This is a genomic window from Rubripirellula tenax, from assembly GCF_007860125.1.
Classification (GTDB): Bacteria; Planctomycetota; Planctomycetia; order Pirellulales; family Pirellulaceae; genus Rubripirellula; species Rubripirellula tenax.
In genome coordinates, this window is record NZ_SJPW01000011.1 from 1 (window position 1) to 57671 (window position 57671).

At 55.8% G+C, this 57671-nt stretch carries 48 protein-coding genes, 1 tRNA gene and 1 pseudogene; 17 read left to right on the top strand and 33 right to left on the bottom strand.

Annotated features, from left to right (window positions below; all coding sequences use genetic code 11):
- Positions 1-110: 110 nt before the first annotated feature.
- From Poly51_RS31940 to Poly51_RS31980, 3 genes and pseudogenes are all read left to right on the top strand, one after another.
- Positions 111-356: an ATP-binding protein gene (locus Poly51_RS31940; protein WP_146462433.1), complete on the top strand. Its 246-nt coding sequence runs from the start codon at positions 111-113 to the stop codon at positions 354-356.
- Positions 357-457: 101 nt separating this feature from the next.
- Positions 458-1345 (top strand): annotated as a pseudogene (locus Poly51_RS31510) (sigma-54-dependent transcriptional regulator); the annotation flags it as partial.
- The gene (locus tag Poly51_RS31980; RefSeq protein WP_449314223.1) at positions 1346-1759 is read left to right on the top strand and encodes a hypothetical protein; all 414 of its coding nucleotides are present in this window, start codon (positions 1346-1348) and stop codon (positions 1757-1759) included. It abuts the pseudogene before it with no gap.
- Here Poly51_RS31980 and Poly51_RS28595 read toward each other — a convergent pair.
- The 9 genes from Poly51_RS28595 to Poly51_RS28635 all read right to left on the bottom strand — a co-directional run bounded on the left by Poly51_RS28595 (position 1673) and on the right by Poly51_RS28635 (position 10168).
- A complete protein-coding gene (locus tag Poly51_RS28595) occupies positions 1673-2401 on the bottom strand; it encodes an ABC transporter ATP-binding protein (RefSeq protein ID WP_146462384.1) in 729 nt (242 codons plus the stop codon). The genes Poly51_RS31980 and Poly51_RS28595 overlap by 87 nt on opposite strands.
- Entirely contained in the window at positions 2398-3609 is a 1212-nt protein-coding gene (locus Poly51_RS28600; RefSeq protein WP_146462385.1) for an ABC transporter permease, read from the bottom strand. The genes Poly51_RS28595 and Poly51_RS28600 overlap by 4 nt, the downstream gene beginning before the upstream one ends.
- Positions 3606-4769: an efflux RND transporter periplasmic adaptor subunit gene (locus Poly51_RS28605; RefSeq protein ID WP_146462386.1), complete on the bottom strand. Its 1164-nt coding sequence runs from the start codon at positions 4767-4769 to the stop codon at positions 3606-3608. Before Poly51_RS28605 ends, Poly51_RS28600 begins: the two co-directional genes overlap by 4 nt.
- 295 nt (positions 4770-5064) lie before the next feature.
- The gene (locus Poly51_RS28610) at positions 5065-5682 is read right to left on the bottom strand and encodes a c-type heme family protein (protein WP_146462387.1); all 618 of its coding nucleotides are present in this window, start codon (positions 5680-5682) and stop codon (positions 5065-5067) included.
- A gap of 3 nt (positions 5683-5685) precedes the next feature.
- Positions 5686-6744 (bottom strand): DsrE family protein, encoded by a 1059-nt coding sequence (locus Poly51_RS28615; protein ID WP_146462388.1) that lies wholly within the window; start codon positions 6742-6744, stop codon positions 5686-5688.
- Positions 6745-6891: 147 nt separating this feature from the next.
- Positions 6892-8316: an MBL fold metallo-hydrolase gene (locus tag Poly51_RS28620; protein ID WP_146462389.1), complete on the bottom strand. Its 1425-nt coding sequence runs from the start codon at positions 8314-8316 to the stop codon at positions 6892-6894.
- A 32-nt stretch (positions 8317-8348) separates the two neighbouring features.
- Entirely contained in the window at positions 8349-9182 is an 834-nt protein-coding gene (locus Poly51_RS28625; RefSeq protein WP_146462390.1) for a sulfite exporter TauE/SafE family protein, read from the bottom strand.
- Entirely contained in the window at positions 9170-9718 is a 549-nt protein-coding gene (locus Poly51_RS28630) for a rhodanese-like domain-containing protein (RefSeq protein WP_146462391.1), read from the bottom strand. The genes Poly51_RS28625 and Poly51_RS28630 overlap by 13 nt, the downstream gene beginning before the upstream one ends.
- 108 nt (positions 9719-9826) lie before the next feature.
- Complete coding sequence (locus Poly51_RS28635; RefSeq protein WP_146462392.1) at positions 9827-10168, bottom strand: ArsR/SmtB family transcription factor; 342 nt, start codon at positions 10166-10168, stop codon at positions 9827-9829.
- A gap of 295 nt (positions 10169-10463) precedes the next feature.
- Here Poly51_RS28635 and Poly51_RS28640 point away from each other — a divergent pair, with 295 nt between their 5' ends.
- Positions 10464-10652, top strand: coding sequence for a hypothetical protein (locus Poly51_RS28640; protein ID WP_146462393.1), 189 nt, complete (start codon positions 10464-10466; stop codon positions 10650-10652).
- Between the two features lie 21 nt (positions 10653-10673).
- Positions 10674-11141: a methyl-accepting chemotaxis protein gene (locus tag Poly51_RS28645; protein WP_186775889.1), complete on the top strand. Its 468-nt coding sequence runs from the start codon at positions 10674-10676 to the stop codon at positions 11139-11141.
- Positions 11142-11423: 282 nt separating this feature from the next.
- Here Poly51_RS28645 and Poly51_RS28650 read toward each other — a convergent pair whose 3' ends face one another.
- Positions 11424-12770: a PKD domain-containing protein gene (locus Poly51_RS28650; protein ID WP_146462395.1), complete on the bottom strand. Its 1347-nt coding sequence runs from the start codon at positions 12768-12770 to the stop codon at positions 11424-11426.
- Between the two features lie 275 nt (positions 12771-13045).
- On the opposite strand from Poly51_RS28650, the gene Poly51_RS28655 reads away from it, so the two are divergent.
- The 8 genes from Poly51_RS28655 to Poly51_RS28690 all read left to right on the top strand — a co-directional run bounded on the left by Poly51_RS28655 (position 13046) and on the right by Poly51_RS28690 (position 26219).
- Complete coding sequence (locus Poly51_RS28655; protein ID WP_246114845.1) at positions 13046-13717, top strand: response regulator transcription factor; 672 nt, start codon at positions 13046-13048, stop codon at positions 13715-13717.
- The gene (locus tag Poly51_RS28660) at positions 13714-15171 is read left to right on the top strand and encodes a sensor histidine kinase (RefSeq protein ID WP_146462397.1); all 1458 of its coding nucleotides are present in this window, start codon (positions 13714-13716) and stop codon (positions 15169-15171) included. Before Poly51_RS28655 ends, Poly51_RS28660 begins: the two co-directional genes overlap by 4 nt.
- Positions 15171-16181: a DUF1559 domain-containing protein gene (locus tag Poly51_RS28665; protein WP_146462398.1), complete on the top strand. Its 1011-nt coding sequence runs from the start codon at positions 15171-15173 to the stop codon at positions 16179-16181. The genes Poly51_RS28660 and Poly51_RS28665 overlap by 1 nt, the downstream gene beginning before the upstream one ends.
- 284 nt (positions 16182-16465) lie before the next feature.
- Positions 16466-17902, top strand: a complete 1437-nt coding sequence (locus tag Poly51_RS28670; protein ID WP_246114846.1) for a dockerin type I domain-containing protein — start codon at positions 16466-16468, stop codon at positions 17900-17902.
- 44 nt (positions 17903-17946) lie between these two features.
- A complete protein-coding gene (locus Poly51_RS28675; protein ID WP_146462400.1) occupies positions 17947-19980 on the top strand; it encodes a hypothetical protein in 2034 nt (677 codons plus the stop codon).
- 686 nt (positions 19981-20666) lie between these two features.
- Entirely contained in the window at positions 20667-22202 is a 1536-nt protein-coding gene (locus Poly51_RS28680; protein ID WP_186775890.1) for an efflux RND transporter periplasmic adaptor subunit, read from the top strand.
- Positions 22203-22293: 91 nt separating this feature from the next.
- A complete protein-coding gene (locus Poly51_RS28685; protein ID WP_146462402.1) occupies positions 22294-25404 on the top strand; it encodes an efflux RND transporter permease subunit in 3111 nt (1036 codons plus the stop codon).
- A 125-nt stretch (positions 25405-25529) separates the two neighbouring features.
- Entirely contained in the window at positions 25530-26219 is a 690-nt protein-coding gene (locus tag Poly51_RS28690; protein WP_146462403.1) for a VIT1/CCC1 transporter family protein, read from the top strand.
- Between the two features lie 16 nt (positions 26220-26235).
- Here the strand turns inward: Poly51_RS28690 and Poly51_RS28695 are convergent, their stop codons facing one another.
- The 14 genes from Poly51_RS28695 to rpsU all read right to left on the bottom strand — a co-directional run bounded on the left by Poly51_RS28695 (position 26236) and on the right by rpsU (position 43146).
- Positions 26236-27252 (bottom strand): glycosyltransferase family 4 protein, encoded by a 1017-nt coding sequence (locus tag Poly51_RS28695; RefSeq protein WP_146462404.1) that lies wholly within the window; start codon positions 27250-27252, stop codon positions 26236-26238.
- A 1-nt stretch (position 27253) separates the two neighbouring features.
- Positions 27254-28858, bottom strand: a complete 1605-nt coding sequence (locus tag Poly51_RS28700) for an alpha-amylase family glycosyl hydrolase (RefSeq protein WP_146462405.1) — start codon at positions 28856-28858, stop codon at positions 27254-27256.
- Between the two features lie 42 nt (positions 28859-28900).
- Positions 28901-30346, bottom strand: a complete 1446-nt coding sequence (locus tag Poly51_RS28705) for a glycoside hydrolase family 130 protein (RefSeq protein WP_146462406.1) — start codon at positions 30344-30346, stop codon at positions 28901-28903.
- 49 nt (positions 30347-30395) lie between these two features.
- Positions 30396-32672 (bottom strand): glycosyltransferase family 4 protein, encoded by a 2277-nt coding sequence (locus Poly51_RS28710; RefSeq protein WP_146462407.1) that lies wholly within the window; start codon positions 32670-32672, stop codon positions 30396-30398.
- On the bottom strand, positions 32669-33757 hold the full coding sequence (locus Poly51_RS28715) for a glycoside hydrolase family 130 protein (RefSeq protein WP_146462408.1): 1089 nt from the start codon (positions 33755-33757) through the stop codon (positions 32669-32671). The genes Poly51_RS28710 and Poly51_RS28715 overlap by 4 nt, the downstream gene beginning before the upstream one ends.
- A gap of 410 nt (positions 33758-34167) precedes the next feature.
- Complete coding sequence (locus Poly51_RS28720; protein WP_146462409.1) at positions 34168-35589, bottom strand: sigma-54-dependent transcriptional regulator; 1422 nt, start codon at positions 35587-35589, stop codon at positions 34168-34170.
- Positions 35574-36533 (bottom strand): sensor histidine kinase, encoded by a 960-nt coding sequence (locus Poly51_RS28725; protein WP_186775891.1) that lies wholly within the window; start codon positions 36531-36533, stop codon positions 35574-35576. The genes Poly51_RS28720 and Poly51_RS28725 overlap by 16 nt, the downstream gene beginning before the upstream one ends.
- Positions 36534-37060: 527 nt before the next feature.
- Complete coding sequence (locus Poly51_RS28730; RefSeq protein ID WP_146462411.1) at positions 37061-37492, bottom strand: arsenate reductase ArsC; 432 nt, start codon at positions 37490-37492, stop codon at positions 37061-37063.
- 24 nt (positions 37493-37516) lie between these two features.
- Positions 37517-39292 (bottom strand): arsenical pump-driving ATPase, encoded by a 1776-nt coding sequence (arsA, locus tag Poly51_RS28735; RefSeq protein ID WP_146462412.1) that lies wholly within the window; start codon positions 39290-39292, stop codon positions 37517-37519.
- 94 nt (positions 39293-39386) lie between these two features.
- Positions 39387-39761, bottom strand: a complete 375-nt coding sequence (gene arsD / locus Poly51_RS28740; RefSeq protein WP_146462413.1) for an arsenite efflux transporter metallochaperone ArsD — start codon at positions 39759-39761, stop codon at positions 39387-39389.
- A gap of 86 nt (positions 39762-39847) precedes the next feature.
- On the bottom strand, positions 39848-40174 hold the full coding sequence (locus tag Poly51_RS28745; RefSeq protein WP_146462414.1) for an ArsR/SmtB family transcription factor: 327 nt from the start codon (positions 40172-40174) through the stop codon (positions 39848-39850).
- A gap of 170 nt (positions 40175-40344) precedes the next feature.
- The gene (locus Poly51_RS28750) at positions 40345-41952 is read right to left on the bottom strand and encodes a TolC family protein (RefSeq protein ID WP_146462415.1); all 1608 of its coding nucleotides are present in this window, start codon (positions 41950-41952) and stop codon (positions 40345-40347) included.
- Positions 41953-42783: 831 nt separating this feature from the next.
- Positions 42784-42857, bottom strand: a tRNA-Val gene (locus Poly51_RS28755).
- Between the two features lie 94 nt (positions 42858-42951).
- Positions 42952-43146, bottom strand: a complete 195-nt coding sequence (gene rpsU, locus Poly51_RS28760) for a 30S ribosomal protein S21 (RefSeq protein WP_145169923.1) — start codon at positions 43144-43146, stop codon at positions 42952-42954.
- Between the two features lie 411 nt (positions 43147-43557).
- Here rpsU and Poly51_RS28765 point away from each other — a divergent pair, with 411 nt between their 5' ends.
- A complete protein-coding gene (locus Poly51_RS28765) occupies positions 43558-43737 on the top strand; it encodes a hypothetical protein (RefSeq protein ID WP_146462416.1) in 180 nt (59 codons plus the stop codon).
- Positions 43738-43756: 19 nt separating this feature from the next.
- Here the strand turns inward: Poly51_RS28765 and Poly51_RS28770 are convergent, their stop codons facing one another.
- The 6 genes from Poly51_RS28770 to Poly51_RS28795 form a co-directional block, all read right to left on the bottom strand.
- Positions 43757-44767 carry a VWA domain-containing protein gene (locus Poly51_RS28770; RefSeq protein ID WP_146462417.1) on the bottom strand — a complete coding sequence of 337 codons (1011 nt, stop codon included), beginning with the start codon at positions 44765-44767 and terminating at the stop codon, positions 43757-43759.
- A gap of 13 nt (positions 44768-44780) precedes the next feature.
- Positions 44781-45863: a VWA domain-containing protein gene (locus Poly51_RS28775; protein ID WP_146462418.1), complete on the bottom strand. Its 1083-nt coding sequence runs from the start codon at positions 45861-45863 to the stop codon at positions 44781-44783.
- Complete coding sequence (locus Poly51_RS28780; RefSeq protein ID WP_146462419.1) at positions 45863-46879, bottom strand: BatD family protein; 1017 nt, start codon at positions 46877-46879, stop codon at positions 45863-45865. The genes Poly51_RS28775 and Poly51_RS28780 overlap by 1 nt, the downstream gene beginning before the upstream one ends.
- Positions 46880-46911: 32 nt before the next feature.
- Positions 46912-47787, bottom strand: a complete 876-nt coding sequence (locus tag Poly51_RS28785; RefSeq protein ID WP_146462420.1) for a DUF58 domain-containing protein — start codon at positions 47785-47787, stop codon at positions 46912-46914.
- Between the two features lie 135 nt (positions 47788-47922).
- Entirely contained in the window at positions 47923-48951 is a 1029-nt protein-coding gene (locus tag Poly51_RS28790; protein ID WP_146462421.1) for an AAA family ATPase, read from the bottom strand.
- A 55-nt stretch (positions 48952-49006) separates the two neighbouring features.
- A complete protein-coding gene (locus Poly51_RS28795; protein ID WP_146462422.1) occupies positions 49007-50350 on the bottom strand; it encodes a hypothetical protein in 1344 nt (447 codons plus the stop codon).
- Positions 50351-50408: 58 nt separating this feature from the next.
- On the opposite strand from Poly51_RS28795, the gene Poly51_RS28800 reads away from it, so the two are divergent.
- Both Poly51_RS28800 and Poly51_RS28805 read left to right on the top strand, forming a co-directional pair.
- Complete coding sequence (locus Poly51_RS28800; protein ID WP_146462423.1) at positions 50409-50759, top strand: hypothetical protein; 351 nt, start codon at positions 50409-50411, stop codon at positions 50757-50759.
- Positions 50760-51036: 277 nt separating this feature from the next.
- On the top strand, positions 51037-53343 hold the full coding sequence (locus tag Poly51_RS28805) for a DUF1592 domain-containing protein (RefSeq protein WP_315853693.1): 2307 nt from the start codon (positions 51037-51039) through the stop codon (positions 53341-53343).
- A gap of 553 nt (positions 53344-53896) precedes the next feature.
- Here Poly51_RS28805 and Poly51_RS28810 read toward each other — a convergent pair.
- Positions 53897-54646: a gamma-glutamyl-gamma-aminobutyrate hydrolase family protein gene (locus tag Poly51_RS28810; protein ID WP_146462424.1), complete on the bottom strand. Its 750-nt coding sequence runs from the start codon at positions 54644-54646 to the stop codon at positions 53897-53899.
- Positions 54647-55103: 457 nt separating this feature from the next.
- Between Poly51_RS28810 and Poly51_RS28815 the strand changes: the two genes are divergently transcribed.
- Positions 55104-56204 (top strand): 3-oxoacyl-ACP synthase III, encoded by a 1101-nt coding sequence (locus tag Poly51_RS28815; RefSeq protein ID WP_146462425.1) that lies wholly within the window; start codon positions 55104-55106, stop codon positions 56202-56204.
- Here the strand turns inward: Poly51_RS28815 and Poly51_RS28820 are convergent.
- Positions 56201-56809, bottom strand: a complete 609-nt coding sequence (locus tag Poly51_RS28820; protein WP_146462426.1) for a pyroglutamyl-peptidase I family protein — start codon at positions 56807-56809, stop codon at positions 56201-56203. The genes Poly51_RS28815 and Poly51_RS28820 overlap by 4 nt on opposite strands.
- An 87-nt stretch (positions 56810-56896) precedes the next feature.
- Complete coding sequence (locus tag Poly51_RS28825; protein WP_146462427.1) at positions 56897-57565, bottom strand: methionine-R-sulfoxide reductase; 669 nt, start codon at positions 57563-57565, stop codon at positions 56897-56899.
- Positions 57566-57671: the final 106 nt, after the last annotated feature.

Consider the following 57671-nt stretch of genomic DNA (forward strand, 5'->3'; position numbering starts at 1 on the left):
GAACGTGGGAGTCAACCTATGGCGCGGTCTTGAAGGCTAATGAGGCGTCGATACGACCTTACGCACCCAAAGCTACCACGAACCATCAATTGGCCGCGTAAACTCGCGCCCTGGCGAGACGACACCCGTCGCGACATGGCGCATTTCGATTGGAGGTTGCCGACCAAGATCTTGGTGCTTCCAATGAAATTGTTGACACACACTTTGAGCCCTACGTTACGCGTCGTCCAGGCGGGACCGGCTTGGGGCTTTCCATTGTCCGTCGCATTGCGGTTGCTCATGATTGGGACGCGGGATCCGAGCCTGACCACAAAGGTGGCAGCGTCTTCGGGATCGACGGGATCCGAAACGCGTGATTCGCCAAGAATCCATCGGTTGCATTGATGCCAACGAAACGCTTGAAACACCCATGAAAAAAAGCTCCGCAACCAAACCCGGTTCCGCCCCGCCTGCATTGATGGTCGTGGATGATGAACCTTCCCAGCGAAAACGGGTTGGTGGATTCGTCCAGTGCTTTGGATTCACGATCATAGAATCCGAGTCCGCCGAGGCGAGTCTCGAAACGCTCGGGCAACACCCGCCCGATATGATTTTGCTGGACGTGCGTTTGCCTGGAATCAGTGGTATTGATGCACTGCAGAGAATACGAGAGATCTTGCCAACGGTTCCAGTGGTCCTGATCACCGCTTACGCAGACGTTCGACAAGCCGTCGCGGCCTTCAAAAGTGGTCCGGACGACTACCTTTCCAAGCCGATCGATCTCGAAGTGCTGAAAGTCGCTGTTTACGACGCGTTGGCTATCCCAACGTCAAACGACCCACCAAGCAGAATCGCGTTGCCCAATCTGCCCGCGGGGTTCATTTTCCAAAGCCGGATGATGCGTCAGTTGGTTGAAACGGTCCCGGTCGTTGCTCCTTCGGGATCTCCGATTTTGATCCAAGTTCCAAGCGGTGCTGGCAAAGAGTTGATCGCTCAGTTGGTTCACTACTGGAGTTCCAGTGCATCTCATCCGATCGTGACCGCCAACTGCGTGGGCTTGTCGGGAACCTTGATTGAAAGTGAGCTTTTCGGGCACGTGAAAGGAGCGTTCAGGGAAGCGTCGGAAAACCGCAAGGGGCTGTTTCGGACGGCTAGCGGTGGAAGCTTGTTTCTGGATGAGATCGGCGAGATGCCCCCGGAGATGCAGCCGAAATTGCTTCGTGCGTTGGATGCAAAGAAGATCACACCCGTGAGTGCTGATTGAACGGTCGATACTGATACGCGTTTGATTGCTGCGAAGAATCGAAACTTGGTCGACGAAATTCAGGAGAGGCGTTTTCGCGAAGATCTCTACTGTCGACTGAACGTGGTTGAATTGATTGTTCCGGCACTCGCTGATCGCCGCGAAGACATCCTTCCGCTGGCGAGGCATTTCGCCAATCAATTTGCTAACCGCCAAGTCCGCCTGTCTCCCCAATCGCCCCAAGCCATTGTGACCCATTCATGGACGGGCAACGTTCGTGAACTGCGAAACGCGATTCAGCGTGCCCGTTTGCTGTGCCGGGGCGATGTGATCTTGCCCGATAACGTCCCCGCGAACATTGCATCTGAATTGACAGCTGATTTGCCTGTGCGAACGATTCCAAGGTCGGCAACAGCCAGGCAAGAGCGAGGCAGACAATGGGGAACAGTTTCATTTCGAGTTCGCCAGGTGTTGTGGTTGAGATTGAGTGATCACGCCGTCTTCCATTTCGTAGGTCGTATCGAAGACATCAAGTGAGCGGTGGTCGTGGGTGACGACAATCACGGCGGAGCCTTGTTCATGGGCCACCTTGGCGAACAGTTCCATGACTTGCCGGCCACGATGTCCATCCAGGGCTGCGGTTGGTTCGTCGGCAAGGATCACGCTTGGGCGGTTCGCCAATGCGCGAGCGACGGCGACACGTTGTTGTTGGCCACCTGATAGCATCGACGGCAAGTTCGCTGCTCGGTCGGCCACGCCCAGATAGTCCATCAGTTCCATGGCACGGCGATGGGATTCGCGTTTGCTCTCGCCGTTGAGCTGCATCGCAATCTGGACGTTCTCAATCGCCGAAAGAAACGGAATCAAATTGGACTTCTGAAAGACATAGCCGATGTGTTGACGACGATAGGCTCGCAGGTTGACTTGGGCGTTCTCGCCATCGAGAACCATTTGCCCGCGAATCGTGATCGTTCCGGATGTCGGTGGATTGATAAGCCCGATGGCTGTCAGGAACGTCGACTTGCCCGAACCACTCGGACCCAGCAAGGCCACCACTTCGCCAGCGTTCACTGTCATGGAAGCTTCGCGCATCGCGATGACTTCGGTGTTCCCGCTTCCGTATCGCTTGGTAAGGTTCGTAGCGACGATGGCGGTGTCATTGTGCTCAACTGAATTCATGTCAGCGCCTCGTTGGGAGAAACATGCAGCGCCTTCCAAATTCCCATCAAGCTGGAACCAATCGAGATCAGCACCACAACAACGGCGAGCTGAATCAAATCACCGTCGGCAAGAATCACGCGACGTGGGAAGTGCGGAAACAACTGACTTCCCATTAGGTACGCGATGACGTAGCCGACGACACCCAGTACCAATGCTTGCTGCAAGATCAGGCCCAGAATGACCGTATTGGACGCTCCGATCAGCTTTAGAAGCGCGATCGAATGAATCTTGTCCAGCGTCAGTGTGTAAAGGATGAGCGCCATGATGATGGCGGCGATGGCCGTCAGCAGGACGCGGAACATTCCGATCTGACGCCTCGCTTTTTCAACGGTTCCTCGCAGCAGCAGTGCTTTCTGGCCATCACTGGTATAGACGGAAACGTCACCCCAGCCCGCGATGGTTGACCGCACGTTATCTAGACTTGCACCCGTGTCGAGTTTGACCATCACCGCACTGATCTGCGAACTCGGCAGGGCCGGAAGCTGCGCCCCGGACCCGGAAGCGTTTCTCAAAAGTTCGGGTTGCAGTTCAGTGGGCTCGAACAACTTGCCACGTTCTTCGCGAGACGAACGCTCCAACCGAACCGCTTCACCAGGCGTATCGAATTGAATCGCCTGGGCGTCGGTGATCGAGAAGAACGCCAACCCGTCACCGCTGGCACTGATCATGCTTTGGGTCAAACTCACCACGGTGTAAAGGTCTTTGCCAAGTTTTACCTTCTCACCGAGTGGCATGCCCAAGGATTGGTCCGCGATCATTTCGTAGTGAGCTTGCTCAAGCAATCGACCTTTGGTGATTGGGATCCAATCGCCCCGATCCACGGGCCAATCCAGGCCGAGGACCGCGATCCGCAACGGCTTGCCATCACGTTCTCGCTGAATGGTGTGGTAGACAAATTTCCGCGACGACAGAACGCCGGGAACGGCTGCAATACGATGCACCAGGTTGGGAGGCACACGCGAAAGTTCGGCAAACGGTCCGCGTGTTTCTCGCTGGACCACCCACAAATCGGCATCGACACCGTCCACCAGCAACGTCGCGTCTTCGATGATCCCGCGATAGATTCCGCCCATGCCCATCACGATCATCAACAGCATGCCGATCCCGACGCCGGTCAACGCAAAGCGGCCGAAGTTGTGTTGAATGTCCTTGAATGCCAGATTCATTGACGCACCACCATCTGGCCTGGCTTCAAGACACCGCGTTCGTTGCCGGGTTGGATGACGATGTCACCGAGAGCCAGGCCGTCTTTCACTTCGATCGCGTCTGGACCGCGAACGCCAAGCGACAACACTCGCCAAGTAGCAACTCCATCGACGTCGATAAAGACACCGTCGACGCCGTCACGTTTGACCACGAACGATTTGGGAACCACCGGAACGTTTTGCGGCTCGGCGACTTGGATGTACGCCTCGGCTCGTTGACCGACGGCCCAATTCGTGGGTAATTCCAAAACTCGAACATCGACAATGAACTCGCGGGTCTCTCGATCCGCCTCACGCCCCAGCCTTGCGACTTTGGCCGGGAACGAATCTTCGGGCTGAGAACGAAACGTGACGCGTCCGGCTTGGCCTGCTTCCAGTTTCGACATTTGAGTCTCATCGACCCAAGCACGGATCCACAATTCGTCGGTTGCGATCAGGGTCATCATCGAGCTGCCGGGAACCACCACATCGCCGGGCTCTCGGCTGCGTTTGACCACCAAGCCATCGAACGGTGCAAGGATGATCGTGTCGCGTAAACGAGCGTCGTGGTATTCGAGGTTCTTCTCGGCGGAGACGAGCTCCTTCTGCCCTTCGTTGATGCCGGCTTCGGATCGGGAGACATCGGCCATTGCGATTCCCAAGGCCTCCGAGGCTCGATCGAGTTCATCTTGGCTGGTTGCATCCCGTTCGCTTAAGCTCTCGACCCGGCGGAAGTTCTTTTCAGCCTGAGTCAGAACGACGTTTGCTCGTTCCTTGTCGACTTTCAGTCTTCCGATTGCGGCCAGGGCCGCATCGACGTTGGCTCGAGCGATTGCGACTTGCTGTTTGAGTTCGTCATCTTCCAGCCGCACAAGCTCATCGCCGGTCGTGACAGTATCGCCTTGGTCGGCAAGCACCGCGGCGACTCGACCGGAGATCTTGGGACTGATGGTTGCCGAGATGCGGGCCTCCAAGGTTCCAGTGCCCATGACTTCTTCCGTGACCGATCCCGCCACAATCTCTTGAGACTGCACCGATACGGGCATGAAGCGAAACCAATAGACGGAACCGCCCACGATTGCAGCGATCGCTACCAATCGCAAAATGCTGCGGGTCAACTTTGGCCAATTGCGCGACGCCATGGATCCACGTTCCTCTACAAAGATTTTTCAAAAACAACGGTCTTGATGCCAGGCACAAGGCGGAGGACAACTTGGATCATGCATTGATCGTTGCGGTTGGCCGTTGCACAGTAAAGTCTGACACACTCATCTTGAATGCTGTGCACGTCGCAGTCGACGAAGCCGAGTTTGGCGAGCGACTGAATTGCTCGTTGGCGCGTCGTGTCGCTCGAACGATTTGGCACGTTTTTCATCTCTCTCAATATCTTGGTTCGTCGGTGGAATCGTTACTGATGCAGAGCAGAGCCGATGTGCTTCACTGAGTCACCTGTTCCACCCAGAACCATCCCCGTAGTTCGCCTTCCCGAAATCCGGTGGCTTGATCGTTCGGATAGAGCTTGGCAAGTTGGTCTTGAATGGTGGGAGCAATCTGTTGCTTGGATCCGTGGCACATCAAACACTGACCTTGCAGCTTGATTGGCAGCAACGCTGCTGCGTTGCCGTTGCTCAGGTTGGCGAAAACGGGCGTGTCTTGTTGCGACTCAACCATGGATGCGGCCCACGCCGGGCCGGTGTTTTTGGGATTGCGAAGGCGAACCCCCACCCGACCGATGTTCACGCCCTGTTCTTCGCCAACGGACCGTGCGATTTCCGACGATTCTTTTTGGCAAACGGCAATCGCTTCGGCCGGCCCCTGTGCCATGGCCGCCATCAATTTTCCCGACAGTTGCTGGAACAGGGCGTCTTTCGCCGCTAACAACGCACCGCGTTGTTCCTCGGTCGGTTGGGAATCCTCCACGATGGTGACCGCGTCCGACTCGTTCGTTTGCGGTTCCACCAAGGAACCTGCTTGCTCTTGCTGACATCCGACGACAAGGAACGCAACCGATAGACAGGTTCCCCGTGCAATGGCAAGGAGGAGTGTTCGATTCATGAATCAGTTTCCCAGTGGAAGGTAGGCGTATCCGTCGGCTTGTAAATTGACAACCGCCGTCAACGCGGACACTGCCGTTTCAACAAAGACGACAACGTCCTGGGGTTGAGAGCCCTTGGAAATCAGTGATTGGCCGCAAACGTACAACTCAACGCCCGACTCGTGTAGTTGTCGCAGCAAAGCCAGGTTTGGATTTCCGTTCGTGTTGAACTCGGCTGCGTACGCATCGGGATTCAACACCGTCAACGTTGCATCGCCATGAAAGACGACAGCAATTTGCATGTCAGCCGGCTCAGTACCCGCGCCGGCGTAAATGTTGACGTACTTGGCGACCGTCTCCAAACCAGCGTTGAGCTGTTTCGGATCGCCACCGCGTGTGAGGTCAACCAGGATCATGGATCCCGGTCGTGGCTGTTGAGTCGCATCAGCGAGCTTCACCACCGAGCCATGATCGGCAATGACGGGATGCGCGGCAGTGCTCGGATTCGTGTGTGGCTTCGACGCATCCTTTCCCGGAACTGCGTGGTTCTTCATCGCTTCAGCAAATCCACGCTCGACAAACCCGGTCAAGACTTTCGCATGAGCTTGAATCAGCTTCGCTACATAGGCATCGTCCGAGGTTTCGATGACTCGCACGCCTTTTTGAGTGTTCTCCCGGACCATCTTGATCTTGTCGGTGTGTTTGAAAATCTCAGCGAATAGCGGATCACGCATGCGAATTGGGTTCGTGTTTTCGATCCGATATTCCATCCACTCGACGTGCTCCTTGATCTTGGCGGCGATTTCCGGCACGTCGGACTCGGTGAGTGTTTCCACGCCGTCGGGAAGCTCCTTGACGTTGCGGGTGATCTGGTCGTGATTCTGCAACAAGTATTGAAAGACTTCGTGATCTTCATCGTAGCGGTCGTCGTTACCATGACGCACGCCTCGCCCCATTCCTTGGCCGCCGCCGGGACCACGGCGGCCGCCAAATCCTGGCCCTCGTCCCTGGCCTTGTTGGGCGAACAATGGTGTTGGAACCAGAAGGGCAACGCAAATGATAAGAGTGATGAGGCGAGTCATGCTGAGGCCTTGGGAATTGGGGAGAGTTCTTAGCGGGGTGTGTGAAGGAGACTTGTTATTTGTTATTGGTGGTGAAGAAGAGGTGTCGTCGGTTATCTACTCAATGACAAATGACCATTGGAAAATAGCAAATGACAAATCTCCGTTTCAAACCACGGCTGCCTCGCCGGCCTTCACGCTCGGCAAGCCATCCGATTTCCAAGCCGTGTAGCCGCCGGTCAGGTCAATGACGTTCGTGAAACCAGCGGCTTGCAGGATGCTAACTCCGATAGCTGATCTGGCACCGCTTTGGCAGTGAACGACCAGCTTCTCGTCACGTGGAAGTTCGTCGACGTCCTTCGGCAATCGACCCAGAAAGCGATGCTCGGCCTGTCCAATGTGACCCTCGTTCCATTCGTCACTGGAGCGCACGTCGATCAACTTCACATCGCCGGCCTCGATCGCCGGTGCCAGGTTTGCCGGCGTTCCGGCGGCGTAGACTTCGTCGGCCAAACCAGAGGCTCGTACATCGCCTGCGTCAAATCCGCCCTTGATTTGTTCGACGCCGATCTTGTGCAGCAACGTCGCCGCTTCTTCCAACTGTTCCGGTTGGCAGATCAAGTAGGTCGGGCGATCGTAGTCCACCAACCATCCCGCCCACGCCGACAACATGCCCAGCGGAATGTTGATGGTTCCAGGAACGTGTCCCTTCGCGAACTCGGGTGATGGCGTTAGGTCAATCACGGTTCCCGATCGGAGTGCGTCATGGATCGCGGTCGTGTCGAGCAGGTTGTGGTGATGGCCCGCTCCCAGGATTGCTGGTCCTTCCTTGTTGACTCGCTTCATCACCGCAAAGTACTTCGGAGCTTCCGGCTGATCGGCCAGAATGTAGCGAACGAACGCTTCCTCGTCGGTCAACTGAAGCGCCGGATTGAACAGCTTTTCGTAGCCAACGGTCGAAGACGGGATCGCACCAAGACCTTTACCGCAGGCACTGCCCGCGCCGTGAGCGGGCCAGACTTGCAGGTAGTCGGGCAACGTCTTGAAACGCTCCGCAGACTTGAACAAGTCGCGCGCCCCCGGCTCGGCCGTGCCCGCCAATCCAGCCGCTTCTTCGAGCAAGTCAGGACGACCGATCGAGCCCACAAACACAAAGTCCCCGGTGAAGATCCCCATCGGCTTGTCGGCACCACCGCCTTGGTCCGTCAGCACAAACGAAATGCTCTCGGGCGTGTGACCAGGCGTGTGCATGACGTCGAAACGGATGTTCCCGATCATGAAGTGATCGCCTTCATGCATCAATTCACTGTCGTAGCCATCGAGATAGTGATATTTCCAATCGTCAGGCCCCTCGTCGGAAACATACAGCTTGGCACCGACGCGATCTGCCAATTCGCGGGCACCCGAGACGTAGTCGGCGTGGATATGCGTTTCGGCAACTGCGACCAGCTCGACGCCTTCGCGTTTCGCCATTTCGATGTACTGATCCACATCACGACCCGGATCGACGATCACGGCAACTTTGGCTCGTTGGCAACCGACCATGTAGGAAGCATGGGCGAGTTTCTGATCATAAAAATACTTGAGCAACATGTTTCGATTCCCCTGTGGAAAATTGATCTGGGTTAGAGAACGACGGATTTGACGATCACAATCATCGCCACCAATACGACCGCGATGGAAAAGGTTTTCTGAAGGGTCGGGCCTTTCAGTCGCTTGGCGACGACACCACCAAGCCACATTCCGCCAAACCCGCCGACCATGAATTGAATCGCCACTTCCAAAGAAAGTGGATTGCCCGCCGCAAGGTGCGAAGCAACGCCACTGACACTGACGAGGACAATGACAAATAGGGATGTTCCGACGGCTTGGTGAATCGCCATCCCGCTGAACAACACCAAGGCAGGCACGATCACAAAACCACCGCCGACACCAAACAGGCCCGAAAGAACGCCGGTCATCAGACCGACCAGGACGAGCAATCGAGCACAACGTGATGTCAACCGAAGCTTGCCGTCTTCGTCTCGCTGGCAGGCGCTTCGGTCTCGATCATCCTTCGGCAGCTCGGATTCCGTTACACAGACGCCGCTGGCAACTTTGGGATTCTTTGCCTTGGACCACATGCGGAAAGCGACGACGAACATCAACAGTGCGAACAAGACCAACAAGACTTGCTCGGGAACTAATTTCGATAGATACGCACCGACGGGTGCGCCGATCATTCCGGCGACCGCGAACAGCAATCCCGTTCGCAACTCGACTTCACCTCGAATCAGTCGCGGCACGGCACCAAACATGGCGGTTCCACCGACCGATGCGAGCGAGATTCCCACGGCCTCACGTGGTGCAATCGCAAGCCCATAGACCAACAGAGGAACGGCGAACACGCCGCCACCCCCGCCGGTCAGGCCAAGTGCGAAGCCCACAATCGAGCCAAAGAGAGTCGCTAGACCGAGCATGACTTGTCACCGGAGCACTGGTTCCAAGGCATCTTCGACAGCATCATGCCCATCCCGCAGGTATCGGTGACACCCGCGAAAGTCAAACCCGCACCAATGAAGGCAGGAATGCCGGCGAAGTACACGTTTCCGGTGACGATTGCTGCAAGCGAACCGATCAATGCGATCGACCCCGCGGCGATCCGTACTTGGCGTTCCAGCGAGATCGCTTTCTTGCCACGCACGACGGGAAGTCGGGCGTTGACCCACGCGGTCGTGCCGCCGTCGACATTGACCACATTGTCGATGCCAGCGTCGAGGAACTTTTGCACTGCTTTGCTGGATCGATTCCCGCTCTTGCAGATCACGTAGAGTGGCTCTTCCGAGCGACCGTTTCGCATTTGGACCACCGCGCCGGGGTCCAGCGAATCGAGCGGCACGTTAACGGCTCCGTCGGCATGGACCTCGCGGTATTCGGTCGGCATTCGGACGTCGATCAGGTCGATCTCACCATTGGCCTGCTGGTCGGCCAAGCGTTTTACATCAATTGTCTGCATTGAAAATTCCGTTCTGGTTGGACGAATAACTCGAAATGTAAAAACCTGGACACCTCGGCATGCGACGATATGTCAGTTCAAAAAAAACGGCCCGAGAGCCGAGACTAGTCATCTATACTTCGCACCACAGGGCAGAAAACGCCCCTCGATGCACGCCATCAACTGCTCTAAATGAGGCTCCGCCACTTGGTAGTAAACCTTGCGGCCGTCTCGTTCGCTGACCAAAAAGCCACAGCGTTGTAACAACCGCAGGTGATCTGAGCCGACATTGTCCTGGATGCCACAATCGGCCGCCAATTCGCCCACCGTAAAACGTCCGTGTAACAGAAGCTGCACAATCCGCAGCCGAACGGGATGCGCGAGCACCTTCAAGCACTCCGCCGCTTGGGCAAAGTCTTCGACGGTACCAGGCGGTTTTTCGGGCTTCGCGGGCTTTGTTTTTGTTGGCATGATTCGTTCTCCGATGGTTCGTTACATTCAATATATCGGCAGGTCGCGAGGTGTCAATGAGTGTTTCCGCCCTCAAGCTCGGAATTCCCCAGGCCTCGTATCCTTGTTTCCCCTCCAAATCTTCGGATGTTGCCGCCTAGCGAGGTTTTGTTTGCAACAATTTGATTGGACAGTTTCGCAGGACTCAGCTTTAGGCGGCTTGATGTTTACCATTGAAGAAGCGAGCGACCGGTAGCAAGACGCGGAGGCCCTCGTCGTAATTCTGCGTCAGAAAAACGAGCGATTAAAGAAGGACTTGGCAAATATCCAGGCAAACCTTGCCGGTTCCGTCACGCTCAACACAACCAACATCGAAAACTGCAAGCAGATTGAGGTGACGTGCAGCGAGCTGGCTTCCGATTTCAACGCGATCGAAGCAGAAACCAAAGCATTCAGCAATGCCGTGTCCGAGATTCGCGAACTCGTCGAGTCGAACAACGGATAGCTCAGTGACATAAGTTCGTTTGTGAAGTTCATTATCGAGATCGCCTCGCAGACAAAATTACTTGCGCTCAATGCGACCATCGAAGCGGCACGGGCTGGCGAGTCCGGTGCAGGTTTCTCTGTGGTGGCCGCCGAGGTGAAAGAGCTGTCGAATCAAACTCGAAAGGCAGTCGAGAAGATTCGCGATTCAATCTCTCACATTACCGGCAATTCAAGTCAGGTGTCGGAACGAATGGGTGAGTTGGATCAGCGTGGGAACGAGATTTCGGACACTGTCACGGCACTGAACCAGAAGGTCCATCAAGTCAATGACATGAACGCGGCTTCCACGCGTCAGATCATTGGAGCGAATGATACGGTGTTCATGAGCCTAGCGAAGTTGGACCACGTGATCTGGAAGGTAAACACGTATTTGAGCGTGATTGATGGTCAGCCCGCGTTTGATTTTGTCGACCATCACCACTGTCGACTCAGAAAATGGTACGAATAGGACGACGGCAACGTCTCGTTCTCGCAGGTGTCGTCGTATCTACTCCTCGAACGCCCGCACGCTCAGGTTCATGAAGCGACGCAAGAGATCTTCGCCTTGATCGAGGCAAGCGTTTCCTGTGCCGACGCGTCGATTCAAGCAAGTATCGAGAATATGGAACGAGGTAGCGGAGGAGTTTTCGACTGCCTCGACCAAATGCTTTCCGAAAAGAACGAGACGCTTACTGCAAGAGGCTAACGTTGATCCACATTCCCCGCCTGCGGTGTGATCGCTTGCAACGAACTACGGACGAACCGTGATCTCGACGTTGGCGGTTGCGGTCGCTCCATCGTTGTCAGTCACCGTGAGCGTTGCGGTGTAGGTTCCTGCGGAAGCGTATTGGTGACGGATCTTTGAGAGATCACTCGTTTCTCCATCGCCGAAATCCCAGGCGTACGATTCGATGGTGCCGTCAGTGTCGGTTGACGTTCGTCCGTCGAATAGGAACTTCGTTCGCGTTCGGCCCTTGGTTCGGTTGTTGATGATCGTTGATGTGGGCGTCTCGTTGGTTGCGCCGCCACCTCCTCCGACATCGTTTGGAGTGCTGGTGATCAATAGCAGGCCATGGCTTTCCCCGCCAACGGTTCCGACCGCTGCGATGTCTCCTCGCTCGTTAATTGATTGTGCGGATGTGATCGTAAATGAAGCTGCGGGGTCAAGCTGTGAATTAAGATTCGTCAGTTGACCACCCTGCCAGATGAACCCTCCGTTGCTGTCACTGCCGACCACTTGGCCGGCGTCGTTGACGTCGTAGGCAACGCTGCTTGCTCCGGAAGCCACGCCGAGATCAATGGCCGAGTCCGTCATGAGGTCGTACAGATACGCCGAATAGACGCCGCTGACGGTACCGGTTCGACCGGCGACCTGACCGAGATTGTTGATTGCGTACGCTTCTCCGCCGCCACTGATAGGTAGGAACGTTGCTGCCGAATCACCGGTCGCGATCAAGATGCTGGACGAACCGTACAGTCCGGAACGTGACTTCACGCCGACGGCGATCCCGAAGTCGTTGACATCCTTCAAGCGGTAGAGGTCAGCATAAACGCCCTTTCTTGTACCGCGAGAATAGACGCCAGCAATGTTTGGAGCCGTCCATTGTCGGGTCAACACGTCATAGATCGCCGGGTCCATTGGACGAGGCGTTGGACGAAATGGGTTGTCTTTGTCTTGCGAGCCTGCGATTTGGCCGACCTCATTGATGCCCGCCGCTGTGTAGCCGGGACCAAATGGCAGAATCTCGTCGCCAGATGAAACGAACTCGCCCATCCCCAGGTTCATGGAGCCGACGAAGTCACCGGCGTCGTTGATCGCAGACACTTCAGTCGTGTCGGGAACCATAACCAGCCCATCAACGAGACTGAAATAGAATCCATCGGAGGGTCCGTAGTATCCCTGCGATCGGATGGAACCAACGACCTCGCCATTGTCATTGAGTCCAGCGGGCACAACGTCGACCCCCAAGTCGATCACTGTGTAAGTGGCCGTGTCTTGAGCCATCACGGAAATGGAAAGGCAAGCCGCAGTGGCGAGCATTACGGCCATCGCACGCAGAGCTAGGATAGAGACAAGTGGTTTGAAAGAGAAGGTCATCGTCGGGTTCCTCAATGAGTGAAAGGGCCGTGTTCGCCAGACACGGCAAACACTTTTGTGAAAGCTACTGATTCATCGGATTGCGGCAATGAGGAAACGGCTTATCTAAACGAGAGTTAATCAAAAGCACAAAATGACACCTTTGAAAATTAGTTTTGGTTTATCTGCGTCGTCGATCTACTGCGATTAGGCCGATAACGAAGTAGAATCAACCGTCCATCTGTTTTTGCCCCAAAACCTTTGATAGTCGGATTGCTCACCCTTTGACTGGCCGGTTGCTCATCGTCGAAGACCAACTCTCGCTTTTGGCGAGCTTGAAGCGTGGACTGGAAGAAGAAGGTTTTGAGGTGCTGACAGCGTCGAGCGGCAGTTCTGGGTATTCGATCATTCAGCGTGAACCGGTCGACGCGGTGTTGTTAGATCTGATGTTGCCCGACGGCGACGGGATCAGTTTGCTGCAACGGGTTCGAGAAGAAGAATTTCAAAAACCGGTTTTGGTGATCACGGCGAAGGATTCCATTGCGGATCGCGTCATCGGACTGGATAGCGGCGCGGATGATTACCTGATCAAACCTTTTGATTTCAGCGAGTTACTCGCTCGTCTTCGTGCCGTGATGCGACGCAGCATGGGAACGAGTCAAGATGCTCAGCTTCGCTATGAGGATCTCGTGGTTGATTCTCTATCACGAGTGGCATCGCGTGGCGGACAGTCGCTATCACTTACGCAGCGGCAATTTGAACTTCTCGAGTACTTGCTGCAACACAAAAACATGATCGTGACACGCGAGGCCATCGCCCGCGACGTTTGGAAAGCCGCGACAGCGACGTGGACCAACGTCATCGAAGTTCAGATCAACCAGCTCCGAAAGAAATTGGGTGGCCCGTCGAACCTTCCTGTCCTGCACACCGTTCGCGGCAAGGGATACCAACTGGGGGACGAGCCATGAACCGGTTGAGTATTCGCACGCGGTTGACGCTTTGGTACGCAGGGATTTTTCTTGCGATGATGACGGTGATGGCCGCGATCGTTTTGTGGCGGGTGCATGGGCATCTACTCAAGAACGCTGACCGTGCCCTTGCCGAAGAGATTAGCGAGTTGTTTGAGGAGATGTCGCTGGTGAGCGATCGCGGTGAGATGGTGGCCGAACTTGAACGTCGGTTCTCGACGCACTCGCATTACCATTTTCAAGTTCTCGATGAAGAACTGAACACCCTATTTAACAGTCGGTTTTTGACGAACATCGAACTGCCACCTGGCCAACAGCCCAGCACCATGCGCGGCAAGCAGTATTCGAACGTCGATCTGGGCGCTGCCGGCAAATTCCGCTTGTTGAATTTGGCAGTGCGTGATTCAAGATCCGAACCGCTTTTGCTGCGAGCGATCTCACCGCTCAAGCCCATCGAGCAAGACTTCCAAAGCTACGTGCGGATGTTCTTGACGATGGGACCAATCGCGATCCTTGCAGCACTGCTGGCCGGATACGTTGTTGCGGGTCACTTGCTCTCGCCAATCAAACAAATCACTGCCAAAGCCAAGAAGATCACGGCCGATCGGTTGGAAACGCGTTTGCCGATTGTGAACGCGCATGATGAGTTGGGCGAGTTGTCGATCACACTCAACGACACGTTCGACCGGTTGGAAAAGTCAGTCAACACGATGCAGCGATTCACTTCTGATGCGGCTCACGAGTTGAGATCGCCTGTCGCGGTTCTGCGAACGGAGGCCGAAATCGCGTTGCGAAAACCTCGTAGTGTGGACGAATACCGCAAAGTGGTCGAGACGACGCTGGCCGAAGCCATTCGCTTGGGTGCGTTGGTCGACCAGTTACTAACGCTCAGCCGCCATGATGCTGGCGTGCAAGAACTGTTGACCGATGAAGTGCCTGTCGGGGCTGTCATGCAGGACGTGGTCGCTCGGTTGGCGGTGACGGCGAAAGAAAAGGGTGTCGAATTGCGAGCGGCGGAGTTCCCGGAAGAGTTCATCCTTGGGCATGACGTTTGGTTGAGTCAGCTTTTCTTCAATCTAATCGACAACGCGATCAAATTCACGCCAGCCGGTGGGACGGTCAACGTGACCGGCAACGCTGCAGGTGAGTTCGTGGAGTTCTTTGTGGAGGACTCGGGCATTGGAATTCCTGACGAACACTTGCCGCACGTATTCGATCGCTTTTACCGTGCCGATGCATCACGCGAACACTATCGCGGCACGGGACTAGGATTGTCGATCTGCAAGTCGATCGTCTTGGCCCACGGTGGTTCGATTCACGTTGAATCGGTGGCGGGAGCGGGGACGCGATTCATTGTTGCCCTGCCTCGATTGATCGAGGACGCTGACAGCTCACCGCCGGCGAAAACGCACGACGTCACTGAGACGACTCCCAGTGAAGTGTCGGCAAAGTGATGAGACATCGGCATGGCATCACGCTGATTGAATTGCTGGTTGTGATCGCGATCATCGGTGTTTTGGCTGCTTTGGTGCTGCCGGCTGTTCAGTCCGCTCGTGAAGCCGCGCGACGCTTGCAGTGCCAGAACAATTTGAAGCAGATCGGGCTGGCGATCCACAATTACCAGTCGGTCAATCGCGTCTTTCCTCCCGGTGGCATCTTTACCCACACAACCACATGGTCAGTCCATGGACGCATCATGCCGTATTTGGAGCAAGGCGACGCCTACCACCATGTTCGGGTTGATTTGGAGTGGCACGACCCGATCAACTTGGCGACGGGCGTGCAATCATTGTCGATTCCTGTTTACAACTGCCCAAGTGACCCCAACTCGGACACTCTGTTTGATGCAGGACCAGGTGAAGGCTTCGTCAAACCAGTCAATTATGGCTTCAATTTCGGCACTTGGTTTGTCTTCGATCCGCGGGACGGGACGTACGGTGACGGTGCATTTCACGTGAATGCCAAGATCGGTCCGCAAGCGATCACCGATGGGTTAAGCAACACGTTGTGCGCTTCGGAAGTCAAAACATTCACGCCCTATTTTCGTAACACTGCCAATCCTGGCCCCGCCGTACCTTCCAACGCCGCTTATCTGTCCGGTTTCGCAGGAGCGGCCGAGTTCAAGCTTGGGCCGGGTTTGTTTGATAACGAAGGGCACACGGAATGGTGCGACAGCCCGGTTCACGAGAGTGGGTTCACGACGACGTTTGGACCGAATCAACGCGTCGAATACTTGCACAGCGACGGTCAGACTTACGACGTTGACTTCAATTCTCGCTATGAGGGAACTAGCTGGACAGAGCCTACCTATGCGGCCGTCACTTCTCGTAGCTTTCATCCTGGCTTGGTCCAAACGCTGTGGATGGATGGTTCGGTTCGCAGCGTAAACGACAGCATCGACCTGGACGTATGGCGAGCTTCGAGCACACGCAGTGGCCATGAAGTCCTGCCATCCGGTCACTAGTTTTGCTCGAAGATTAGCTTTGCTTTAGATAAGCGGCGGACGCATTTTCGCTTGCTACGATTCATAACATCAAGCAAGTCGATCTCACCACGGTGGTGGTTCCAGCCTGAAGTTGTCTGTTCAGCATCTATCCAACTGATTGGAAAGAATCTGAACAGGCATCGAAGGGATTTAGTGCAGTTTGTCTCGGGACGCCGCAGTTGATGGGCGATTCGCAAACGGTATTCAATTTGCTTGGTAAACGGCCCCACGGCTGAAAACGCGAAACGGCATTGACGGGTTCGATGGTTCGCAATCTCTCCTCTCACTACTTGGTGTCGATCATGGCTCACTCACGAAAACGCTCCTCAAAGAAAAACAGTCGCTCTCTCCGATTGGAATCTCTTGAACGACGGAATCTGCTCGCTGGCGATGTGTTCCACAACTATCTCTCGCCCAGTGATGTCAATAATGACAACCAGGTTTCGGCGGTTGATGCTTTAACCGTGATTAACCACCTTAACCACCTTAACCACCTGCGTCGAACCGAAGCCTCGGGCGAAGGGGAACAGGTTGGATCGTCTGCGTTTGCAGACGTGAATGACGATGGCCGCACCTCAGCAATCGACGCACTGATGGCGATCAATCAACTGAATCGCGAGGCCCGGTCATTGGTGGCGACGGGCGGAGAACTGGAAGCAAGAATTACCGGTGCTTCCGGAGAACGAGCCAAGGTGCAGTTCGAGAATGAGTACGGCGGCATCAAGCTAGAAGTCAAAATTCAGAACGCTCTCCCCGGCGAAAGCTATGACGTGATTGTTGGTAGTTCGGTCGTTGCGACATTGGTCACCAATTCCCGTGGACGTGCATCGCTAGAAACATTCTTGACTGGAGCGGAAGCAGACACTCTCGCCGCTGCGAATGCGGGCACGAGCGTCAGCATTTCCGGCATTGGAGCGAGCGTGTTTGGCGGCGAGCAGTCTGACGACGATAACCATGGCGAACACAATGACCACGACAATGATGTCGACGGCCACGAAGACAGTGATCATGACGGCAGCGATGGACACGACGACATTGACCATGGGTCGTCGAGCGATACGAACAGCAACGAATCGGATTCCGACGACGGTCTGAACATTAGCGGAAACAGCGATTCATCAGGAGACAGCGACGACTCATCGGGCGATGTTGTTAGTGGATCAAGCAGCGTTGAATCAAACGGAAACGACACGGGCTCGAATGACTCAGATTCGATCGACGATGTCGACCATGGATTGAACGGCTCATCCGATAGCGATGACGGGGCGGGCCATGTGAATGACGACGCATCTGGCGACTTCCATTCAGACAACGACGATGTCCCTGTGACGCCATCCGTACCTGGGACGGCCTACGGTGAATGGAAAGCACGATTGACGGGAACCGGTTCTGGCAAGGCCGAATTTGAGATCGAACGAGGCGAAATGGAGTTTGAAGTCGAAGTGCAGGGATTCGCAGCGAATTCAACCTATCCGGTTTCGGTGGGTGGCGTTGTGATTGGACAGCTTCGCACCAACAGTCGCGGCAAGGGGGAACTGAAGTTTGAAATTGGCGACGACGACCACCGTCCGTTCCCAGCGAACTTCCCAACGATTACCGCAGGCACTTCAGTGAGCGTCGGCGATCAAGTGTCGGGCGTTTTCGCAGCCAAGATCAATGATCACGACCGTGATGACCACGACGACGATCACGACGATTGATCATCAGTCTTATGCCTTAGTTCACAACCAACACGAGAAGAACCATGAATCGACGCAGCAAACAACACCGTCGTCTTTCCCAGATTGAAACGCTTGAGAAACGAAACCTTTTAGCGTTCGGACTTCGGTCGTTTCTTGCGTCAAGCTTCCATGATGATTCCGTGCCGGCCGCAGAAGTCGCGCGTTCGGCGGTTGTGAAAACGGCTCCCATTGTCGCGTTAAGCTCTCTCGCGACGGAGGCGACTCCGGTTGTAGTTGCGGTTGCGGTTCCGGTTACGACGCTCAGTGCAGTCCAACCATTGCCTTCGGTGGAGTCAGCTCCCCAAGCTGCCTCATTGCGGACTTCGGAAGACTTGGAATCATCGTCGAAAGCCGACACTGACTCGCCTCAGCCCGACTCAGTCGAAAGTTTCAGTGCCGAATCACTGCCCACAGAGAGGCTCAGTCTTAGGACACTACTAAGAGCGTCCGCCCAACCGAACACCAGTTATCAGCATACGGTGGCGGGTGTGACACTCGGTACGGTAACGACCGATGGTGCTGGGGACTTATCGTTGGAGTTGACTCCGGTTTCAGGACAACCAGACGGAGATACGGAAATTTATAGCCCTGACGACGAATCATTGTCGACGCGCCCAGAACAAGTTCCCTCGGATGAGTCACACGCGGTTGACCCTGTCTCCGAGACAAGCCACGAAAGCCACTTTGACGAGGTGAACGGCAACACAGATGTTCTTGCGGATGTCGAAACTTCTGCCTTGACCGACCACTCGAGTAACGAGCAACCGGTCAGTGACGCTAGCGAGACCGAGAATCCTCGGGAATCGAATGGTAGCGAGGATTCCTCAGGCAGCATTCATGACATTGAGAACGTCTCGCAGGATGCCACGAATTCCATAGATGACACTCTCGAATTGTCGCACGAACTGGTCGACGAAGTGCATTCTGAAGTTGAAGACATAGGTGGGCGCATGGACGATAACTTGCGAAATGATGTTCAGTCATTTGAACAGAATTCATCCATTGATGTACTCGAAAACAACGTCCTTGAAAGCCTTGAATCCAACGAGAGTGGCGAGCAGCACGATGTAGACCCCCAATCGGAAGGCCATGGCGATGGCTTGTTTGAGGATAATTCGCATGTCGAAAATGACCTGCAAGACCTCGATTCAACCCACGAGTTCGATGATGTTGATACGGGCAATGACGACAATGGTCTTAGCAACGATCATATTCTTAGCAACGACGATGGCTTATCCGGTGATGACTCACACCTCGGCGACGATCTCAATGACTCGAAAGACCTCGACTCAAGGCAAGATTCAGACGACGTGGGCACGGGCAACAGGTCAGACGATGCCGATGGCTTCGGCGACTCCTCAGGCGACAGCGTGCTGAGCAACGACGATGGCTCGGTCGATGACGATTCGCACGTCGACGAAGATCTCGATGGCTCGCAAAACCTCGCCTCAAGCCACGACTCCGACGATGTTGGCACGGGTATCGACTCAGACAACGATGATGGATTTGGCGACTCCACAGTCGACAACAATCAGAGCCACGACGATGACCTGTTCGATGATGACTCGCGCATCGGCGACGATTTTGACGACTCGCAAGACCACGACTCAAGCCACGATTCGGATGATGTAGGTTCGAGTAACGACGACAATAATCTGAGCGATGATCTGGATAACGATGATGGATTGTCATCGGATGATGTTCCAATTAGCGCTGGATCGACAACGCAAGCCTATGGCAAATGGAAGACCTACTTGAGCGGGATCGGCACAGCCGAAATCGAATTCGAGAAAGAACGTGGCGAGACCGAATTTGAAGTCGAGGTGCGAGGCTTCGCTCCCAATGCTTCTTTCCCTGTCATGATCGGTGGCGTGCTGGTCGGCCAGATTCGTACAGATAGTCGCGGTCGTGGCAAGTTGGAATACCAAATTGGCGATGACCACTACCGTCCATTCCCAGCCGAATTCCCAGTAATCGAGGCCGGCGTCACGATTCAAGTCGGCACGCAGCTTAGTGGCGTGTTCGGATCAGCAAGGTCCGGCCACCACGATGATTGAGGGAACAAGCGACAGCTCTCGCACGACGCGATCCCGGAAAGAGACGTCGTCAGTGAAGACGTTTTCAAATATAGCGCCATCAGCGAAGTTCCGATGGAACGGCAAGCTATACGAGAAGATTGACAAGCAGTTTGCGGCAGAGGTGCGGATCGCAGCTGATGGATCCGTAGAGGCAACAACCGCCGTTGCGTTTTCCAACAGCGAACGTGTAGAGGCGACCGATGGATAGATCGTTAATAAAACGCAATGCGACCATGGGCCTTAGGGAAAATGGTGAATCCAAGGTGCCAACTACCTCAATTGGCGACGCCGATCGAATCTGCATGACATTCGCAGAGTTCGAGGAGGTCATCGCATTGTGTCTCCGCTGCGAGCGCGATGAGACATTCGCCCGCGATGTACGGTCTGCTTTAGTTGCGTGCCGCACCCGAGTTGAAGATCGCTAGCTTCCATCTGTGCTCGGCGGCCGGCTCGATCCAGTGGCGGAGCACGCAGTCTTTGGAGGTGGACAGAAACTGTCCACGGGCGTGGTGAATGTCTTTGTGTGCGTTCGTGAAAAGACCAAGCGTGAAACCGAGTGGCCCCGCAAAACACGGTAAATACAGTCGTTTTTGAGCTTTGGCACAGTTCGTGCTTATACAAGATGCACCAAGCGATTATTCACCAACCTTGAAATGCCAAACACGATGACTAACCATCAGAATACATCACCTTCATCTTCGTCCAGTGAGACTCGCATCGAAGCGAGCGACGCCAAGACGGGCGTCGTTTCATCGCTCTTGAAGGGACTGCCAACGCTGCTGGTGCTTGCGGCGATGGGAGGCGGTTGGATGTTGATGCACTATATCAACTCGGGTGGAAGCAGCGTCAAAGAGGATGTTGAAGTCACCGAGGCTGGCGCGCCCAGCGACACACTCGTCCTGCCCGAAGGCAAGATCAACGCGGCGAAGTTTGAGAGCGTTGCCGCCCAAGCCCAGAATGTTCAGCACGTCCACACCGTGCCAGGGCGTCTGCGTTATGACCAAACCAAACACGTCGACGTGAAGGCACCAATGGATGGCATCTTGGCCGAGTTGGTGGTGACACCTGGCGACCATGTCGAATCCGGCGATTTGATCGCGGTGCTTCGCAGCCCCGAGATCGGGCAGGCGCGGGCGGAAATTTTGAAGCGTCAAAAAGAACGCGACATTGCTCAGCAAGTTCTGCAGCGTGAACTAACGCTGGCCAAAAACCTGAAGGAAGTGTCGGCCATGCTTGACCAAGGGCAATCGGTCGACGTGATCGAGGCCGCATTCTCGAATCGGGCACTTGGTGCCTACCGGCAAGAGATTCTGTCGGCGTACTCCAAGATGCGTTTGGCAGACGAACTGATCGCCAACATCCGCCCGCTGGTTGCTTCGGGGTCTGTTTCTGGTCGGACGGTTCGTGAACGAGAAGGCGAACGGCAGCTCGCGGAAACATCTTTTCGCACCGCACGCGACCAAGCTTCCTTTGCGATCGAGCAATCGAAGATGAAAGCCGAAGCCGATGTCTCGGAAGCCGATCGTCAGCTGAACCTAGCATGGCAGTCACTTGAAACTCTGTTGGGTTACAGAGAGGACAAAAACACCGTCAACCTGAGCAACCAAGAAGCCTTGTCACGCTTGGAAGTCCGAGCACCGTTCGGGGGCAGTGTTGAGGCACAAGGGTTCGCGAACAACGAACGCGTCATGCGCGGTGACTCGTTGGTGGTCCTTGCTAACACAGATTCACTTTCGGTCGAAGCCAGTATTCGCGAAAGCGATTGGTCGGCGGTAGCGTTGCAGCCTGGAACGGAGATTTCTGTACTGGTTCCGGCGTTGGACGATCGAGTGTTCACGGCAAAAGTCCGCTACTTTGGTCGCGAAGTACAAGCGGACACCAATTCGGTTCCGTTGGTCGCAAGGATCGAGAACAGCGAAGGCTTGCTTCGCCCCGGCATGTTCGTTCGCGTCACCGTTCCGATCGGCGAAGCCCGCGAAGCGTTGTCGATCAAACCGGAGTCGGTTCTGCAACACGAAAACGAACAGTTTGTCTTCGTCGACATGAACAACGGTGCTTTCAAACGCGTGGGAGTTTCCACGGGACAAGCCTCCGATGATTGGGTCGAAGTCACCGAGGGCCTTTCACCGGGCCAATTGGTGGTGACCCACGGAGCGTTCTTGCTGAAATCGGAGTTGCTGCTCCAGGGTGAAGGCGACTGAAAGCGTGGGATAGGCTTCTAGCCTGTCATCCATCGTTCTCAAGTTTCCGAATTGACAGGCTAGAAGCCTATCCCACCTTTGACTGCACACCATGCTCACGAAGATCATTGAATTCTCGCTCATCAACCGCGGGCTCGTCATCATCATGACGTTGCTGATGGCGGGTGCTGGTCTGTATTCGGCGTTGAATCTACCGATCGACGCTGTTCCCGACATGACGAACGTTCAGGTCCAGGTCGTGACCGATGCGGGTTCGCTCTCACCCGTGGAAGTTGAACGCTATGTGACGTATCCGGTCGAAAACACGATGGGCGGTTTGCCGGACGTGGAAGAACTGCGTAGCGTTTCCAAATTCGGCATCTCGGTCGTTACGATCGTGTTCGAGGAAGGCACCGATATCTATCGCGCACGCCAGCTTGTCACCGAACGCCTTGGCGATGCGGCGGCGAACATTCCTCCGGGATATGGAACCCCAACGGTCGGACCGTTAACGACGGCTCTCGGCGAAATCCTGCAATTTGAAGTTCGCAGCGATCGTCATTCGCCGATGGAACTGCGCACGATGTTGGAATGGGAAATTTCACCCAAGCTGCGACAAGTCAGTGGTGTTACCGAGATCAACACACACGGTGGATACTACAAAACCTTCGAGGTCCAGCCAGACCCCGATCGGATGACCAGCTACGGCATCCCGATGGAGTTGCTCTTTCAACGCCTCGAAGCGAACAACAACACGTCCGGCGGCGGCTACGTCATTCACCACGGTGAACAGCGATTCATCCGAGGCGTTTCTCTATTGGAAAACGAAACGGACATCGAGTCCGTCGTCATTCGCCGCGAACCCGACGGCAACCCGATTCTGGTTGGCGACATTGCCAAGGTCAGCATCGAACCCATGACGCGGCAAGGCGCTGTGACTCGCGACGGCCGCGGTGAAGTCGTGACTGGTTTGGTGATGATGCTGATTGGCGAGAACTCCCGTGAAGTCGTCGAGCTAGCCAAAGACCGCCTCAAAGAAATCGAAGTCACCTTACCCGACGGCGTTCGTCTGGAAGTGACGTATGACCGAGCCGCATTGATCAGCCGAACGCTCAAGACCGTACTCACCAATCTGACCGAAGGCGGCATGTTGGTGATCGTGGTGCTGCTGCTGATGCTCGGTAACTTGCGAGCCGGCATCATCGTTGCACTCGCGATCCCATTGTCGATGTTGTTCGCGACCAATGTGATGGCTTACACCGGCGTGACGGCCAGTTTGATGAGTCTGGGGGCGATCGACTTTGGTTTGATCGTCGATAGCAGCGTCATCATGGTGGAGAATTGCATTCGCAAACTTTCGCACGACAACGGCGACGCCAAGCACGAGGACGTGATTCGCGATGCGGCGGTTGAAGTTCGCAAGCCGACGATGTTTGGCGAGTTGATCATCGCGGTCGTGTTCCTGCCGATCCTGATGCTTGAAGGCACCGAGGGAAAGCTGTTCCGTCCGATGGCACTCACGGTGCTGTTCGCTCTTGGCGGTTCAATGATCCTTTCGCTGTCGTTCATGCCCGCCATGGCGTCAATCTTCTTGCCAAAAAAGATGAAAGAAGGCGACGTGTTCGTGGTCCGAATCGTCAAGTTCTTTTACGAACCGCTGGTGACGCGAGCGATCAAGCATCCCTACGTGACCGTTGCTATGGCATTGACGGTATTCGCGTTGAGCTTGCCGATGGCACGAAATTTGGGTGCGGAGTTCATGCCACGACTGGAAGAAGGCGACTTGCTGGTCGAAGCCTCGCGTTTGCCGAGTGCGACGTTGGAAGGCTCGATCGAGATGTCGACGCAGATCGAGAACATTCTGAAGAAGTACCCGGAAGTCGAAACCGTCTTCTCCAAGACGGGCCGTCCCGAAATTGCCAACGATGTGATGGGTGTCCATCAAACCGATGTCTGGGTGCTGTTGAAACCAGTCAACGATTGGCCGGAGGACAAGACACGAGACGACTTGATCGAACAGATGTCCGAAGAACTCAACGCCAATGTGCCCGGCGTCGCGTTCGGGTTCACTCAGCCGATTGAAATGCGAGTCGACGAGTTGGTCGCTGGAGTCAAAGCAGATGTTGCCGTTCTGCTTTACGGCGACGACATGGAAATTCTCGGAGCGAAGGGCAAAGAAATCGAAGCCGTCTTGCGTGCGATCCCCGGTGCGGTCGACGTTAAGGCTGATTATCAAGCCAACCTGTCAACGCTGACCATCAAGACGAAGCACCAAGCACTCGCCCAATACGGCATCGACGCGCAAACGGTGCTTGATGTCGTGTCCTCGCTCGGCGGCCATCAAGTTGGCCAGATCTTTGAAGGCCGAGCACGCTATCCGATCATGGTCCGGGTTCCCGAGCAGTGGCGCGAGAACCTGACGCTGCTCGAACAGGTTCCGGTCGCAGACTCCAACGGAAAAGCAGTTCCGCTAAAAGAACTGGCCGACATCCGCCTGGAGGAAACCCCGCCGACGATCGAACACGAAGGTAACCGCCGGCGAACCTTCATCTCCGCCAACGTTCGCGGACGCGATGTGGCAACGTTCGTGACGGAGGCTCAAAAGGCCGTTGCCGAGAAAGTTGAATTTGCACCAGGCTACGAAGTGCGGTGGGGGGGCGATTTTGAACATCTGCAATCCGCCAGCAAGCGGCTCGCGATCATCACGCCGATCGTGCTGATGATCATCATGCTGCTGTTGCACACCAGTCTTGGCTCGATGCGGCTGGCACTGTTGATTTTCCTAGCGGTGCCCATGGCAGCGTCGGGCGGAATCATCGCGTTGTACTTCCGCGAGATGCCGTTCAGCATTTCCGCGGGTGTGGGTTTCATCGCCTTGTTCGGCGTCGCTGTGCTCAACGGTCTTGTTTGGGTCAGCGCGGCCGAGCATTCACGCAAGTCAGGCATGCCGCTTCAAGACGTCAGCCACGACACCGCACTCGTTCGGCTGCGTCCCGTGTTGATGACGGCCTTGGTCGCGAGCCTTGGGTTCTTACCGATGGCATTGTCGACGAGTGACGGTGCCGAGATGCAGCGTCCTCTCGCGACCGTCGTCATCGGCGGCCTGATCACATCGACGCTTCTGACTTCGCTGGTGATTCCCACGATCTACCCGTGGTTCGCACGAGGACTCAAAGACATTGAGCTAACGCATCATGACGAGCCGAATCCGCAGCTCGATTGATCTCTAAATCACGGTGGGCAGCGATCGGTGACTTCGCTGATCGGCAATCTTGTTTGTGAATGCCTTCTCAAATGGATCGCGGGTGAAAGCCCCCTGCCCACCACCTTTTACTCAGGAAACCGGTCATGCGACACGTTGAGAAACACCGAACCGATCGAATCGGATGGTTGAGAGCAGCGGTCTTGGGAGCCAATGACGGGATCGTTTCGACGGCCAGTTTGGTCGTCGGTGTCGCAGCGGCCGAAACGGGCCGCGGCAGCATACTGCTTGCCGGTGTCGCGGGTTTGGTAGCCGGTGCGATGTCGATGGCAGCCGGCGAATACGTCTCCGTGAGTTCGCAATCCGACACCGAAAACGCAGACCTCCAGCGTGAGCAAGAAGAACTCGCCACGATGCCCGAAGCCGAGTTAAAGGAACTGACGGCGATCTACGTCGACCGCGGTCTCGACGAATCGCTCGCTCATCAGGTCGCCAAACAACTGACCGAACACGATGCACTCGGAGCACACGCAAGAGACGAACTCGGTATTTCGGAGATGACGACCGCACGGCCGACCCAAGCAGCCCTGACATCAGCCGCCACATTCGCCGTTGGAGCCGCGTTACCGCTCGCCGCCGTCTTCCTGACGCCCGTTCTTCAAATCCCAATCGTCGTTTCGATTCTGTCGCTTGGATTCCTCGCACTGCTAGGCGGTATCTCGGCAAGCGCCGGCGGCGCACCGATTTCCAAAGCAGTCATCCGAGTCACGTTCTGGGGAGCCATCGCGATGGCAGCCACCGCCGGCATTGGCTACCTCTTTGGCGTTGCGGTCTAGGTCTACAACCGCCGCTTCATCGTGAGTCGTTGAGGATGCGGTGATAAAGTGCCACGTATGAGTCTGCCATGCGATCGACGGAAAACCTCTCAGCGACGGCACGGCGAACGCTGCGGCGATCGATCTCGTCGATTCGCTCGACCGCCTGTCTCGCTTCGTCCAGGTTGTCGACTAGAAAGCCGGTGACTCCGTGGTCGATAAGTTCCGGCATGGATCCGCGTCGCGAGGCGATGACGGGCGTGCCACAAGCCATCGCCTCGATGACCGAAAGTCCAAATGGCTCGTCAAAATTGATCAAGTGCAAAAGAGCACGTGCGTTACCTAGGGCATCCAACCGCTCCTTCCCGCCCACCGGACCGTGATAAGTGACATGGATGCGATCGTCCGCGGGCGCGACTTCAGCTTCGTGGTAATCACGGTCCTGGATGATGCCGTACATGTGCAGGTGACGCCCGCCACTGCGAGCCACCTGGATTGCCTCGGCAGCCCCTTTGTCGGGATGAATTCGCCCGAAGAAAAGTAGATCATCGCCGGCGAATGCCTTGAACGGGAAGTCATCCAATGGAATGCCGTGATGGATCGTCGCGGAATATCGTAGGCTAGGATGTCGGTCCGCATCGCTGATGGCAACGTAGTGAACGACGTCTTGGTATTCCTGATACATCGGCAAGATTCGATCCGACGAGAAACCATGAATCGTCGTGACAATCGGCGTGTCGACCAGCCGAGAGAATGCCTGGGCGGGGAAGTCCGCCTGGTTGTGAATCAAATCGAACTGATCGGCTTGCTCAAAGAGATGAGCTAGGTGTCGAAACTCCCATACCTTCGCGTCGATCGTCGCATCGTCGCCATAGGGCGCCGGAACCACCCCATCGAGTTTTCCCGATGTCTGACTGTCGAGTGTCGCGAAGAGCGTCACATCGACGCTGCGCTTGACCAACGCTTCGGTCAACATGCTGGTGACAAGCTCCCAAGGCCCGTAGGATTTTGGAGGAGTTCGCCACGCGATCGGAGCCAGCATTGCGATGCGCATCTCAGAGCTTCTCTTTCAATTGCAGAATCAAGCCTTCGTTCGCCGCAAGCGTGCCATCGATCGAATGAGGTCTCACGGTCGATACAAGCACTCCCGTCGCATTGGCTCGCAATGGAAGTGTGTACGATTGCATTTCGTCACTCAAGTTCAACGCGATGAAGAGTCGTTCGTCTTTATGTTTCCGTTCAAACAACAGCACATCGCTCGCTGAATCGATGAGTGTGAAATCACCAATCGAAAGCGCCGGATGAATTCGCCGTAACGAGAGCAGCGATCGGTACAGAGCCAACAAGGATTGGAAATCGCGTTCCTGGGCTGCTACGTTTCGTGTTCGCCAATCATCGTGGAGTGGAAGCCACGGATCGGTCGTGCTAAATCCGGCATGCTCCGATTCGTTCCAAGACATCGGCGTGCGAGAACGGTCGCGACCGATTCCCAGGTCGGGCTGCCGCAAATCTTGTGGGTCACGAACTTGATCGCGAGAGATCGTCACTTGGCCGATTCCGATTTCATCGCCCTGATACATCGTCGGCGTGCCACGAAGAGTCAGCAACAGCATCGCGGCAACTCGGGATTGGGCCTCACCAATCCGCACCGCGATCCGTGGCGCGTCATGGCTTCCCATCACCCAATTGGGCCAACCCGAAGCTGGGAGCGACAATTCGTAATCTGCGATCGTTCGTTTTAGGTTTGTAGCGTTCCAGTCGGTTTCGATCAGATGAAAGTTCACAGGCAAATGAACTTCTGGCTTATCCGCGGTGCCGAACCACTTGGCGAGTCGGGCGTCCGGCAAACAGATTTCGCCGATCAGAACACGGTCGCCAAAGCTATCGGCGAGCGTGCGCAGTTCGGCCGCAATTTCGTGGGCTTCAGGTTGATCGGTTGAATACCGCTGAATCAATCGGTCTCGTTGAGTTTGGTCGGGCGTCCAATCCTCGTTGGTTGGATTGTCGCGAAGGTTCGCTTTTTTGATGATGTGCCAAAGCACGTCGATTCGGAATCCATCGACGCCGCGACCCAGCCAAAATCGGAGCACCGTCTTCATCGCTTCTCGCAATTCGGGATGACGCCAGTTGAGATCGGGTTGTTCTTTGAGGAAGGCGTGAAGGTAGTACTGCTTAGTCGTTGCGTCCCATTCCCAGGATGAACCGCCAAAGTCGCTGATCCAATTGTTGGGCGGACCTCCATCGGCCGCTGAATCTCGCCAAATGTACCAGTCTCTTTTGGGGTTCTCGCGTGATGCTCGGCTTTCGACAAACCATGGGTGTTGGTTTGACGAATGATTGGGAACAAAATCGAGCACGAGCTTCAGGCCCCGAGCGTGAACCGCCGCGATCAACCGATCGAAACTGCCGAGACTGCCAAACATGGAATCGACACCGCAGTAGTCAGCGACGTCATATCCAAAGTCGGCCATCGGTGAGGGATAGATCGGCGAAAGCCAGATCGCATCGATCCCAAGACCGGCAAGATAGTCCAATCGAGACTCGATTCCCGCGAGGTCGCCTACACCGTCTCCATCACTATCCTGAAACGATCGAGGATAGATTTGATAGATCACTCCGGATTCCCACCAAGGCGGCGGTTGTTGATGGGCGTGTTCCATGCGGGTTGCTTGGGAAAAGAAATGGAGAACGTATTGGAAATGCTACGCCATCGAGGACAACAACTCATCCAATCCGATTGTTGCGAATGTAGTGGCGTAGTCCGACATAGCGTATGGAATGACGAGGTGCTTCTCATGAACGATCGCTCCGCAGGTGTAGACGACGTTGGGCACATAGCCTTCGCGTTCGACCTCGTTCGGTGTGATCAATGGTTCGTGCAGTCGTGCGATGATCTTCGACGGGTCTTCCAAGTCTAGAAGCATTGCCCCGATGCAGTACGTTCGCATCGGGCCGACGCCATGGGTTAAGACGAGCCAACCGGCATCCGTCTCGATCGGTGAACCACAGTTTCCCATTTGGACATACTCCCATGGGTTGGTCGGCTTGATGATCAATTCGCTGGTGTGCCAAAAATACAGCATGTCGGAATACATCAAGAACAAATGCTCGCCGTCCTGCCGACCCAGCATCGCGTAGTGGCCGTTGATCTTTCGCGGGAACAACGCCATCCCTTTGTTGGAAACGGCTGGACCGTTCAACGTATGCATTTTGAATCGCAAAAAGTCTTCGGTTTCCAATAGCTGCGGCAACACCATCCGACCGTCATAGGCGCTGTAGGTGGCATAGTATCGACTGCTGCCGTCGCCTTCTTGGAATTGAACGAACCGTGCGTCTTCGATCCCGTTGGTTTCCGTCGGACTGAACGGGAAAATTAAACGCTCGGACAGATCGTGATCGGGCGTGTATTGAATTTCGTAGTTTGATTTGGCGAGCATCACGACTTGCTCGACCAACGGCGCGAGTTCATGATGACGAGAGCGGTGTTCCCGAAGCGAAGCCCTCAACTGGGTTTCAATTTGCCCCAGCGTGAATTGTTCGGGTAGTTCCGCGAGCACGCCATCGGTGAAGTGAGTCCCCAATCCCAGTTCGATCAGTTTGCGTCGAAACAGATCGTTCTCGTACGATGAATCCGGAATGTAGCTTGGCGTCGTGACAAATCGAACGGGTTCATCAATCGTGATCTGCAAGTCCGCTCCAATCGTGCCACTGCGAAACACGATTGAAGAGATGTGTCCCTCGCCAACGGCACGCAGACTCATCGCAAACCGACGCGTTCCCGAAGGCAGTTTCGCTTGATCGGGATGCCAAACCAACGATGGATTGAACAACGCGGCCGATTCCAACGCGTATTCTTGAGTAAAATACGCTCCCAGTAATAGACGACGATTCTCGCTAAGCGGATTATCGGTTAGAAGGTGGTGCTTGAGTTCATGGAATCGACGTTGAAAAAACTCTTTTGGCTTTTGATGCCGGCCATGAAAGTCTTTGAGCACATGAGAAAGTAACGTGTTGACTTCGGTTTCAGACAGTGTGCAGACACGAGCAATCACACGCAGTACGCGGTCATTACCGGGTGGCTGGAACGGTCGCAAGACGACGCGCTGCTTGTTGGGTGAGAGAACGATTCCGGTTCGTTTGATTTTCATACATGCCTTTGTCGAAGATTCGTCGTCGAGTTCGCGACCTGAACTACGTCTAGTTTTTTGGAGACGCCGATGATGTGACTCGCATCGTCGCGGCGAGTTGACGCATCTCGACCAGAGAAAGTAAGAACGCGAGCGTCGATTCAGCGCCTTGGTTTTCGTTGACTTGGTTGTCCATCAAGCCGTCAAAGCAACCGCCGGTGGCCGCGTCGTAGATCGGCCGACCGAGATCATTGCGTCCCAAGAACCAATCGAATGCCAAATGGGCTTGTTCATTCCAGAACGGGTCTTTCGTCGAGGCATAGGCTTCGATCGATGCTGATACCATCGCGTGCGATTCGATCGCTTGCTGATCAAATACTGCCGCCACGCCACCCTCTCGGCTAAAACCATTTGAACCGATCGGACGAAAACGACCCTCGGGTGAAAGCTGTTGCTCGCAAAGCCATCGCAGCGATCGCAAACCAGTATCGGCTGCGCGCTGATCATCGGACCAACGGCCATGAGTGATCAAGGCTTGCGACAGCCTCGCGTTGTTATAGGTCGCAATGTTTTCAAACCACGGCCAATCGTCCGTCGCGGTGACTTCGTACATTTTGATGAGTCGCTGGGCAAGTCGTTCGCTCATCAGCGCCGCCGTGCGATCTCCGCTGTAACGCCGCAGATATTCCTGAATTCCCATGATCGCCAGTGCCCAAGTCCTTGGCGACGTCGTGTTCTCACACGCGGGCATGGCTTGTTGGAATAGATGAAGAGCCCAACCGGCCAGACCCGATCGGCGGCTGCGACCAATGCAGGTTCCCAATGCCCACAAAGCTCGACCTTGTGAGTCGTCCGAACCGTCGTCCTCCAACCATTGTCGGTCAAAGCTCATGAAGTTTCGGAACCGCTTCGTTTCACGATCAAACGCAAGGTTCAAGAAGGCGGCGTAGCGGGAAGCGAGCGACTGAACGATCGACGAGTCTTTCCCTTGTTCTTCCAAAAGTACCGTCAGGATCAACGCTCGTGCATTGTCATCAGTGCAGTAACCGTGCGAATGGTCGGGAATCGTAAAGATCGCATGTTGGACGATTCCGGTTGAATCACTTAAGTGCTCTAGATGATCCAGTTGCATCTGAGGCAGTGCCAAAGGTTGTTCATCGAGCGTGCGGACAGCCAAAGGTTTTTGATGTTGGCTCCGTTCTTCTAATGATTGATGGAATGATTCGAGATACAAACGGGATACATGCTCCCACGTCATGCTTCGTCCGAGTTCGTACGCGCGAGCCCGCATCGCCTTCCTCCGGTCGTCATCGTCGACCAGCCCGATCACCTCTTTGGCGATCGCCGAAGAATCTGCAAATGGGACCAGAACACCACGGCCTTCGGCCAACAATTCCTCCGCGTGCCAATACGGCGTCGAGATCACCGCTTGGCCACAGCCAAAGGCATACGCCAGCGTTCCCGAAACGGCCTGTTGCACGTTCAAATAAGGTGTGATGTAGAGGTCTGCGGCACCGATGAACTCCGTCAGCTCTTCTAATTCAACGAATCGGTTGTAAAAACTTACGTGCTTGGTGATACCGAGTTCTTTCGCCATCCTTTCCAAGCTGATCCGGTACCGTTCGCCTTGTTCGCGAATCAGGCTAGGGTGCGTTGCACCAAGAACAAGGTAGATGAAGTCGGGGAAGCGGGATACGATCTCGGGAATGGCTTGGAGAACATGTTCGATTCCCTTTCCAGGTGAAAGCAACCCGAAGGTCAGTGCAACAAACTTGTCTTCGACATTGAATTGCTCTTTCAAGTCACGTTGGTTCGTGTCTGGCACGGCCGGGATCCCGTGCGCGATCAAATCAACCTGCGCCGGATCAACCGAATAGACTTCGAGTAGCGTTTGACGTGACCGCTCCGTCATCACGACGAGCCGCGTCGAAAACCGGATCAATTGCGTCATGACGGCGCGTTGCGTTTGGCTGGGTTCCGAAAGAACCGTATGAAGCGTCGTTACCACGGGCATTCGCAAGTCGTGTAGTAGGGCCAAAACATGACTCCCGCACGGTCCACCGTAGATCCCGAACTCGTGTTGCAAACAGACCAGGTCGACATTGCTGAAATTTAGGAAGTCGGCTGCCGCTCGATAATCCTCGATCTCCTGCTCAGATACCTGAAACTGAACTTCCTTATCGTAGGCATACGGACCCGCCGCGTCGTTCATCGGAACCACAATGCACGTCGCATCACAGGCTTGCGCGACGGCATTCCGCAGATCATGGGTGAAGGTCGCAATCCCGCATCGGCGAGGAAGATAGTCGCCGACTAACGCAATCTTTTCAAGGACAGGCTTGGTCATGAATGTTCCTTAGAAGTGGGGACCAGCGAGTCAAGAATCGACTGCTTTGAAAATTGCGTCATTGCAACGGAGGTGTCGGCAGCGCCGTAATAGACGTCCCAATGGTCGCCTGCGTCTAACATCGCTGTTGGAAAAACAACGTTGGGTACGAAGCCGCTGGTTTCACATTCGAGCGTCGGCATCATGATCGGCTCGGCCGATCGAGCGATGACGCGACTGGGGTCATCGCGATCAAGAAGAATCGCGCCGGCAGCATAGCGACCGACGGTTCCAGCGATATCCGATCGCTCGCTACCGTGGTACAGCGTTAACCAACCTTCGTCGATCAAAATTGGTGGTGTCCCACCACCCACGCGGTCGCCTTCCCAGTGATGGATACCCTTCAAAATCGGTTGGTGTTGTCCCCAATGAATGAGATCAGGCGACCGAGCGAGCCAGATCTGCGGCGGGCTGAAATGTGAACTGGGATTCGGACGATGAAGCGATAGGTAATTGTTCGCAACCCGCTGCGGAAACAGCACCACATCTTTGTTCTCGCTCGCAAAAATGATTCCATGTCTCTGAAACGTCACCATGTCTTCCGACGACAACAAAGCCGTTGCAGCACCGGATCGCGACACGGCGACGTAGGTGATCCAGTACGTTGAATCAATCTTGGTAATCCGTGGATCTTCGATTCCATACTCTTCCCAGGCTTCTTCGGGTAGCACTGCACCAACCAACTCCCACCTTCGATTTTCAATAGTGGATTGACGAAAGACTTGGAGATGAGATACCGATGTCAGACGAAGATCGCCGCTTGGCTTTAACAAGGCAACACGAGCGTCCGAAACTTGCAGATCTTCGTCACGAATCCAGTCAACGGTCGCGCTGCGATCCCTTGCCCAACTCGGAACGGCGGTCCATCCGAGTCGTTTTTCGCTCGGCCGCTCGGCGACTCGAGCGATCATCATGTGATCTTTACCCAACAAGACGACGGCGGGATTGAACACACCGACGACCTTCCAGTCAGCTCGGGAAGGCTGGATGTCGCGCGGTTGCAAAAGGATCGAATTCGATAGCCGGTTGACCGGAAACCTGTTCATGACGAACACCCGGATGCTTCGCAAACGGGCGGGCAATTCAGATGAGAGTCCTCTCGCAAGACATATCGCGGTGTCTTGGCAAAACCATCCACCATGATCGCCTCCCGAGGCGAATGCGAGGCTTGCTGCGGTCTGTCCGCCGAAGGAATACTTCGGTGAGATCGAACCGCGGATTGCGAAAGGCGACGCTGATTCTAAAAAACAAAGATCAAACAACTAGCATCTTCTGTGCCTCTTTCACGCAGGCCAACACCACAACGTAGCATGAGCCCGACACAACGCAATCGCAAATCAGGCAATCGCATAGCAGTGAGCTGGAAACGACTCGCGTCATAAGGCCGTCATTGGCGACGTCTTTTCCGAAAACAACATTTCAACGCGGCTGGCTTGGCGGAAATCGACGGCGAGACCTAGTGACTGAAATCGCTTGCTTCGATGCCGAGGGATTTTAGTTTGCTGCGCAGGGTGACGCGGCTGATGCCTAACAGCGTGGCAGCCTTGAGTTGGTTGCCGGAAGTGTGGGTGAGGATTTGGCGGAGCAATTGACGCTCGGCGATCGCGATCGCTTCGGCGTAGAGGTTGTCAGTGCCGGCTTCGAGACGTTCGGCGACGAATTTTTCTGATAGGAAGTCGAGATCGCTTGACGATGCGTGATGGCCGAGTCCATCGCCGAGTGGTGGCAAGAAGTCCGGTAGTAGGATGTTGCCTCGGGCGGTGAGTAGCGATTGCTTCATCACGCTTTCGAGTTCGCGAACGTTGCCTGGCCAATGATAGTGCTGGAGCACTTCGATGGTTTCCGGTGCGATGCTGCGAATGTCTTTACCGAACTCGTTGCTGTATCGACGCAGGAAATACTCGGCCAGCACTCGGAGGTCGTCTTCGCGGTCACGAAGTGGCGGCAAGTTGATCGTGACGACGCTGAGTCGGAAATAGAGGTCGCTGCGAAATAAGCCTTCGGAAACAAGTTGTTTCAGGTCATGGTTGGTGGCGGCGATGATTCGTACGTCGACTTGGATAGGCGTATTGCCACCGACTCGCTCGAAGGTTTGGTCCTGCAATACCCGCAGAACTTTCGCTTGGGTCATCGGCGACATGTCACCGACTTCGTCTAGGAACAATGTGCCGCCGTCGGCTTGTTCGAGCTTGCCGATCCGTTGCCGGTGAGCATCGGTGAACGCACCCTTTTCGTGGCCGAAGATTTCGCTTTCCAGCAGTGCATCGGGGATCGCCGCGCAGTTGATCGCTTGAAATGGGCCGGTCGACCGGGCGCTATGGTGATAGATCGCTTGGGCGACGACTTCTTTGCCAGTGCCGCTTTCGCCGAGCAACAGCACCGTCAGGTTTTGCGAGGCTACACGCCCGATCGCTTTGTAGACTTCCTTCATTGCATTGCAGCGTCCGACGATCGCATCGCCGGTGGACGCTTCGTCTCCATCGGATTCCGCAAGCACCGGCTGCACACGAATCATGCGACTGAGATTGAACGCTTTGTCGAGCAGCGTTCGAATTTCATCGAGTTCGAGTGGTTTGAACAGGTAGTCGTACGCGCCTAGCTTGGTCGCTTCGATGGCGGACTGAACCGTACCGTGCCCGGTGATGAAAATGAACGGGACACGCGAGTCAAGTTCGCGAAGCCGTTTGAACAGTTCCAAGCCGCTGGTGTCGGGCAAGCTCAAGTCAATGACGACGACGTCGGGCTTTGCATCGAGAAAAAGTTGCTCGCCTTCACTTCCGGTCTTTGCCGTCAACACCGAGATCGTGTTGCTCGTGAAGGCTCGTTCAAACGCTTTGCAAATGGACGCTTCGTCATCAATGACTAATAGGGTTTGCATGATGCCTCGGCTTGGCTAACCGCTCCGCGGTCAGCTGTGGTGTTGTCGGTGGTAATTGTTTGTTCGGTTGGGTTGCGTTCGGCAGAGATTGGCAAAACCAATTTGAACTCGGCTCCACCCGTAACGCGATTTGCGCCCGTCAGTGTGCCACCATGCGAAACGGCAATGCGGCGGCAGATCCCAAGCCCCAGTCCTATTCCGGTCGGCTTGCTGGTGGAGAACGGAGTGAATAACTTCGCCAGCATGTCGTCCCGAATGCCCTCGCCGCTATCCGCCACTGAAAGTTCTAATTGGCCGCCCGTCGTCTTGGCTGCAATAGTGAGCTCGCCGCCGCTTGGCATCGCATCGAGTGCGTTGAGCGAAAGGTTCAGGAGCAATTGTTGAATCTGGGCAGGATCGCCATCAATCGTGATGGGTTCGTCATCACAGTCGACCGCTAGTTTGACTCCACTGGATTGACAACGTCCGTTAATCAGTTGAACGGTCTTGCGAATGACCGTTTGAATGGGGAAGACGCTGAGTTCACCTTGTTCGGGGCGCGCGTAGTCCAGCAGACTATTCACGCTGCGTTCCATCCGTCGAATCTCTTGTTCGACCAGTTCCAAATCATCGGTTGGCAAACCTCCGTCCGCGAACTTGCCCCGATTCACTTGAATCAACATCTTGATCGAAGTCAGCGGGTTGCGGATTTCGTGAGCGACGCCGGTCGCCAGTTGAGCCAGCGTTGTCATCTGTTGGGCTCGCAATGCCTCTGTCTCGCGAGCCATCGTCAGGCGTTCCGCCTCGGTTGCTGCTGCGGCAGAGATCACCCACCACAGGACCGGGGCGCAAACCAGCGTCAGCAAAATGGCATCCACCAACGCCGTTCCCGTTTCGCCAAGAAATTTAGGCAACACGTGCGGCAGCACGAACATCACACCGACTTCCGCGATGAACACCAGCATCAGCACAATGCTCAGAATCCGCGCCGGTGAGCGTAGGATCGAGGACAGAGCTGAAACACGGTTGGACATACGCAAAAACTGATCGAGCCTGGGAAAGTGAAACGACGCCGTTGGGATCACTCGCGACGGAACTTCGACCGAAGGCTTCGCAGCATCGGAACGTCCGTGGTCATAGGTCTGCTCAAAGCGGCCGGGAGTAAACCATTCTATCAACGATTTTGACACAGGGCATCTCATCGAGTGTGGCGAGCAACACGAGGTTGCACGCCAGTGATTTCGGCGGCGAGACAAACAAGCCCTCGCACCCACTCGCCTACTTAAGCAACCGATGTGCCGACGACGTCACGTTCCCCGATCTGTCGCACTCAATTCACGAATTGCAGTGAACTCCGCTGTTTCGCGAGTCGGCCGCAGTCCTCGTGCATCGCGTCGGGATCCTCAATGGAAAGCATCTGTCCAGACAATTGAACAGTTTCTGTTCCTTTGATTGCTGAATCCTCGCCTCGTCCCCAATTGTCCATCAGCCCCTACGGCAACAACGCGGCGAGTTTGTTCTTCGCGAAATCTCGAATCTCGTCACGGACTCGGCGGTACTGGTCGAGGGCTTCTTCTTCGCTGGCTGCTTCCTTGGCGAGCTTGGGGGGATCGTCGAAGCCGACGTGAACCAACTTGGCTTTCGTTAGGAACGCTGGGCAGTTCTCGTCTGCGTGACCGCAAACGGTGATAACCAGGTCGAGAGGAACATCGGCAAGACTACTGGCCAGCTTGGACGAATAGGCTGAAATATCCACGCCAGCTTCTTTCATCACCTGCATCGCGTTGGGGTTCATCCCGTGAGCCTCGATGCCTGCCGAGTACGCTTCGATCGTGTCGCCGTGGAAATGTCGTGCCCAACCCTCGGCCATCTGGCTACGACAAGAGTTGCCGGTACACAGAAACAGAACATTCTTTTTGGTCATCGGTTTCTGCCTTGGGTTGCTTTTCTATTGAGTGAGAGTTGAATCCGCCGCGACGATGCGACGCAATCCAGCGAGGCCAGTCGGCGGCTCGCTTTGCCAAGGAACCAGTGCAACGCGAGTCGCTAGCGTCTGTTGAACTTCGTCAATGAACGGCAACTCGTGATGCTGACGCCGACGCAAAGCCGGATCAGTCACCGCCAACGGCACCAGACTTTGGTTGATGACCCACGCGAACGGTTCGATCTCCGCACGCCGCAAGTCCTGCTGCAATCGTGCGGCTTCGTGAACCGGCGTCGCTTCGGGCAACGTCACCACCAACACTCGCGTAAAGTCAGGGTCACGCAATCGCGGCAACAACTTCTCAACTGACTCAGGCATTTGGCTCGCTTGGCGAGTTACTTCACGATGGTAAGCCAACGCCGAATCGAGCAACAAGATCGTGTGCCCCGTCGGTGCGGTGTCGAGAACGACGAAACGGTCTGCACCCTCCGAGACGGCTTTGGCGAACGCACGGAACACGGCGATCTCTTCAGTACATGGCGAACGCAAGTCTTCTTCGAGCAGTGCTTTGCCCTGTGGGTCCAAGTCCTTCCCAGCCGTCTGCATGACTTCGGCGGTGTAGTCGGCGGTCTCTTGAGCCGGGTCGATTCGCCCCACTGTCAAACCGGCGAGTTCGTCCGCCGCGATCGTCGCTGAAACGTGAGCCGCTGGATCGGTCGTCGAAAGGTGCACGTCGAAACCACGTTCGGCCAACGCAACGGCTACGGATGCCGCGACCGTTGTTTTCCCCACTCCACCTTTGCCCATCGCCAAAATCACGCCGTGACCAACGGCGGCGAGTTCATCAATCAACGAACCAAGACCACCTGGATGCGAGTCGATTGCAGGAGCTTCGATATCCTCATCAGTGGTCAAGTCAGTGGGTTTGCCGAGGCGACGCAGCGAATCAACGCCCATCAATCCGCTGGACGCCAGCGAAACCGATGAACGATCCAAGCCAGCAATTGAGTCTGGCATCGACGCGACCGCTTCGTCACCTCGACGCTGCATCGCCGTTGCGATCTCGTCCGTTGGTGTCTGGCTAGTGAAGACGCCGTTGACGATCAAGTGCTGATTGCGAACGCCCAGTTCTTGCAACTCGCTGCTCGTCCGAGCTGCTTCGCGAAACGCTGACGGTTCGGGACGTGTGACCAAAACCAAAGTCGTGCAGTCGCCGTCGGCCAGTGCGCGGGCGGTTTGTTTGTAGATCAACGTCTGAGCCTGCAAGCCAGCGAGTGGCCCGAGGCACGACGTACCTGTCGTATTGTTTTCGATGTATCCCGACCAAGCCGACGGCAACGTCAACAAACGCAACGTGTGTCCGGTCGGTGCTGTATCAAAAACGACGTGATCGAACTGCGACGTTGCCTCTTTGTCACCCAGCAACTTTGCGAACTCATCGAACGCTGCAATCTCAAGCGTACACGAACCCGAAAACTGCTCTTCCATGCTCGCGACCGCCGCGTCCGGCAACACGCCACGATAAGGACCAACCATCCGTTCGCGGTACTCGTGAGCTGCCGCCTCGGGGTCGAGGTTCATCGCAAACAAGTTGGGTACCGACTCAATCGGTGTCGGAGTACTCCCCAGCAGCGTTCCAAGCACCTCGTCAAGGTTCGATGCCGGATCAGTCGAAACGAGCAACACTCGCAAACCACGATCGGCCAACTGAACCGCGCTCGCGCACGCCATCGACGTTTTGCCAACGCCGCCTTTGCCGGTGAAGAACAAGTTTCGAGTGGGCTGATTGAGAAATTGCATGACGCTTCTCCTGAGGTAGTGTGGCCGAACGCTCCGCGGTCGCAACCTTAAAAACCGACCGCGGAGCGTTCGGCCACATTGATTTCAAATTCAACTAACAGCAACCCGTATCGCCACCACAGCAACCCGAGTCGTCGGCCATGGGCAGCGTTGCCTTCGGCTTCATCGCCGTGCCGGTCCACATCGCAAGGTTTTCACGCGATGGGTACTCACTACGGCTGACAACACGGTCGTCAACGATGACCAGCGGCAAGCACTCGACGCCCTCGTCAGCGAGCATCTTTTTCACCGTCGCATTTTTGGCGAACTCGGAGGGGTCTTGAGCCAAGTTGAATCGAATGACATCGTGGCCTTGTTCTTTAAGCCAATCGAGATCAGCGGAAAACTTCGGCAACACGGGATCAACTTGCGGCCCGCAAACTCCCGTCGAGCAACACATGGCCTTGTCGTAAATCTGAACTTTGGTCATCCTAAATTCCTTGGTTGAGAGAGCTTCTATGAACGCAATACATCGTCTATCGCCGATAGGCGATAGGTCGGGGCAAAAAAACACCGTCACAATCCTGCGACGAGTTTCTTGAGTTGATCCAATTTGTCTGGGTTGATGCAGTAACAAACCTTCGGCCCATCGACTTCGCCCTGGATCAGCCCCGACTCTTTCAAAATCTTTAAGTGCTGAGAAACCGTTGATTGAGCGAGTGGCAGACAATCCACGATCTCGCCGCAAACGCAGGCTTCGCGGCCGATCAGCAAACGCACGATTTGCACGCGGGCCGGGTGGGCGATCGCCCAAGCCAGTTTCGCAAACACCTCCGCCGTCGGATCAGCCTTCAGCTTCACCGGTGTCGAATCGCAAGGTTTTTTGGTGGGTCGCTTCGCCATTGAGTTCCTTTATCGCTTATCTACGATGAACGATAGCAGTGTTCGGGGAACGTGTCAAACTGCGGTTTCGCCGATTGCTTGAAAACAGCGTCAGGCAAGGCCCAGGCATCTCACCCAAACCCGAGTGACGGCATCTGAATCGAGGCATCGCCAAAAACTTGAGACGCTGATCACTGCCCGCCGAACGACGCGCCCCGGATGCCGTCGCCGTCGGTGTAGTCGACGGGCGAATCCAGTCCGCCGGTCAGAAGCAGACCGTCGACCTTGGACGCGGCTTGGGCGAGATTGCCTCGGGATTGAATCAGTCGAATCGACGATTCGTAGTAGCTGCGTCTGACGATCAGAACTTGCAGGAAGTCCAGTTCGCCAGCTCGATAGGCTTCCTCGGACAGTTCGAGACTCTTCTTCGCTTGAGGAATGATCTCGTCTTCGTATTTGCGAACGGACTTCATCGCCGTTTCAAATTCCTGGGCCGCGCGGGCAAGTCGTGAGCGGATCGACTGCTCAATCCGCTGGACTTCTTGGGTCGCGCGGACATAGTCCGAATACGCCGCCGAGATGTTGCCCGAGTTCTTGTTCCAAACGGCGATGGGAGCCGACAGTTGGACGTTGATCATCCCGTGATCGGTTGCGTCGTCATATCCCGCACCCAAATGTGCCGTCACGTTGGAGATCGGTTGGGCCTGCTGGCGACGATGCAACGCTTGCTTCTCACAAACGATCGCCTGCGCCGCAGTGAGTTCGGGGCTTTGTGCCAGAATCTCTGTGTAAGCGAAGTTCCAGTCGGGCGTGTCGATCGGAGTGCTCATGTCGGCGACTAGGCGAGCGGGTGCTGAATCTTGCATTCCCGCGATCGCGGCCAAGTCTTGCCATGCACCTTGGTAGGCCACTTCGGCCTGTTCGGCCGCGAGCGTGACTTCGCTCAACAACGTCCGAGCTTGCAACGTTTCGATCAGCGTTCCTTCTTCTGCTTCCTGGCGATCCTCCGCAACCTGCACTCCTCGCTGAGCGACGTCGGCAAAGGCCAGCGTTGCATCGACTTGCTGTTGAGCGGCGATGGCTTCAAAGAATCGGACGCGAACGTCCGTCAGCACGCGGTAACGCTGGGTTTCGTTTTCGGCCGCTTGTGCTCGCTGGGTATGACCAAGCACGTCGCGATTGAGTTGTAGTTTGTTACCACGGACAAATTCCTGCTCGACGAAGACACCGTGTTGGTCGGTGTTGCGGTCGGCGATCTGCTGGCCGAAGTAGCCCAGCGTCGGGTTGGGACGAGTGCCGACCTGATGACGCAGTCCGGCTGCCTTGCTGGTGGTCGCTTGAGCCGACAAAAGTGCGGGATTGTTGCCCAGTGCTAGTGCTTCAATGTCGGCAAGCGTGTAGCCAGCCGATTCCATTACGTAGTCATTGCCGTCAAATGCCACGTTAGATTCAAAAGCCGCGATCGGCTCAATGGTAAACGGCTCGATGTTCGAAGCTCGCAAGTTGCTGTCGGCTACTTTCCGCCCGTCACTATCATTGGCGAGACCATCGTCCATCGCCAGTTCGTCCGTCTCATCAGCAACGCCATCGTCAGCTGACGTGTCGTCATCAAAGTAGGCGACGGTATCGACGAATGCTAGTGCTGCGTCGTCCGGCGAGCCGTTTGCCGAAAGCATGGACGACGATCCAGCGACCGAGCCGGTGTGGCGGGCGAGTTGCCGCGAAGGACCATTCACGCCGGCACAACCAGCGATTGCCAAAAAGCAGGAAATGGTCAGTGGAAAGGTGAGCTTTTTCATGGCATCCGTGCGCAGCAAAGAAGTGAATGACAACACGCAAGCGCTCCCAACCTGCTTCCTTGCCAGTGGGACGATCGTCGTGTTTGTTGTGAATGCCTTGTTGGGAGTAATCGGCTTGACCGAATCGAACCTTCGGAGCGGTTCGTTGCGAACGACAGAATGGAACCAACCGTCATCGGGAAACCCGCACAGCCCGAACAGATTGCCGGAGAAGGGTTTCCGGAGAAGGGTTTCCGGAAATGCAAAAACAGCGACCTGACGCAAGGCACAAATTCTGTCCACGGCTATGGATATTCTCTATTCACCATTTCCATTCAGGATGCGACATACTCCGACTCGCAACTCGATTGCGTCGGCAATTCGCGTGGTTCCATGCAAAGTTGTGAGGCGGCAATCGGTTCGGCATTCGTTTTGTTTTAGATTCGCGATCAACGCTTTGGGATTTTATAAAAGTCAACGGGCGATTTTGCCCAATCCCCCATCCAGCAACCATCATGGGACTCTGATATGCGTTGTTTCACGATTGTCTTCACTGTCGCCGTCGTCGTGGGCCTGACCACGCCAGCCATTGCGGTCGCACAAGAATCGACTGCGACGACGCCTTCTTTTCAGCCCGCTGATGTGCAGACGCAGGCCAGCAAGATTTACGGCTTTGTCGAAAAGACCGGACTTGGGCATCAACATTTGGGATCAGGTAGAAGCAAGGTCGCATCGACGCGTGTGGGACCAAATCCCGAGCTGTCGGAGGTGATCCCGAGCACGAAGCCAACCGAGGATACAAAGAAAACCGCGTCTTTCGCGGACTCAGGCCAGTCAGAGATGACCGGCCAATGGGCGCTGAGGGACTCGAACCCCCGACCCTCTCGGTGTAAACGAGATGCTCTAACCAACTGAGCTAAGCGCCCGCTGTGCACGACTGCGGAATTTTGGGTTTGGCTTCGGCGATTTTGCAATCGCCGGTCTTTTCAAGCCTGTTTTTCACGCGCAAACTTCTGCGGCCTAGCGGCTCAACAGGCGGGTTCGGCGGGCGCGGCGTTCGGCTCGCAAGCGTGCGCGGCGGTTGGTTTCACTTGGCTTTTCGTAGTATTCGCGGCGGCGCATCTCTTTCTTGATGCCGCTACGCTCGACCAATTTCCGAAATCGGCGGACAGCTTCTTGGATCGTTTCCCTGTCCCGAACTACTAACTTAACCATCTTTGCTCCGAATTCATCTGAGAGAATTTTCTCCCCAACTGAGGGAATTGCAATGGAATCCGCCACTTGGCGGGCACGCGCGTGGCGGCAGTTTAGCCGTTTGACCCCAATTTCAGCAATGGCCATACGCCCGTCCTTACTGACTTTTCCGGTCGGCAGGATTTGCCCGGACGCGTCAGTTTAAAAGCTAAATGACGACACCACTGTTCGGGAAGGTCGGGGTGACCGCTAGAGACGGAAAAAGCGGCAATCTTTACCAGCTTTGACGGATCGTTGCGATCGGTTCGGGGGTGCCGAATGACGCAAGAACGGCCGATCTGAATTCAAAGACCGGGTCGGTTTTTCGACTTGGTCGCGTCGGCAGAGTTCGGATCGCTCTGCCGTAACCCGAATTTTCACCCCGAGTCGTCGATGTCGCCCACTCCCACATCCCAGGTTGCTGATCAAGAGCCTGGTCACTTGCTTCGCGACTTGGAGCGACGCCAGGACGATGTTCTTAGCCAATTGGATGCACTTGATGCCAAGCTGACGGAAGTCCTTCGCGGTCTGGGTGTGACCATGGAAGACGAAATTGACGAGACGTTGGTTTGAGCTACATTCGCAATCGTCGTTAGTCTTTGGCAATCGTGATCTGAGCGACGAGCAGGGCGATTGCCGGCGCTAAGAACCATACGAAACGTGCTTCGTAGCCGTCCACTTTCGTCGTCTCGAATTCTTGTTGTTCGACCGTCGCGATATAGCCGTGGTACACATCGGCCATATTCACTTGTTTCGTTCCGGCTGGAATGTAGGCGCCGCCCGTTTCGGTTGCGACGCGAGCTAGTATGTCGCCATTCAGTTTCGAAAGCACCGTTTCGCCGTCGTGCTGCACAAACGTTGAACGGCCTGTTCGCGTCTTGACGGGAATTCGTGCTCCTGCGTCGAGATCGCCCAATCCGATCGTGAAGATCGTGATTCCCTTTTCTTCTTTGGCCCGTTTGGCCGCTTCGACGGGCTTGCTCTCCATGTCTTCGCCGTCCGTCACCAACACCATTGCTTTATGTTCGTTGGTTTGGGTCAAGTAGCCTACCGCAGCAACCGTGATGGCGTCGCCTAGACGCGAGCCACCGCGAACCAGGTTATCGGGGCCGACTTCATCCAATCTTGACTTGAAATCGTCATAGTGGCTGGTCATGGGAATTTGCTGTTTGACTTCGCCGGCAAATAAAACCAGTCCGACTCGATCGCCAGCCATTTCGTCGATCGTGTCTTTGATCATCTGTTTGGCGCGGTCCAGTCGCGATGGAGTGACGTCTTCGGCAAGCATGCTTCGCGATACGTCGAGAACAAACATGACTTCGATTCCTGATTGGGGAACCGGGCGTGACACTTGTCCCCAACGCACGTCCAGCAAGGCAGCAACTAACAGTGCCAGCGATGTGATGGCCAAAGCGAGTGACGCCGCATTTCGAATTTGATTCGTTCGGCCGAGCACGCGCTGGCGCATTTCAGATGTGACGAATTTTGTGGCGGCACGACGTGCCGAAGCCATCGACAACAACCAAATCAATGCGACCGCGAGCACGACCCAAAGGAGGTGCATGCGAAGCGGCGATCCGATTTGTAGTTCACTGAGGCTCATGTGTTACCCAAAGTTAACTGAATACACGAAAGACAGTGCGTCGTAGCGCCATTGCCATGGTGATCAATGCAAATGCGATCGATAGCAACGGCGGAATCGCAGTGCCGTCGATGCGGACGGTTTGGACAGCCATTTCGCGATAGTCGGCAAACGATTGAGTTTCGATTTTCGTCTTTTCGAGTTGGTCGATCTCGTCATAGATCGTTTCGAGCGAATCGGTGTCGGTCGCGCGGAAGTATTTGCCGCCCGTTTCGTCGGCAATTTTGGTCAAGGTTTCTTCGTCGATGGTTACGTTCACATAATCAACCAAAATTTGGCCTGATCGCGTTCGGCGAACCGGAAACGGTGCCTGGCCTTTGGTGCCGACGCCGATGGTGTAGATCTTGACCTTCATCGCCTTAGCCAATTCGGCAGCCGCTTGAGGTTCGATCTCGCCGGCCGTGTTCTCTCCATCGGTCAACAATATAATGACTTTGCTTTGCTTCGACTTCGTTTCACCGTTGTCCAGCGACGCCAACTTGTCGACCGCCAGGCTGATTGCATCGCCGATCGCGGTTCCGTCTTCGTCGCTATCGGTGACGATGCGCGTGTTGTCGAGCTGGGCGATCAGGAAGGCATGATCGAGCGTGGGTGGTGTGATGGCATCGGCGTAACCGGCGAACGTAACCAGCCCGACTAGGTCGCTGGCCCGTCCCGATGGCTTGTCGGTTTCACTTTCGTTGCCGAGGACAAACTTGGAGGCAACGTTTTTGATCGCCGTCAGTCGGTCGACGTTTTGACCGTCGATTTTGAAGTCGAGTGCCTGCATACTGCCGCTGCGGTCGACCACCATTTCAATGGCGATTCCCTCGCTGGTGACAATCGTTTTCTCTTTGCCGTATCGAGGTCGGGCAAGGGAAACGATCATCAGCGTTAGCGCGGCCAGCGACATTGCGGTCGGCACCCATGCCAACCGTTGACGCCACGTCGGTCGCTCGTCCCAATCCGCGGCCGCGGAACTGTACGAAATTGTTGACTGATCGCGACGCGACCACCTACGCCATGCGACAAGCGGCACAAGCACCAACAAGATCAGCCACCACGGATGCAGAAACATCAGCGATCACCTCGTCGCTGCGATGGCTTCGCGTTCGGCGATGCTGACGACACGTTGTGAATGAGTTCGCGAAGTTGGTCGATCCAGTGCGGGACCGATTCGTCGTCACCCAGCGGCGCGCCGGCAAACTTTTGTTGGTCGACCAATCGCAGGAAGTTGCTTAGCGTCGCGACCGCGTCGCTGGGCCAATCGTTCTGATTCACCGTTTCGATCAACTCGTGGGTCGCCATCGACGTCGCCGTGGTTGACTCGGCATGTTCGACGAATCGGCGAATGATGCCAGTCAGCTGATTCAGTGCTGCGGGTGAAGACAGTTGTTTCTGGTTCCATTCTTGTTCCACACGATTCAACTGGTCGTTTGCCCATGCTTGGGCCGATACAGTCGGTCGACGTCGTAAGACGAAGTATCCGGCGACTGCGCCGATGGCTATCGCCGTCAATCCGATGGATAGTATCGGCGACGGGGCCGTCGGTGCAACGATTGGGACCAATGGTTTGATTTCGCGAAACACTCTGGGATCAGCATCGTCGCCGATCAACGATGTGATATTCACTTCGAACGGTTGGCTCGTTAGCTGGCGCGGGCCTTCGGTCATCTCGGGCATCTGGTAGCTGACGCGGATCGGCGGGATCGTTAGTGTTCCGCTTCGCAGAGATACGAGCGTGAAGCGGAACACACGGCGGCGACGATCTGCGTTGCCAGCGACGGGAATGGAAGTGCCGGAATCACGATCGGTCACTTCGAAATCGCCCAGCCGATCGTCGGGCGGGTCGCCGTTCTGCACGCCGATCGCTTGCGGAAAAAGGTTCGCATTTTTCGGCGCTTCGACGTCAAGCGTCAACGTGATGGGGGTCGCTACGGGGGCGGAGGGCGGATCCACTGTGACAATCATCCGAACACTGCCATCGACGATCGTTTGCGAATTGCGATTGTTGGCGGGTAGTTGCGCAGCCACGCTGATCGACGACGTTGCCGTCACCCCAGTGAGCGCCGTCATCCCAATGACCAAGGCCAAGATCGCGGGCCTTTGATAACACGCGACTGGCATCACGTGCGAGTTTCCCGTTGATGGAAGAATCGTTGCAGTGGTTCAACGAAGTCTTCGCCGGTGAAAATCCGAATCGGCTCCATTCTCAAGCGACGAAACAGCGTTTCAGTTGCTTCAATTCGAGCGGCCATTCGTTCGGCAAAGCGATCGCGGTGGCGTCGGCTGGAAGTATCGATGGAAATCAATTTTCCGGTTTCGGGGTCGCGCAATCGGACTTGGCCGACGTTCGGCATTTCCGTCTCGCGACGGTCCGCGACCATGATGGGAACGATATCGTGCTTTCGCCGGGTAACTCGGAGTGTTTTTTCGAATCCTCGGTCTTGAAAGTCGCTGATCAGGAAGACGACGCTGCGCCGCGAGGCCGTTCGACCCAAATGGTCGAGAGCGGTTTGGATGTTCGTGCCCTGGCCGATGGGGCTGCAATACAGCAGTTCGCGGATCAACCTCAGCACGTGTCGAGTACCCTTGCGCGGTGGGACCGCCTTTTCGATTTGGTCGGTGAATAGAGTCAATCCAACCTTGTCGTTGTTCTTGATCGCACTGTACGCCAAGGTGGCGCCCAGTTCGGTAACGAGTTGGCGTTTGGTTTGATGCTGGGTACCAAAATCTTGCGATGCACTCAGGTCGACCAACATCATCACCGACATTTCGCGTTCTTCGCGGAATAGCTTGACGAACGGTTCGCCCGCCCGCGCGGTGACATTCCAGTCGATCGCGCGGATGTCGTCACCGACTTGGTAGGGACGCACTTCTTCGAACTCGATGCCGCGTCCTTTGAACGCCGAATGCCAACCACCGGCGAGCAAATCATCGACGACATGCGACGTGTTGATTTGGATGCGACGAATGTTCTGCATCACTTCGCGAGGAATCATGGCGGGGGGAAGTAGGTGGCAGGAATCAGGTGACAGGTGACAGGTGACAGGTGACAGGTGACAGGTGACAGGTGACAGGCATTTTACATCAGGCGTTTGCCACGTTTCCTGTGACCTGATTCCTGCCACCTACTCTCACGGGACGGGGACGGTTTGCAGTATCAGTGCGACGATGTCTTCGGCGGTTTTTTCTTCTGCTTCGGCTTCATACGTGATGATGACGCGGTGCCGCAGCACATCCATTGCGATGGCCTTGACGTCTTCGGGCGTTGCGTAAGCGCGGCCTTGCAGGAACGCGTTCGCCTTTGCTGCTAGGGTCAAGTTGATCGTGGCTCGCGGCGAAGCACCATACTGAATCAAATCGTCGAGATCCAAGCCATAGGCTGCCGGTTTGCGCGTCGCCATGACAAGGTCGACGATATATTCCTCGACCGGGCTGCTGACGTGAATGCGATCGACCAGCGATCGAGCCGTCATGATCTCGGCGGGTGTCGTCACCGATTCGACCTCGATGGTGGCTTTCGTTTTGGACATCCGCCGCAAGATTTGTAGCTCTTCGTCACGATTGGGGTAATCAACGACGACCTTCATGATGAAGCGATCCATTTGAGCTTCCGGAAGTGGATACGTTCCCTCCTGCTCAACCGGATTTTGCGTCGCCATCACCATGAACGGCTCTTCCAAGAAGAACGTTTCGCCGCCGATCGTCACCTGTCGCTCTTGCATCGCTTCCAGCAACGCGCTTTGCACCTTCGCCGGCGCTCGGTTGATCTCGTCGGCGAGAATCAGATTCGAAAAGATGGGACCTTTCTGAACCACAAACTCTTGAGTTTGTGGTCGATAGACTTGGGTTCCGATCAAGTCCGCCGGCAACAGATCTGGTGTGAATTGCAGTCGTTGAAATCCGGTGCTGATCCCTTTGGACAAGCACGCGACGGCGGTTGTCTTGGCGAGACCGGGAACGCCTTCGATCAACAGGTGGCCGCCGGAAAGCAGCGCGATGATCATTCGGCCGATCAGGCCCTCTTGTCCGACGATCGTTTTGCCGACTTCGTTGGCGAGTGTTCGAAAGGGACGACTATGGATGTCGATTTCGGCGGTCAACTGTCCGAGGTTCTCGTGGCCCGAGTCGGCGTTGACGTGGGGGTGGGAGGCGTCTGGCATAGAGTTCGAACGTGAAACAAACGGATCAGAGTGAAAGACAGTGCATTCGTTGCACTTACTGTAACGCGCCCTCGATGACATTTTTAGGCGGGGGGATCTTCAGGTGAATCATTCGCTCGGCCGAGTCGATCGACGAGACATCGGCCCATGTGATGGCATCGGCAACCCGATGAAGGCTACCCGAATCGAACAAACAGACTAGGCCCGTGTTGCCGAATCCGAACTGCATCGAACGGCGGATACCGAGCGTTTCTCGCAGCGATTGAATCAGCTTGTCGCCTTCCGGGCCATCGACGCGGTTTTCGATTCGCAAGAGCACGGTCTCGTCGGCCGAATGCTTGTTGCGAATGTTCGTGATCGTTTCCTCAACGCGCTTTTCCATGAACGCCATCATCCCGTTGTTCCCGCGAAACTCGTTTCCGCGTGTCATCGGATTCCCAAAGCCTGGGCTACCCGGACCGTAAGGTGGCACCATCGGTGAACCGGGATAGCCCGGTTCTGGGGGCGTGAAATCGGGTGAGGTTTGCCTCCCGAAGGATTTGAGTCGAGCTTCCACGTCGTCGTAACGCTGGACTTCGGGAACACCTTCAAGGTCAATTTCTCCCGAAAGCGAACGGTGAAACGCGATCGCCATTCTCGGATCAATATCATGTGCGTTGGAATAAAAAGGCGAGATCACTCGGAACAACTGTTCCTTCAATCCTTCGTCTTCGTAACGCGACGCCAATTCGGTTAGCTCTTCGGCCGCCTCGCGGTAGGCATCGACGATGGAATCGGCATCGTCCTTGTCGTCGGCGGCAATGACGGCAGCCCACACTTTACGTTTGGCATCGATAACGCCGCGTTCAATTTCTTGCAGCGGTGTGGTTGCCGAGGGAATCGGGATCCACGCCGATTCGATCAGTCGCCGCGTGTCGCTGGACGTCAGGGTAAAGGTCACCGCAGCTTCACGAAACTCGGGCGAGGAGGCGAGTCGCTCGGCCGATGCATTCCTTATCACGCCGGCGGTACTTTCGGCCTCTTTTCCTTTTTCGGGCAATCGCCTTGCGATCCATTCCATCAATCGGTTCCACTCCGACGGTGATAGCGGAGGCAACGCGATGGCCCGTTTTTGCAGTTGCGAACACTGCTGGTTCAGATCGTTCAGCTCGATGATCACCTTTGCTATCGACTTGGTATCAACGACGGCTTCGGGTTCCTTCAAAGCCTTGATCGCGGCAACAGCGGCTTCCGAGTTATCGGCATAGTCGTTGAGGACCTTTTCGTGCGAGTCCATCATCGGTATCGCCGCGACGATCGATTGCACGGGAATGAATCGATCGATCGGGATCGATTCACGAAGTGCATAGATCCCGCCACCGATTGCCGCCGTCATCAAGATGCAAACGGCGGGGATCATCCATTTGCCCCATTGGGGTTTTGGCCGCCGAGTCGCCGGACGGGCAGATGGGTGAAAGGTGCCCGCCGCCGGCCGAGCGGTTGTCGCCGTCGCGGTAGTCGGTGACGTTGGTTTTACCGCTGCGGGGGCGAGATTGCGAGGTCTCGGTGGTGGCGCCGACGCGATCACGGGAGCCGGCAGGTTGGCAAAATCATTCGACTTCGGCGCCGCCGTGATGTTGCCTTCGGGTGTCAGTCCGAATGCCTTACGGCATTTGGGACAGGTCACTTCCGAAGCAACGCTCGGGCGTTGCAATCTCAGCGGTAACCCACACTTGGGGCATTTCAATTCGAGGGTCGGATTCATCGGCAAAGACACAAAAACCGAATTCATTGGGTTGAAAGTCGAGAACACCGACTTGTACCATTGAAACGCTCGGATCTGACGGGCGTTTCCCCAGGGAACGTATCTTTCGTCCCGATGTGATACGGCACGTACGACCGATTGGTTCGTATGGGCTATAATACGTCCGGCCGACGAATCGGCATGTTCGGCGTGTAAGCGCCGCGATCGCGAAGAACCGGCCTCCGAAACGCACCACCAGAATGTTGCGTCCGAATTGCTGCCCCTTTCCACCCTGGCTATCAATCCTTGATTGCATTTTCGCACGGATTGCGAAATCAAATCACTTCTTTGTCGGACGCCCTGTGATTTCCACCCTTTGCAATCGATTCATTGTCGCAATCATCGCCGGATGGTTGATGGGATTGTCAGCCGGTCTGTCACCGGCGCGTGCGGACACAGCATCGCGCGATGCCGCGTTTCGCGATTCGTTGTTGCCGTTGTTACGAACTTACTGTTTCGATTGTCACGACGAAGGAAGTGAGTTATCGCTAGTCGATGATACGTCGGCGGCGGATTTGGCGGCGAACCGCAAAGTCTGGACGCGGGCGTTGGCACAAGTACGGCTGGGGACGATGCCGCCCGAGGATGGTGCCGCGATGGACGCGGCCACGCGCACCAAAATGGCGACTTTGATCGAAGAACTGGCCAACGCCGTCGATTGCGTTCGCAATCCGAATGCCGGGAAAGTCGCCCTACGCCGGCTGAACCGAGCCGAGTATCGAAACACCGTCCGTGATTTGACGGACGTGGACTACGTCGCGGCAAAGGGATTCCCTGGCGATGACGTGGGTTACGGGTTCGACAATATCGGTGACGTGCTTTCGTTGCCGCCGCTGTTGATCGAAAAGTACCTTGATGCCGCCGAACAGATTTCGGGCAAGGCCATCTATACGCCTCCACCGGGCGAAATCTATGAATTGGATAAGCCACCGTCGTCATTGATCGATGCTGAAAAGCACGGCGGCGGCGGTGATCGGGTCACGATCGCCAGCAATGGAACCGTATCGCTGCAGGCGGATTTGCCGTTCGGCGGGATCTACACGCTAACGGTCACCGCGTCGGGTGATCAGGGTGGGCCGGATCCTTGCGTGATGAAAGTTGAATGTGGACGAAACGAACAATCGGTGGAGGTCGGCAACGAAACGGCAAAAGATTTCGACGTCGTGATGCGAGTCGGTCGAGGCACACGCAAATTCGATATCTCGTTCACCAATGACTATTACAAAGACGGAAAGGATCGAAACCTTCACATCCATCACGTTCATTTGCGGGGCGAAGAAACTCGCAACACGTACGTGGACGAAAATCAATTGCCCGCCAGCCATCGACGAATCATTTTTGTGAAGCCCGACGCAAACACAACCGCGGATCAGGCGTCGGCGGTGGTTTTGGGCCGTTTGGCCAGCCGCGCTTTTCGGCGTCCGGCCACCAACAACGAAGTCAAGCGATTGGTGGAATTGACGGCGTCCGTGCGAGCGGAGGGTGGAACATACGAGGAAGGCTTGCAGGTTGCGATGCAAGCGATCTTGGTGTCGCCCCATTTCTTGTTCAAGGTCGAGCAGAATCGCCGACCGGATGCGTCGGGGAAAATGCCGCCGATCAATCAGTACGAACTGGCGACGCGGATCTCGTATTTTCTGTGGAGCAGCATGCCGGACGACGAGCTGCTGTTGTTGGCGCATCGCGAACAGCTTCGCGATCGTCGCAAGTTGCTGGACAAGGTGGGGCGCATGATGAAGGACCCACGAGCGAATCGTTTTGTCGAGAACTTTGCCGGGCAATGGTTGCAGCTTCGCAATCTGGACACTGTGAAGCCAGATACACGTTTGTTTCGCACCTTCGACGACGAAATTCGCGACTTGATGAAACGAGAAACGCTGACCTTCTTTGCCGGTGTGATGCGGGGCAACATGCCGATTCCTACTCTACTGGATGCCGATTTCACGTATCTGAACGAACCGTTGGCAAAGTTCTACGGGATGCCTTCGGTGAAGGGCGATCAGTTTCGTCGCGTTTCGTTGGTAGGAACGCCGCGCGGCGGACTGCTGACTCACGCCAGCGTGTTGACGGTGACCAGCAACCCGACGCGCACCAGTCCGGTCAAGCGAGGCAAGTGGATTCTTGACAATCTGTTGAACATGCCGCCTCCGCCGGCGCCGCCGAACATTCCCGAGCTTGAAAAAAGCCGGTTGGTGGGAACACTTCGTCAGCGAATGGAGCAACATCGCGATAACCCGGCATGTGCGGCGTGCCACAACATGATGGACCCATTGGGGTTTGCGATGGAGAATTTTGACGCCGTCGGGCAATGGCGGACTCGCGACGGGCGCGATCTCGTCAATGCTTCGGGAAAGCTGCCTGATGGCACGGCTTTCAATGGTGTTGAAGACTTGAAGCGACTTTTGTCTACCGAACGGCGAGATGCATTTGTTCGTTGTTTAGCCGAAAAGATGCTGATCTACGCACTCGGGCGTGGCACCGAGTATTACGACAAATGCGCGATCGATAAGATCATGGCCGATGTTCGCCGGGCCGACTATCAATTCGCGTATCTGCTAGCTGCCATCATCGAAAGTGATCCGTTTCAGAAACAGGGTCACCGCGAGTAGCGAATCGATCGGCATGAAGTTTCAGCGGGCAACCCTACGTGGCCCTGCGACTCCGCTCGCAGGGTGTACTTCTTGTGCTTTGTAAACTGCTTTGCAGTTAACGTCCCGCGAGCGGATTCGCGGGTCCACGACGGGTGTCCGCGTTGTTTTGTAAACTGCTTTGCAGTTTACGTCCCGCGAGCGGAGTCGCGGGTCCACGTTGGGTGGCTGATTGGGTAGCCCCAAAAAACGAAAAAAGGCCGGACGCGCTTCGACTCGTAGCGCGTCCGGCCTGAAGTCAATCCTGACTAAGTTCGCCAATTCGACTGTTGTGATTCGTCGCATCTTGCTTTGAATCTTGATCGTCCGTGACCGCGTCGCTCGAAACTTCGCCACAACGTCACTTTGTCATATTGCATCTTGCATTGACTCGAACCCCGAGGGGGCCGTGCGTTTCCGTACGCGAGTGATTCGTAGTGATTTTCCGAGCAACTCAACCGTCGTCTTGGCAAGGACCGCATCCTTGCGTTCCTGGCTCCTCAGCGGGAGAGTAACTGTTGGTCCATGGGGTCGACTAGGCGACCAAACGTAGATCTTGTTCCGAGCGTTCCAAAACGCCGGCGACGAATTCTTCGAAGATCCGAACATCAAGCGCCGATGCGGCGCCACATTCGGGGTGGAACTGGGTGCCAAGAGCGAACCAGTCCATCATTTCGCTTTCGATGGCTTCGATGACTCCGTCCGGGCAACGTGCGGTGACGCGGAAACCGGGTGCTACTTCGTCGATCGCCATGTGGTGTCGGCTGCTGACGCGGATCTCGCCGTCGCCATAAACGCGACCAATCAACGAATCGCTAACCACATCCAGCGTGTGTCGGTGGTTTGCGTCTTGCGGGTCATGGTGAGGAACCGCGTTTGGTAGGTCTTCTTTGATATGAAGGAACAAGTTGCCGCCCTGTTGGACGTTCAGCAACTGCATGCCCGTTCCAATGCCCAGTACCGGCATACGCCGCTCGGCGATGTCGGCCATCAGCAATCGGTCGCTGGTTTCGCGGACCGGATCGAGAGGGCGAACGCTCGGGTGGAGCATAAATCCGTCGTTTCGCGGATCCAAGTCGGCACCGCCGATCATGACAAAGCCGTGGAGAGAATCCAAGACACGAGCGATCGACGCCGGATCATCCATGGGCGGGATCACGACAGGAATGCCATCGGCTGCGATGATGGAGTTGAAGTAGCCGGCCGCGATGTAGCTGTAGGCTGGCACGTTGCGAGCCGCTGCGCGGTAATCAGCGTTCATTCCAATGAGCGGTTTATTCGACATCCGAAAGTTCCTCTTCGAATCGAGCGAATGAAATTGTGATGCAAATCGTTTTGCATCAACCAACCCAAATGTGGAACAGTGGGTTCACACCAACGACCGCTTTGAAGAGCTTGCTTTCCCGCGACCCTGGTGCCACCGTGTTGGGCTTGCCGAAGGATCTGTCCAGAAGAGAAGTGCAGCTTCAAAGGCTGTTTCGTCCGTGATAAACTTTGCTCCTTGGGCTGGGTGGGCGAGGTGACGATGCCTTGCCCTTGATGGTTGGAGAGATTACAGCTCGAATCTCGGGGCACCAAACTGGTTCTACATATTCGCTTGAGTGGGTGCTGCTAGCACTACGGGCGGTGATAGCAAAGCGTTTTGTTGCTAGCAAAGCAGGTGTTGTGGCGTGCTGTTGGTGAACGAACGGCCGCTGTATATTTGTTGCAACAGCAAGCTACTTCAACACTTAGGTCATCGCGTGCGATTTGCCAACGTCTGCCTGGAATCGATCGGTGCGGAAATTCCCGAAGAAACGTGGTCGAGCAGTGATATCGAATCTCGCTTGACGCCTCTTTACGACCGCCTGAAGCTGCCCGAAGGCAGGCTCGAATTGATGAGCGGCATTGCCCAGCGACGTGTCTGGCAACCGGGGACCGTGCCTAGCGGGCCAAGCATCCGTAGCGCCAATCATGCGATCGAAGCATCGTCCGTCGATCGCGATCAAATCGGATGTTTGATTCACGCCAGCGTATGCCGTGACTTCTTAGAGCCCGCGACGGCATCGCGGGTTCACCATGGCGTCGGTTTACCGAGTCGGTGTTGGGTCTATGACGTATCCAACGCATGTTTGGGCTTGATCAACGGTGCCGTGCAAATTGCGATGATGATCGAATCGGGTGCGATCGATGCAGGAATCGTGGTCGGGACCGAAAACAGCCGACCGTTGCTGGAGCAAACGATTGCGACGCTGAACGCCGACGTAAGTCTGTCCCGCAAGTCGGTGAAGCCCGCATTCGCGTCGTTGACCATCGGTTCGGGCAGCTGTGCGTGGTTGCTGTGCCATCGGCGGCTCTCTCAGCATGGCACAACGATCGACGCGGCGATTGCCCAATCGCGAACCGAGTTCCATGATTTGTGCCGCAGCAATCATGACACGGCCGGCGCCGAAATGGCCCCCTTGATGGACACCGATTCGGAGCGTTTGATGGCCGAAGGGATTGCGACGGGTGCAGAGGGTTTTGAGCAACTGCTGGATGTCATCGGGTGGGATCGCGGCCAGGTCGATCGGTCGATTTGTCACCAGGTCGGCGGGCGTCACCGCATCGCGATGCTGGAAGCCATGGGTTTGCCGATCGGCAAAGACACGATCACGTTTCCGCGACTGGGGAACACCGGATCGGTGGCATTGCCGTTAACGCTGGCGGCGGCCGCCGTGTCGGGTGATCTGTTGCCCGGAAACCACACGACGATGTTGGGGATCGGATCGGGGATCAACAGCGTGATGTTGGCGGCGACGTGGGGCCAGACCGCGGTGGCGGGCAACTTGGCAGCTCAACTGGGTTTGATTGGCGTTTCTTAAACCAATTGGTCTAAGATCATCGCAATCGCTGCACTGGCCATCGGCGTGCTCATGCTGGGCATCCGGGACTGTGGGTCCTTGGCGCATTGTGCTGGCGTTAGCGGCACGTGGACGAACGCCGATCTCGTTTTCATGCCGAACGACTGGGCATAATGCTGGCTCAAGTACAGTGCCGCATTGCAAAGATAGGTACCCGCATGGTGCGACACTTCGCATGGGATGTCGGCGGCAAGTAGAGCACGACAGCATCGGTCCAGTGGCAACGGGGATCGGTAAGCCTCCGGAGCGTCCTTGATCAGCGGCGAGCCGTCGCTACGAACATTCAGCCCGACGGCTTCGAGCTTGATCAGCGGATGGCCTGGGGCTTGGCCCAGATGGATGGCAAAGTCGAAGTCTTCCTGCAGATCCTTGCGAAGATTCTGGCTCATTCGAGTCAGATCGACCGCGTACCGCCGGCTGACGATTTCGATCGGGCCGTCGTACCATCGCGTCAAATCGACGAGCGCGGCCCAACTGCTGTTCTCGGGCCAGCGATCGTACGGTTCAAAAGCGGTGATCAGAACGCGGGTCACAGACGTGTCTTTCGCTTCATCTTGGTCGGGCATGATGGAATCCGTGCCGCCATGATACTCAGTGGCATCGGGCCGTTTGAAAATAAATCAACAGCGTTATCTGTGCCCGAATCGCCGGGTTTACGGCTGTGCGGGATTCGCTTCGCTATCCGGCAATTTGATCACGGGCGGCAATTCGCTTCCTTCGGGATAAAAACGCATCGAGATCGAATTGACACAGTGCCGGGTGTTCTTCTCGGTCATCCGTTCTCCTTCAAAAACGTGTCCGAGGTGCCCATCGCAGTTTGCGCACGTGATTTCGACGCGTCGGCCGTCCGCATCGGTGTGGCGAGCCACTGCGCCTTCGATTTCGTCGTCAAAACTGGGCCAACCGCAATGGCTGACGAATTTGTCTTGGGCGTGGTACAGCCGAGCGTTGCATTGACGGCACAGGTAAATGCCGGGGTCCTTCGTCAACGTGTAGCCGCCATCGCCGGGCGCTTCGGTGCCCTTGTTCAAAAGGACGTGCGCTTCGAGATCATTGAGCGGGTTGTAGGAACCGAAAACGAAGGGCAGCGTTTTTTTGTTTTCCACTTTCTTGCTCACTTTGCCGGAAGGTTGCGATGAGGGAGTTGCCGACGATTCCGACGGACTCGTATCCGTCTCGGCTTTCGTATTGGTCGACGGGGTCACGTCGGATTCTTCGGTCGGTGCCGCGACAGCGGTCGCCGATTGATCACAGCCCACCGCGCCAACCAATAGACCCAGTGGGATCACGGACAATGCGGTCCAGCGAAGAAACAGTCGCATGGTGAAGAGACTCTTTTGAGGACGTGGAAGAAGTAAGACGCCGGTTTGGATGGTCGAACCCGTTCTTCCCATTGTAGCGTTTCGAGACGCTTCGTCGGCGCACAAA

Excerpts from the sequence above, each read along its gene's own strand:
- Poly51_RS28625 (WP_146462390.1), bottom strand. The coding sequence starts at position 9,182 with ATGCTCGGTCTAGCGACTCTCTTTGGCTCGATTGTGGGCTTCGCACTT.
- Poly51_RS28750 (WP_146462415.1), bottom strand. The coding sequence starts at position 41,952 with ATGAAAAAGCTCACCTTTCCACTGACCATTTCCTGCTTTTTGGCAATC.
- Poly51_RS28635 (WP_146462392.1), bottom strand. The coding sequence starts at position 10,168 with ATGCCAACAAAAACAAAGCCCGCGAAGCCCGAAAAACCGCCTGGTACC.
- Poly51_RS28620 (WP_146462389.1), bottom strand. The coding sequence starts at position 8,316 with ATGTTGCTCAAGTATTTTTATGATCAGAAACTCGCCCATGCTTCCTAC.
- Poly51_RS28670 (WP_246114846.1), top strand. The coding sequence starts at position 16,466 with ATGGTTCGCAATCTCTCCTCTCACTACTTGGTGTCGATCATGGCTCAC.
- Poly51_RS28665 (WP_146462398.1), top strand. The coding sequence starts at position 15,171 with ATGAGACATCGGCATGGCATCACGCTGATTGAATTGCTGGTTGTGATC.
- Poly51_RS28595 (WP_146462384.1), bottom strand. The coding sequence starts at position 2,401 with ATGAATTCAGTTGAGCACAATGACACCGCCATCGTCGCTACGAACCTT.
- arsA (WP_146462412.1), bottom strand. The coding sequence starts at position 39,292 with ATGCAATTTCTCAATCAGCCCACTCGAAACTTGTTCTTCACCGGCAAA.
- Poly51_RS28630 (WP_146462391.1), bottom strand. The coding sequence starts at position 9,718 with ATGCAGACAATTGATGTAAAACGCTTGGCCGACCAGCAGGCCAATGGT.
- Poly51_RS28675 (WP_146462400.1), top strand. The coding sequence starts at position 17,947 with ATGAATCGACGCAGCAAACAACACCGTCGTCTTTCCCAGATTGAAACG.
- Poly51_RS28765 (WP_146462416.1), top strand. The coding sequence starts at position 43,558 with ATGTCGCCCACTCCCACATCCCAGGTTGCTGATCAAGAGCCTGGTCAC.
- Poly51_RS28680 (WP_186775890.1), top strand. The coding sequence starts at position 20,667 with ATGACTAACCATCAGAATACATCACCTTCATCTTCGTCCAGTGAGACT.
- Poly51_RS28695 (WP_146462404.1), bottom strand. The coding sequence starts at position 27,252 with ATGCGCATCGCAATGCTGGCTCCGATCGCGTGGCGAACTCCTCCAAAA.
- rpsU (WP_145169923.1), bottom strand. The coding sequence starts at position 43,146 with ATGGTTAAGTTAGTAGTTCGGGACAGGGAAACGATCCAAGAAGCTGTC.
- Poly51_RS28825 (WP_146462427.1), bottom strand. The coding sequence starts at position 57,565 with ATGCGACTGTTTCTTCGCTGGACCGCATTGTCCGTGATCCCACTGGGT.
- Poly51_RS28715 (WP_146462408.1), bottom strand. The coding sequence starts at position 33,757 with ATGAACAGGTTTCCGGTCAACCGGCTATCGAATTCGATCCTTTTGCAA.
- Poly51_RS28615 (WP_146462388.1), bottom strand. The coding sequence starts at position 6,744 with ATGACTCGCCTCATCACTCTTATCATTTGCGTTGCCCTTCTGGTTCCA.
- Poly51_RS28730 (WP_146462411.1), bottom strand. The coding sequence starts at position 37,492 with ATGACCAAAAAGAATGTTCTGTTTCTGTGTACCGGCAACTCTTGTCGT.
- Poly51_RS28705 (WP_146462406.1), bottom strand. The coding sequence starts at position 30,346 with ATGAAAATCAAACGAACCGGAATCGTTCTCTCACCCAACAAGCAGCGC.
- Poly51_RS28700 (WP_146462405.1), bottom strand. The coding sequence starts at position 28,858 with ATGGAACACGCCCATCAACAACCGCCGCCTTGGTGGGAATCCGGAGTG.
- Poly51_RS28745 (WP_146462414.1), bottom strand. The coding sequence starts at position 40,174 with ATGGCGAAGCGACCCACCAAAAAACCTTGCGATTCGACACCGGTGAAG.
- Poly51_RS28820 (WP_146462426.1), bottom strand. The coding sequence starts at position 56,809 with ATGCCCGACCAAGATGAAGCGAAAGACACGTCTGTGACCCGCGTTCTG.
- Poly51_RS28605 (WP_146462386.1), bottom strand. The coding sequence starts at position 4,769 with ATGGCGTCGCGCAATTGGCCAAAGTTGACCCGCAGCATTTTGCGATTG.
- Poly51_RS28685 (WP_146462402.1), top strand. The coding sequence starts at position 22,294 with ATGCTCACGAAGATCATTGAATTCTCGCTCATCAACCGCGGGCTCGTC.
- Poly51_RS28660 (WP_146462397.1), top strand. The coding sequence starts at position 13,714 with ATGAACCGGTTGAGTATTCGCACGCGGTTGACGCTTTGGTACGCAGGG.
- Poly51_RS28650 (WP_146462395.1), bottom strand. The coding sequence starts at position 12,770 with ATGACCTTCTCTTTCAAACCACTTGTCTCTATCCTAGCTCTGCGTGCG.
- Poly51_RS28725 (WP_186775891.1), bottom strand. The coding sequence starts at position 36,533 with ATGCTGGTGTTCATCGCGGAAGTCGGTGTGATGTTCGTGCTGCCGCAC.
- Poly51_RS28610 (WP_146462387.1), bottom strand. The coding sequence starts at position 5,682 with ATGAATCGAACACTCCTCCTTGCCATTGCACGGGGAACCTGTCTATCG.
- arsD (WP_146462413.1), bottom strand. The coding sequence starts at position 39,761 with ATGACCAAAGTTCAGATTTACGACAAGGCCATGTGTTGCTCGACGGGA.
- Poly51_RS28710 (WP_146462407.1), bottom strand. The coding sequence starts at position 32,672 with ATGACCAAGCCTGTCCTTGAAAAGATTGCGTTAGTCGGCGACTATCTT.
- Poly51_RS28775 (WP_146462418.1), bottom strand. The coding sequence starts at position 45,863 with ATGTTTCTGCATCCGTGGTGGCTGATCTTGTTGGTGCTTGTGCCGCTT.
- Poly51_RS28770 (WP_146462417.1), bottom strand. The coding sequence starts at position 44,767 with ATGAGCCTCAGTGAACTACAAATCGGATCGCCGCTTCGCATGCACCTC.
- Poly51_RS28810 (WP_146462424.1), bottom strand. The coding sequence starts at position 54,646 with ATGTCGAATAAACCGCTCATTGGAATGAACGCTGATTACCGCGCAGCG.
- Poly51_RS28720 (WP_146462409.1), bottom strand. The coding sequence starts at position 35,589 with ATGCAAACCCTATTAGTCATTGATGACGAAGCGTCCATTTGCAAAGCG.
- Poly51_RS28785 (WP_146462420.1), bottom strand. The coding sequence starts at position 47,787 with ATGATTCCTCGCGAAGTGATGCAGAACATTCGTCGCATCCAAATCAAC.
- Poly51_RS28690 (WP_146462403.1), top strand. The coding sequence starts at position 25,530 with ATGCGACACGTTGAGAAACACCGAACCGATCGAATCGGATGGTTGAGA.
- Poly51_RS28600 (WP_146462385.1), bottom strand. The coding sequence starts at position 3,609 with ATGAATCTGGCATTCAAGGACATTCAACACAACTTCGGCCGCTTTGCG.
- Poly51_RS28795 (WP_146462422.1), bottom strand. The coding sequence starts at position 50,350 with ATGATCCCCGCCGTTTGCATCTTGATGACGGCGGCAATCGGTGGCGGG.
- Poly51_RS28790 (WP_146462421.1), bottom strand. The coding sequence starts at position 48,951 with ATGCCAGACGCCTCCCACCCCCACGTCAACGCCGACTCGGGCCACGAG.